This window comes from Microlunatus soli (assembly GCF_900105385.1).
In the GTDB taxonomy this organism is placed as follows: domain Bacteria; phylum Actinomycetota; class Actinomycetes; order Propionibacteriales; family Propionibacteriaceae; genus Microlunatus; species Microlunatus soli.
In genome coordinates this window covers 4,762,696-4,818,036 of record NZ_LT629772.1, presented here as the reverse complement: position 1 = coordinate 4,818,036, position 55,341 = coordinate 4,762,696, and the positions used below count along the sequence as shown (strand labels likewise).

General features: G+C 68.0%; 57 protein-coding genes and 3 tRNA genes (2 of these 60 cut by a window edge). 29 read left to right on the top strand and 31 right to left on the bottom strand.

Annotation, left to right across the window (positions count from 1 at the left end; all coding sequences use genetic code 11):
* A protein-coding gene (locus tag BLU38_RS22030; RefSeq protein WP_091527534.1) for a carbohydrate ABC transporter permease crosses the window boundary here: on the bottom strand, positions 1–260 show its 5' portion. 664 nt of this gene lie to the left of the window's left edge; only the first 260 of its 924 coding nucleotides appear in the window; it begins with the start codon at positions 258–260; its stop codon lies beyond the left edge, outside the window.
* 2 nt (positions 261–262) lie between these two features.
* Positions 263–1,525: an extracellular solute-binding protein gene (locus BLU38_RS22025; RefSeq protein ID WP_091527533.1), complete on the bottom strand. Its 1,263-nt coding sequence runs from the start codon at positions 1,523–1,525 to the stop codon at positions 263–265.
* 167 nt (positions 1,526–1,692) lie between these two features.
* On the opposite strand from BLU38_RS22025, the gene BLU38_RS22020 reads away from it, so the two are divergent.
* The gene (locus tag BLU38_RS22020; RefSeq protein ID WP_091527532.1) at positions 1,693–2,289 is read left to right on the top strand and encodes a hypothetical protein; all 597 of its coding nucleotides are present in this window, start codon (positions 1,693–1,695) and stop codon (positions 2,287–2,289) included.
* A gap of 16 nt (positions 2,290–2,305) precedes the next feature.
* On the opposite strand, the gene clpX is transcribed toward BLU38_RS22020, so the two are convergent.
* The 3 genes from clpX to BLU38_RS22005 all read right to left on the bottom strand — a co-directional run bounded on the left by clpX (position 2,306) and on the right by BLU38_RS22005 (position 5,013).
* On the bottom strand, positions 2,306–3,601 hold the full coding sequence (gene clpX, locus BLU38_RS22015) for an ATP-dependent Clp protease ATP-binding subunit ClpX (protein ID WP_091527531.1): 1,296 nt from the start codon (positions 3,599–3,601) through the stop codon (positions 2,306–2,308).
* A 123-nt stretch (positions 3,602–3,724) separates the two neighbouring features.
* Positions 3,725–4,369 (bottom strand): ATP-dependent Clp protease proteolytic subunit, encoded by a 645-nt coding sequence (locus tag BLU38_RS22010; RefSeq protein ID WP_172836312.1) that lies wholly within the window; start codon positions 4,367–4,369, stop codon positions 3,725–3,727.
* Between the two features lie 29 nt (positions 4,370–4,398).
* Entirely contained in the window at positions 4,399–5,013 is a 615-nt protein-coding gene (locus BLU38_RS22005; protein ID WP_091527530.1) for an ATP-dependent Clp protease proteolytic subunit, read from the bottom strand.
* A gap of 102 nt (positions 5,014–5,115) precedes the next feature.
* On the opposite strand from BLU38_RS22005, the gene BLU38_RS22000 reads away from it, so the two are divergent.
* Together BLU38_RS22000 and BLU38_RS21995 are read left to right on the top strand one after the other, a co-directional pair.
* Complete coding sequence (locus tag BLU38_RS22000; RefSeq protein ID WP_091527529.1) at positions 5,116–5,595, top strand: glutathione peroxidase; 480 nt, start codon at positions 5,116–5,118, stop codon at positions 5,593–5,595.
* A 132-nt stretch (positions 5,596–5,727) separates the two neighbouring features.
* Positions 5,728–6,696: a PDDEXK family nuclease gene (locus BLU38_RS21995; protein WP_091527528.1), complete on the top strand. Its 969-nt coding sequence runs from the start codon at positions 5,728–5,730 to the stop codon at positions 6,694–6,696.
* A gap of 58 nt (positions 6,697–6,754) precedes the next feature.
* On the opposite strand, the gene BLU38_RS21990 is transcribed toward BLU38_RS21995, so the two are convergent.
* A complete protein-coding gene (locus tag BLU38_RS21990) occupies positions 6,755–7,555 on the bottom strand; it encodes a sugar phosphate isomerase/epimerase family protein (RefSeq protein ID WP_091527527.1) in 801 nt (266 codons plus the stop codon).
* A gap of 58 nt (positions 7,556–7,613) precedes the next feature.
* Between BLU38_RS21990 and BLU38_RS21985 the strand changes: the two genes are divergently transcribed.
* Positions 7,614–8,012 carry a VOC family protein gene (locus BLU38_RS21985; protein ID WP_091527526.1) on the top strand — a complete coding sequence of 133 codons (399 nt, stop codon included), beginning with the start codon at positions 7,614–7,616 and terminating at the stop codon, positions 8,010–8,012.
* A 66-nt stretch (positions 8,013–8,078) separates the two neighbouring features.
* Here the strand turns inward: BLU38_RS21985 and tig are convergent, their stop codons facing one another.
* The 4 genes from tig to lysX all read right to left on the bottom strand — a co-directional run bounded on the left by tig (position 8,079) and on the right by lysX (position 14,612).
* Positions 8,079–9,551 carry a trigger factor gene (gene tig, locus BLU38_RS21980; RefSeq protein ID WP_172836199.1) on the bottom strand — a complete coding sequence of 491 codons (1,473 nt, stop codon included), beginning with the start codon at positions 9,549–9,551 and terminating at the stop codon, positions 8,079–8,081.
* A gap of 101 nt (positions 9,552–9,652) precedes the next feature.
* Positions 9,653–10,552, bottom strand: a complete 900-nt coding sequence (locus BLU38_RS21975) for an alpha/beta fold hydrolase (RefSeq protein WP_091527524.1) — start codon at positions 10,550–10,552, stop codon at positions 9,653–9,655.
* Positions 10,549–11,286, bottom strand: a complete 738-nt coding sequence (locus BLU38_RS21970; protein ID WP_091527523.1) for a DUF998 domain-containing protein — start codon at positions 11,284–11,286, stop codon at positions 10,549–10,551. Before BLU38_RS21970 ends, BLU38_RS21975 begins: the two co-directional genes overlap by 4 nt.
* The gene (gene lysX, locus BLU38_RS21965; RefSeq protein ID WP_231919980.1) at positions 11,283–14,612 is read right to left on the bottom strand and encodes a bifunctional lysylphosphatidylglycerol synthetase/lysine--tRNA ligase LysX; all 3,330 of its coding nucleotides are present in this window, start codon (positions 14,610–14,612) and stop codon (positions 11,283–11,285) included. The genes BLU38_RS21970 and lysX overlap by 4 nt, the downstream gene beginning before the upstream one ends.
* A gap of 183 nt (positions 14,613–14,795) precedes the next feature.
* Between lysX and BLU38_RS21960 the strand changes: the two genes are divergently transcribed.
* Entirely contained in the window at positions 14,796–15,812 is a 1,017-nt protein-coding gene (locus BLU38_RS21960) for a DUF4037 domain-containing protein (RefSeq protein WP_091527521.1), read from the top strand.
* Positions 15,813–15,894: 82 nt separating this feature from the next.
* A tRNA-Pro gene (locus BLU38_RS21955) sits at positions 15,895–15,967 on the top strand.
* A 3-nt stretch (positions 15,968–15,970) separates the two neighbouring features.
* On the opposite strand, the gene BLU38_RS21950 is transcribed toward BLU38_RS21955, so the two are convergent.
* Entirely contained in the window at positions 15,971–16,399 is a 429-nt protein-coding gene (locus BLU38_RS21950; protein WP_091527520.1) for a winged helix-turn-helix transcriptional regulator, read from the bottom strand.
* 75 nt (positions 16,400–16,474) lie between these two features.
* On the opposite strand from BLU38_RS21950, the gene BLU38_RS21945 reads away from it, so the two are divergent.
* The 3 genes from BLU38_RS21945 to BLU38_RS21935 all read left to right on the top strand — a co-directional run bounded on the left by BLU38_RS21945 (position 16,475) and on the right by BLU38_RS21935 (position 17,598).
* Positions 16,475–17,353, top strand: a complete 879-nt coding sequence (locus tag BLU38_RS21945; protein WP_091527519.1) for an alpha/beta fold hydrolase — start codon at positions 16,475–16,477, stop codon at positions 17,351–17,353.
* A gap of 78 nt (positions 17,354–17,431) precedes the next feature.
* A tRNA-Gly gene (locus tag BLU38_RS21940) sits at positions 17,432–17,505 on the top strand.
* Positions 17,506–17,524: 19 nt separating this feature from the next.
* Positions 17,525–17,598 (top strand) — tRNA-Gly (locus BLU38_RS21935).
* A gap of 21 nt (positions 17,599–17,619) precedes the next feature.
* On the opposite strand, the gene BLU38_RS21930 is transcribed toward BLU38_RS21935, so the two are convergent.
* Positions 17,620–19,152: a sulfatase family protein gene (locus BLU38_RS21930; protein WP_091527518.1), complete on the bottom strand. Its 1,533-nt coding sequence runs from the start codon at positions 19,150–19,152 to the stop codon at positions 17,620–17,622.
* Positions 19,153–19,157: 5 nt separating this feature from the next.
* Positions 19,158–20,276, bottom strand: a complete 1,119-nt coding sequence (locus tag BLU38_RS21925) for an NAD(P)/FAD-dependent oxidoreductase (RefSeq protein WP_091527517.1) — start codon at positions 20,274–20,276, stop codon at positions 19,158–19,160.
* Between the two features lie 144 nt (positions 20,277–20,420).
* On the opposite strand from BLU38_RS21925, the gene BLU38_RS21920 reads away from it, so the two are divergent.
* Entirely contained in the window at positions 20,421–21,788 is a 1,368-nt protein-coding gene (locus BLU38_RS21920; RefSeq protein ID WP_091527516.1) for an MFS transporter, read from the top strand.
* A gap of 88 nt (positions 21,789–21,876) precedes the next feature.
* Here BLU38_RS21920 and BLU38_RS21915 read toward each other — a convergent pair whose 3' ends face one another.
* Entirely contained in the window at positions 21,877–22,929 is a 1,053-nt protein-coding gene (locus tag BLU38_RS21915; RefSeq protein WP_091527515.1) for an aldo/keto reductase, read from the bottom strand.
* Between the two features lie 134 nt (positions 22,930–23,063).
* Here BLU38_RS21915 and BLU38_RS21910 point away from each other — a divergent pair, with 134 nt between their 5' ends.
* Positions 23,064–23,933, top strand: a complete 870-nt coding sequence (locus BLU38_RS21910; RefSeq protein WP_197679810.1) for a helix-turn-helix domain-containing protein — start codon at positions 23,064–23,066, stop codon at positions 23,931–23,933.
* Positions 23,934–23,939: 6 nt separating this feature from the next.
* Here BLU38_RS21910 and BLU38_RS21905 read toward each other — a convergent pair whose 3' ends face one another.
* A complete protein-coding gene (locus tag BLU38_RS21905) occupies positions 23,940–24,515 on the bottom strand; it encodes a TetR/AcrR family transcriptional regulator (RefSeq protein ID WP_091527514.1) in 576 nt (191 codons plus the stop codon).
* Between the two features lie 95 nt (positions 24,516–24,610).
* Here BLU38_RS21905 and BLU38_RS21900 point away from each other — a divergent pair, with 95 nt between their 5' ends.
* The 3 genes from BLU38_RS21900 to BLU38_RS21890 are packed head-to-tail and all read left to right on the top strand — an operon-like array spanning position 24,611 to position 26,746.
* Positions 24,611–24,976, top strand: a complete 366-nt coding sequence (locus BLU38_RS21900; RefSeq protein ID WP_091527513.1) for a DUF4267 domain-containing protein — start codon at positions 24,611–24,613, stop codon at positions 24,974–24,976.
* A gap of 29 nt (positions 24,977–25,005) precedes the next feature.
* Complete coding sequence (locus BLU38_RS21895) at positions 25,006–26,427, top strand: DNA polymerase IV (RefSeq protein WP_091527512.1); 1,422 nt, start codon at positions 25,006–25,008, stop codon at positions 26,425–26,427.
* 28 nt (positions 26,428–26,455) lie between these two features.
* Positions 26,456–26,746 carry a DUF503 domain-containing protein gene (locus BLU38_RS21890; protein WP_091527511.1) on the top strand — a complete coding sequence of 97 codons (291 nt, stop codon included), beginning with the start codon at positions 26,456–26,458 and terminating at the stop codon, positions 26,744–26,746.
* A gap of 7 nt (positions 26,747–26,753) precedes the next feature.
* On the opposite strand, the gene BLU38_RS21885 is transcribed toward BLU38_RS21890, so the two are convergent.
* Positions 26,754–28,367: a hypothetical protein gene (locus tag BLU38_RS21885; RefSeq protein ID WP_157683612.1), complete on the bottom strand. Its 1,614-nt coding sequence runs from the start codon at positions 28,365–28,367 to the stop codon at positions 26,754–26,756.
* Positions 28,349–29,152: an Fpg/Nei family DNA glycosylase gene (locus tag BLU38_RS21880; RefSeq protein ID WP_091527509.1), complete on the bottom strand. Its 804-nt coding sequence runs from the start codon at positions 29,150–29,152 to the stop codon at positions 28,349–28,351. The genes BLU38_RS21885 and BLU38_RS21880 overlap by 19 nt, the downstream gene beginning before the upstream one ends.
* Before the next feature lie 78 nt (positions 29,153–29,230).
* On the opposite strand from BLU38_RS21880, the gene BLU38_RS21875 reads away from it, so the two are divergent.
* A complete protein-coding gene (locus BLU38_RS21875; protein WP_157683611.1) occupies positions 29,231–29,425 on the top strand; it encodes a hypothetical protein in 195 nt (64 codons plus the stop codon).
* 4 nt (positions 29,426–29,429) lie between these two features.
* On the opposite strand, the gene BLU38_RS21870 is transcribed toward BLU38_RS21875, so the two are convergent.
* Complete coding sequence (locus BLU38_RS21870; RefSeq protein ID WP_091527507.1) at positions 29,430–29,897, bottom strand: ribose-5-phosphate isomerase; 468 nt, start codon at positions 29,895–29,897, stop codon at positions 29,430–29,432.
* A 79-nt stretch (positions 29,898–29,976) separates the two neighbouring features.
* On the opposite strand from BLU38_RS21870, the gene pepN reads away from it, so the two are divergent.
* The 4 genes from pepN (at position 29,977) to BLU38_RS21850 (ending at position 35,520) form a co-directional block, all read left to right on the top strand.
* Positions 29,977–32,583 (top strand): aminopeptidase N, encoded by a 2,607-nt coding sequence (pepN, locus tag BLU38_RS21865; RefSeq protein ID WP_091527506.1) that lies wholly within the window; start codon positions 29,977–29,979, stop codon positions 32,581–32,583.
* A gap of 7 nt (positions 32,584–32,590) precedes the next feature.
* Positions 32,591–33,415, top strand: coding sequence for a Nif3-like dinuclear metal center hexameric protein (locus BLU38_RS21860; protein WP_091532936.1), 825 nt, complete (start codon positions 32,591–32,593; stop codon positions 33,413–33,415).
* Positions 33,416–33,484: 69 nt separating this feature from the next.
* Positions 33,485–34,990 (top strand): DNA-3-methyladenine glycosylase 2 family protein, encoded by a 1,506-nt coding sequence (locus BLU38_RS21855; protein ID WP_091527505.1) that lies wholly within the window; start codon positions 33,485–33,487, stop codon positions 34,988–34,990.
* Positions 34,987–35,520, top strand: coding sequence for a methylated-DNA--[protein]-cysteine S-methyltransferase (locus BLU38_RS21850; protein WP_091527504.1), 534 nt, complete (start codon positions 34,987–34,989; stop codon positions 35,518–35,520). Before BLU38_RS21855 ends, BLU38_RS21850 begins: the two co-directional genes overlap by 4 nt.
* Before the next feature lie 542 nt (positions 35,521–36,062).
* On the opposite strand, the gene BLU38_RS21840 is transcribed toward BLU38_RS21850, so the two are convergent.
* Entirely contained in the window at positions 36,063–36,581 is a 519-nt protein-coding gene (locus BLU38_RS21840; protein WP_157683610.1) for a GNAT family N-acetyltransferase, read from the bottom strand.
* A gap of 123 nt (positions 36,582–36,704) precedes the next feature.
* On the opposite strand from BLU38_RS21840, the gene BLU38_RS21835 reads away from it, so the two are divergent.
* The gene (locus BLU38_RS21835; RefSeq protein WP_091527502.1) at positions 36,705–37,166 is read left to right on the top strand and encodes an ester cyclase; all 462 of its coding nucleotides are present in this window, start codon (positions 36,705–36,707) and stop codon (positions 37,164–37,166) included.
* A gap of 190 nt (positions 37,167–37,356) precedes the next feature.
* Here the strand turns inward: BLU38_RS21835 and BLU38_RS21830 are convergent, their stop codons facing one another.
* From BLU38_RS21830 to BLU38_RS21820, 3 genes are read right to left on the bottom strand one after another with little or no spacing between them, the layout of a single operon-like run.
* Entirely contained in the window at positions 37,357–38,139 is a 783-nt protein-coding gene (locus tag BLU38_RS21830) for a PIG-L deacetylase family protein (protein WP_091527501.1), read from the bottom strand.
* A gap of 23 nt (positions 38,140–38,162) precedes the next feature.
* Complete coding sequence (locus tag BLU38_RS21825; RefSeq protein WP_231919979.1) at positions 38,163–38,627, bottom strand: DUF5130 family protein; 465 nt, start codon at positions 38,625–38,627, stop codon at positions 38,163–38,165.
* Positions 38,614–38,931, bottom strand: coding sequence for a hypothetical protein (locus BLU38_RS21820; RefSeq protein WP_157683609.1), 318 nt, complete (start codon positions 38,929–38,931; stop codon positions 38,614–38,616). Before BLU38_RS21820 ends, BLU38_RS21825 begins: the two co-directional genes overlap by 14 nt.
* A 116-nt stretch (positions 38,932–39,047) precedes the next feature.
* Here BLU38_RS21820 and pyrR point away from each other — a divergent pair, with 116 nt between their 5' ends.
* The 4 genes from pyrR to BLU38_RS21800 all read left to right on the top strand — a co-directional run bounded on the left by pyrR (position 39,048) and on the right by BLU38_RS21800 (position 42,719).
* The gene (pyrR, locus tag BLU38_RS21815; protein WP_091527498.1) at positions 39,048–39,689 is read left to right on the top strand and encodes a bifunctional pyr operon transcriptional regulator/uracil phosphoribosyltransferase PyrR; all 642 of its coding nucleotides are present in this window, start codon (positions 39,048–39,050) and stop codon (positions 39,687–39,689) included.
* On the top strand, positions 39,689–40,633 hold the full coding sequence (locus BLU38_RS21810) for an aspartate carbamoyltransferase catalytic subunit (RefSeq protein ID WP_091527497.1): 945 nt from the start codon (positions 39,689–39,691) through the stop codon (positions 40,631–40,633). Before pyrR ends, BLU38_RS21810 begins: the two co-directional genes overlap by 1 nt.
* 14 nt (positions 40,634–40,647) lie before the next feature.
* Positions 40,648–41,952: a dihydroorotase gene (locus BLU38_RS21805; RefSeq protein WP_091532932.1), complete on the top strand. Its 1,305-nt coding sequence runs from the start codon at positions 40,648–40,650 to the stop codon at positions 41,950–41,952.
* Positions 41,953–42,062: 110 nt separating this feature from the next.
* Positions 42,063–42,719, top strand: a complete 657-nt coding sequence (locus BLU38_RS21800) for a mechanosensitive ion channel family protein (RefSeq protein WP_091527496.1) — start codon at positions 42,063–42,065, stop codon at positions 42,717–42,719.
* A 27-nt stretch (positions 42,720–42,746) separates the two neighbouring features.
* Here BLU38_RS21800 and BLU38_RS21795 read toward each other — a convergent pair whose 3' ends face one another.
* Complete coding sequence (locus BLU38_RS21795) at positions 42,747–43,175, bottom strand: OsmC family protein (protein ID WP_091527495.1); 429 nt, start codon at positions 43,173–43,175, stop codon at positions 42,747–42,749.
* Between the two features lie 152 nt (positions 43,176–43,327).
* Between BLU38_RS21795 and BLU38_RS21790 the strand changes: the two genes are divergently transcribed.
* On the top strand, positions 43,328–44,800 hold the full coding sequence (locus BLU38_RS21790) for an FAD-binding oxidoreductase (protein ID WP_091527494.1): 1,473 nt from the start codon (positions 43,328–43,330) through the stop codon (positions 44,798–44,800).
* A 193-nt stretch (positions 44,801–44,993) separates the two neighbouring features.
* The gene (locus BLU38_RS21785) at positions 44,994–45,446 is read left to right on the top strand and encodes a globin (RefSeq protein WP_091532930.1); all 453 of its coding nucleotides are present in this window, start codon (positions 44,994–44,996) and stop codon (positions 45,444–45,446) included.
* Here the strand turns inward: BLU38_RS21785 and BLU38_RS21780 are convergent, their stop codons facing one another.
* From BLU38_RS21780 to BLU38_RS21770, 3 genes are read right to left on the bottom strand one after another with little or no spacing between them, the layout of a single operon-like run.
* Positions 45,447–46,484 carry an NAD(P)-dependent alcohol dehydrogenase gene (locus BLU38_RS21780; RefSeq protein ID WP_091527493.1) on the bottom strand — a complete coding sequence of 346 codons (1,038 nt, stop codon included), beginning with the start codon at positions 46,482–46,484 and terminating at the stop codon, positions 45,447–45,449.
* On the bottom strand, positions 46,481–47,323 hold the full coding sequence (locus BLU38_RS21775) for an acyl-CoA thioesterase (RefSeq protein ID WP_157683608.1): 843 nt from the start codon (positions 47,321–47,323) through the stop codon (positions 46,481–46,483). Before BLU38_RS21775 ends, BLU38_RS21780 begins: the two co-directional genes overlap by 4 nt.
* A 22-nt stretch (positions 47,324–47,345) precedes the next feature.
* Complete coding sequence (locus BLU38_RS21770; protein ID WP_091527491.1) at positions 47,346–47,702, bottom strand: winged helix-turn-helix transcriptional regulator; 357 nt, start codon at positions 47,700–47,702, stop codon at positions 47,346–47,348.
* Positions 47,703–47,778: 76 nt separating this feature from the next.
* Between BLU38_RS21770 and BLU38_RS21765 the strand changes: the two genes are divergently transcribed.
* Positions 47,779–48,591, top strand: coding sequence for a group II truncated hemoglobin (locus BLU38_RS21765; protein ID WP_091527490.1), 813 nt, complete (start codon positions 47,779–47,781; stop codon positions 48,589–48,591).
* Here BLU38_RS21765 and BLU38_RS21760 read toward each other — a convergent pair.
* Positions 48,557–49,948: an FAD-binding oxidoreductase gene (locus tag BLU38_RS21760; protein ID WP_091527489.1), complete on the bottom strand. Its 1,392-nt coding sequence runs from the start codon at positions 49,946–49,948 to the stop codon at positions 48,557–48,559. The genes BLU38_RS21765 and BLU38_RS21760 overlap by 35 nt on opposite strands.
* A 120-nt stretch (positions 49,949–50,068) precedes the next feature.
* Between BLU38_RS21760 and BLU38_RS21755 the strand changes: the two genes are divergently transcribed.
* Entirely contained in the window at positions 50,069–51,211 is a 1,143-nt protein-coding gene (locus BLU38_RS21755; protein ID WP_091527488.1) for a DUF4185 domain-containing protein, read from the top strand.
* A gap of 29 nt (positions 51,212–51,240) precedes the next feature.
* Here BLU38_RS21755 and BLU38_RS21750 read toward each other — a convergent pair whose 3' ends face one another.
* The 3 genes from BLU38_RS21750 to BLU38_RS21740 all read right to left on the bottom strand — a co-directional run bounded on the left by BLU38_RS21750 (position 51,241) and on the right by BLU38_RS21740 (position 54,049).
* Positions 51,241–52,473 (bottom strand): type II toxin-antitoxin system HipA family toxin, encoded by a 1,233-nt coding sequence (locus BLU38_RS21750; protein ID WP_091527487.1) that lies wholly within the window; start codon positions 52,471–52,473, stop codon positions 51,241–51,243.
* Complete coding sequence (locus BLU38_RS21745) at positions 52,466–52,759, bottom strand: helix-turn-helix domain-containing protein (protein WP_091527486.1); 294 nt, start codon at positions 52,757–52,759, stop codon at positions 52,466–52,468. Before BLU38_RS21745 ends, BLU38_RS21750 begins: the two co-directional genes overlap by 8 nt.
* 99 nt (positions 52,760–52,858) lie before the next feature.
* On the bottom strand, positions 52,859–54,049 hold the full coding sequence (locus BLU38_RS21740; protein WP_172836198.1) for an FAD-dependent monooxygenase: 1,191 nt from the start codon (positions 54,047–54,049) through the stop codon (positions 52,859–52,861).
* A gap of 301 nt (positions 54,050–54,350) precedes the next feature.
* On the opposite strand from BLU38_RS21740, the gene BLU38_RS21735 reads away from it, so the two are divergent.
* Positions 54,351–54,770 carry a hypothetical protein gene (locus BLU38_RS21735; protein WP_197679809.1) on the top strand — a complete coding sequence of 140 codons (420 nt, stop codon included), beginning with the start codon at positions 54,351–54,353 and terminating at the stop codon, positions 54,768–54,770.
* On the opposite strand, the gene BLU38_RS21730 is transcribed toward BLU38_RS21735, so the two are convergent.
* Positions 54,749–55,341, bottom strand: partial view of a rhamnulokinase gene (locus BLU38_RS21730; protein WP_091527485.1) — the 3' end only. Its footprint extends 838 nt past the window's final position; only the last 593 of its 1,431 coding nucleotides appear in the window; its start codon lies beyond the right edge, outside the window — the gene reads right to left on this strand; the stop codon is at positions 54,749–54,751. The two genes, BLU38_RS21735 and BLU38_RS21730, sit on opposite strands and share 22 nt — an antisense overlap.

Genomic DNA, 55,341 nt, shown 5'->3' with positions numbered 1-55,341 from the left:
GAGGCCAGGAAGTCCTCGTCGCCGAAGAGCCGGCCGTAGTTGGCCAGACCAACCCAGGACCAGGTGTCACCGAAGCTGTAGTCGGTGAAGCTGAGCACGATCGCGGCGATGGTGGGGATCACGATGAAGATCGCGGAGTGCAGCAACGCCGGGGCGAGCAGCAGCCAGCCGGCTCGCACCTGCCCTCGGTCGAGGCTGCGCCGCTTGGCCGGCCGGACCGCAGTGTCGGCGCCGGTGCGCTCGGCGGTCAACGTTGCCATCGTCAGTTACCTCCGACCGTGGACTGGGACTGCTCGGCCAGCTCGGCCAGGACGTCCTCGCTCGGCTTCTGGCCGAGGATCGCCTGGCTCAGCTTGGCGTCGAACTTGGGCCGCAGGTCGAGCCAGTTGACCGGACCGCCCTCGTAGGCGACGTCGTTCAGGTGCGCCGCCAGATAGTGGCTGAGCGGATTGGACTTCGCCTGCGGCGAGTCCTGGACGTCGGCGTAGGCCGGCAGCTTCTGATTCAGCTCGGCCAACTCGTCCAGCGACCCCTTCTGGGTCAGTTGCTGGATGAACGCCCAGGCCGCTTCGGAATGTTTGCTGCGGGTGCCGACGGCTGCGATGTCACCGCCGACGAACTCGCTGGGCTCGCCGTCGTCGGGCAGGAAGTACTCCATGTCATCGCAGTTCTCGGCGCCCAGACCGTCGGCCGAGCAGTCGATCGCGCCGCCGGTCACGCCCATCGCGGCGTCACCGGTGTAGACCATCGGATCCTCCGAGGCCGTCACCTGGCCGTAGACCTGGGTCGGGCCGATCATGGACTTGATCCAGTTCAGGGTCTGGACACCCTTGGGGTTGTCGAAGTTGGGTTCGGTCCCCCGGTACAGCGAGGTGCCGGTCGCCTTCAGCAGTGTCAGGTAGATCTGCCGGTAGCTGCCGCCGTCGCCGGGATGGAAGTCGAATCCGGGCCGGGTGATCGTGCCCGCCTTGTTCCGCCGGGTCAGCTTCTCGGCCGCCGTCTTGAGCTCGGCCATCGTCTGCGGCGGGTCGTCCGGGTCGAGGCCGGCGTCGCGGAACGCACTCTTGCGCAGCGCCATCGCGCGGGCGTCGGCGACCAACGGGATGCCGTACACGTTGCCGTCATACATCGCGGTGGGTGCCAGCGCCGGCACGGTCCGCTTCTTCAGGGCCGGGCCGTCGACCCCGAACTGGGACAGGTCGGCGAAGATCCGCTTGGCCGCGAACGGCGGCACCCATCCGACTCCGACCACCATCACGTCGTACGGGATGCCGGCCGCGATCGAGGTGGAGATCTTCTCGTTCAGGTTGGAGTAGGTGGCGTAGTCCGGCTCGACCTTCATCTTCGGGTAGATCCGATTGAACCGCTCGGCGACCTTCGCGAATGCCGCCTTGCCCTCGTTGCTGGCCGGATAGGACGGCATCAGCACGCGCAGTGTGCCGGTCGCCTGCGCCGGCGGGACGCCGTCGGTGTCGGCGTCGATCGGCGATCCACCACAGCCTGCCATCGCCAGCAGCAGCACCATCAGCAACGCAAGAACTGCCGGTCTTCTCGATCTGCCCGGTGACAACCCGTCTCCCTCGACTCGTCGGTTTCGATGGACGGTAGGCAGGTCGGATCGGCCGGGTCAAACGCTGAACAACCGTTTGCCATAATTTGCCAGAAAGGTAGCCAACGTCACATCATCGAGGGGTGAACAAGCGCGGCCGCCGTTTCCTGGAGTGGGTGACTCCGGTCGGCAACCTGCTGGTGGCCCAGTTGGTCTTCGTCTGCTGCGCGCTGACGGTGGTGCTGATCGTGCCGGCCGCGGTGGCGTTGCAACGCACCGTGCAGGCCATCCTCGACGAGCACGAGAACGCGGTGTTCCGGACCTTCGTCGCCGAGTTGCCGGGGGCGATCCGGCGCTATCTCCTGATCGGGCTCGCGATCGACGTCGCCGCTGCGATGATCATGATCAGCATCTTGTTCTGGTACGCCGCCGACGGCCCGGCGGCGGTCGTTGCGTTGGTCGTGCTGATCGTGGTCTCCGGGCTACTGATCGGTGGCTACCTGTGTGGGCTGGCCGTGACGGTCGCCGGTGATCAAGGCGTTCGCCGGTGGCTGTCGGCGTCCTATCGCCGGCTGACCCGGCAGCCGCTGCACGTCGCCGGCACGGTGGTGATCATGCTCACCTGGTTGTTGCTGCTCAGCAGAGTGCCGACACTGGCGTTGATCGGCACCGGGCTGGTCCCGGCGTTGCTGGCGCATTGGCTGCGCCGCCGGGACCCTGAGCTTGTCGAAGGACCCTGAGCTTGTCGAAGGGTGATCAGGCGGACTTCTCGCGGCGCTCGCGCTTGGCGAGCTTGTCCCGCGGCACCAGGGTCGGCAGCACCGAGTCGTTGACGACCTCGGCGGTGATGATCACCTGAGCGACGTCCTCGCGGCTCGGCACGTCGTACATCACGCCGAGCAGCACCTCCTCGAGGATCGCGCGCAGTCCACGAGCGCCGGTGCCGCGAAGCAGCGCCAGGTCGGCGATCGCCTCGATCGCCTCGTCGGTGAATTCCAGCTCGACGCCGTCGATCTCGAACAGCTTCTTGAACTGGCGGGTCAGGGCATTCTTCGGCTCGACCAGGATCCGGATCAGCGCGTCCCGGTCCAGCGGGCTGACACTGGAGATCATCGGCAGCCGGCCGATGAATTCGGGGATCAGACCGAATTTGACCAGGTCCTCGGGACGGACGTCGGCGAACGGATCGTCCGAGGCGGGTTTGCGGGACTCGACGTCGTTGTTGAAGCCGAGCGGCCGCTTGCCGACCCGGGCGTCGATGATGTGATCCAGTCCGGCGAAGGCGCCGCCGACGATGAACAGCACGTTGCCGGTGTCGATCTGGATGAAGTCCTGATGCGGATGCTTGCGACCACCCTGCGGCGGCACGCTGGCGGTGGTGCCCTCGAGGATCTTCAGCAGCGCCTGCTGCACACCCTCGCCGGACACGTCCCGGGTGATCGACGGGTTTTCACCCTTGCGGGCGATCTTGTCGATCTCGTCGATGTAGATGATCCCGGTCTCGGCCTTCTTGACGTCGAAGTCGGCGGCCTGGATCAGCTTCAGCAGGATGTTCTCCACGTCCTCGCCGACGTAGCCGGCCTCGGTGAGCGCGGTCGCGTCGGCGATCGCGAACGGGACGTTGAGCATCTTGGCCAGGGTCTGGGCCAGATAGGTCTTGCCGCTGCCGGTGGGGCCGATCAGCAGGATGTTGGACTTGCCCAGCTCGACGCCGTCATCCTCGGCGCGGCGGGCGGAATGGCCGGCGGCCTGCGCAGCCTGCACCCGCTTGTAGTGGTTGTAGACGGCGACGGCCAGGGCGCGCTTGGCGCTGTCCTGGCCGATCACGTACTGATCGAGGAACTGGCGGATCTGGATCGGCTTCGGCAGCTCATCCAACGTCCGGGCATCGGCGCTCTCGGAGAACTCCTCCTCGAGGATCTCGTTGCACAGATCGATGCACTCGTCGCAGATGTAGACGCCCGGACCCGCGATGAGCTTCTTCACCTGCTTCTGGCTCTTTCCGCAGAACGAGCACTTCAGCAGGTCGCCGCTCTCTCCGATCCGAGCCATGCCGCCTCCTTGTGTTACTGAGTTTCCAACCCTAACCCGGCGTTCCGTGCTTGGACAGGATTTTCGCCCCTGCCCCGGATCCCGGGCCCGTCGCCGCGCCGGGCGGCGACGGACCCGCACGGATCAGGCGGTCTCGACGTCCTTCAGCGAGGTCAGGATGTCGTCGATGATCCCGTACTCCTTGGCCTCCTCGGCCGTCAGGTACTTGTCCCGCTCGATGTCCTTGCTGACCTCGGTGGCGTCCTTGCCGGTATCGGAGGACAACATGCCCTCCATTAGCTCGCGGATCCGCATGATCTCCTTGGCCTGGATCTCCAGGTCCGAGGACTGCCCGTACGCCCCTTCGGTCGCGGGCTGGTGGATCAGGATCCGGCTGTTCGGCAGGGCGAGCCGCTTGCCCTTGGTGCCGGCGGCCAGGATCACCGCGGCAGCCGAGGCGGCCTGCCCCAGGCACACCGTACGAACGTTGGGCTTGATGTAGCGCATGGTGTCGTAGATCGCGGTCAACGCGGTGAACGACCCACCCGGCGAGTTGATGTAGATGTCGATGTCGCGCTCGGAATCCATCGACTGCAGGCAGAGCAGCTGGGCCATCACCGCGTTGGCGATGTCGTCGCTGATCGGCGTGCCGAGGAAGATGATCCGGTCCTCGAAGAGCTTGGTGTACGGATCGATCCGGCGCATGCCGTAGGAGGTGCGTTCCTCCCATTGCGGGATGTAATACTCCATCCGCGGAGACAGCGAGGGCGCTGCCAGACCCGACGGCATGGTGTTCTGGTCGGTCACCTGGAACTCCTTCACTGGTTCGGTGCGTCGGAGCCGCTGATCTGCGACGCCGAGTGGAAGACATGGTCGATCTGGCCGTACTCCAGCGCCTGCTGGGCGGTGAACCAGCGGTCCCGATCCGAGTCGGCCTCGATCTGGGACAGCGGCTGGCCGGTGTGCTCGGCGATCAGGTTCTGCATCACGTTCTTGATGTGCAGCGACTGCTCGGCCTGGATCCGGATGTCGGAGGCGGTGCCGCCGAGACCACCGGACGGCTGGTGCATCATGATCCGGCTGTGCGGCAGCGCGTAGCGCTTGCCCTTGGTGCCGGCGCAGAGCAGGAACTGCCCCATCGACGCGGCCAGACCCATCGAGACGGTGGCGACGTCGTTGGAGATCCACTGCATGGTGTCGTAGATCGCCATCCCGGAGTCGACCGAGCCACCCGGGGAGTTGATGTAGAGCCAGATGTCCTTGTGCGGATCTTCGGCGTTGAGCAGCAGCATCTGCGCGCAGATCGCGTTGGAGTTCTCATCCTTGACCTCGGACCCGAGGAAGATGATCCGATTGGCGAGCAGGGACTGGTAGACGTTGTCGTCCAGGCCGAAGCCGCCGTTGGGGGACCCAGCCATCTTGGGTACGGACATCTCAGGTAGTGCGTTCACAGGTGCGAACTTACCGTCCGGGACCGTCGAAACTGAGGGCTGTCCCCCGCTGTTCGCTCAGGGCGCACGGCGTAGGCTCGCCGAATGACTGTCCTTTCGAACTTCTCGGCGACCAAGATCACCGGTGAGCAGGTGGACCTCGGGAGCTACCAGGGCAAGGTGGTCCTGGTCGTCAACACCGCATCGCAGTGCGGGCTCACCCCGCAGTACGCCGGATTGCAGAAGCTGTACGAGAACTACGCCGACCGGGGGCTGGTGATCTTGGGCTTCCCGTGTGACCAGTTCGGCCACCAGGAGCCCGGCTCGGAGGCCGAGATCGCCGACTTCTGCGAGCTGAACTACGGTGTCAGCTTCCCGATGTTCGCCAAGATCGAGGTGAACGGCCCCGGCGCGCACCCGCTCTATCAGTGGCTGACCGAGACCCAGCCCGGTGAGAACGGCCCCGACATCGAGTGGAACTTCGCCAAGTTCCTGCTGGACCGGGACGGCAACCTGGTCAAGAGGTACAGCCCGAAGACCACACCCGAGGACCTCACCCAGGACCTGGACCAGGCCCTGGCCTGACCCACCCCTCGCTTCACCAGGCTTGACCGAGGAGATTGCTGCTGGGTCAGCGATTTCGGAACAATCTGCTCGGGCAAGTTCGGGTGTGGATAACCCTCGGGCAACCCATGTCGACTGGGTCAAGGTTGGCGTGTGTCCCGGTTCGAGGAGGAGTTGGAGGTGGCTGCGCCGCCCGCACTGGCGTCGGACCTCAGAGGTTCGGGGATCTCACCGGGCAGGATCCGAGGGCCCTCCTGGCATCGGGTGCGAAACGGCCTCTACGTCCCTGCCCCGGAGCCGACGGACAGCACCGCGCAACGGATCCTCAACGCTGCTGCGCTGCTGCCACCCGGATCGGTCATCGCGGGCTGGGCGGCGGCGTACGTCTGTGGGGTGGACTGGCTCGACGGCAAGGGGCTGACGGGCGACCACGCGGAGCCGGTCGACGTGCTGACTTCCGCCAAACGGCGTAGCCACGATCTGCTGCGCTACCACTTCACCATAGGGCCGATCAGCTCGAGGGTCCGACACGGTATCCCCGTCACTCCCCCACTATCGACTGCGGTCGACGGAGCGAGGTGGGCTACAACGGTCGAGGATGCTGTCGTCTTTCTCGACGCGATGTTGCACTTCCGGCAGGTCAGCCTCCGGGCACTGCGAGAACGATTGACCTCCCTGCGTGCGGTGCATGGACTGGAGCAGGCTCGAGCCGCACTCGACCTGGCGCGTACGAACGTGTGGAGCCCGCGGGAGTCTCGGCTCAGGTACTGCTACGAAGTCGAGGCGGGGTTGCCACCACCGCTGCTCAACGTGCGGGTGTTCGATGACGACGGCATCCTGATCGGCCATCCAGACCTGTTCGATCCGGATGCTGCGCTGGCGACCGAGTTCGACGGTGCGCAGCATCGAGATCGCGAGCAGCACCGCAAGGACAACATCCGCGAGGAACGCTTCGAGTCGGTCGGCGTCACCGTGGTGCGTTCGGACAGTCTGGACCTACGACCCCACCACCGCCGCCAACTCATCCGCCGGATGCAGGACGGCCACCGTCGCGGCCTGAACCGCAACCGCACCCACGACCGCTGGCTCCTGGACCCCAGAGCGTGGCCGGAAACAACTTGACCGAGCGGATTGCTGTGGATTGGGTTCCAGGACAGCAATCTGCTCGGTCAAGTCGGGGTTACTTGAGGGTGTCGGTGAGGAACTTGTAGCTCTCTGCGATGGCTTCGAAGGTGTCGCCTTCGTAGTGGTCGTACTCGATAACGGCGTACGGGATGTGCAGGCCGGCGGTGAGTACCTCGGCCAGCGGGACGTCGCCCTGGCCTGCCGGCTGCTGGTCCTTGGGCAGTTCCTTGGCGCTGATGCCGGGACGCATCGGGCCGTCCTTGACGTGTACGGCGATCACCCGATCCCCCAGTTTGGTCAACAGGGCTTGCAGATCGGCGCCACCGGCGAAGGCCCAGTAGAGGTCGACCTCGAGCAGCACCTCGGGATCGAGCAACTCGGCGAAGACCTCCAGCACCGGCCGTCCGTCGATCTTGGTGGTCAGTTCGTGATCATGGTTGTGGTAGCCGACCTTGAGACCGAATTCCTTGGCCTGGGCGGCGCGCTCGTTGAGCTTGGCGGCGTTGCGCTGCACGTCTTCCAGGGTGGCCCAGCGGTCGGGCGCGACGAACGGGTCGATCACCACCTGGATACCGAGCTTGTTGGCTGCGGCGAAGGTCTCCTCCGGCGGCGGCACGGTGAGCAGCCCGTCCGGGGTCGCGACGCCGGCGTCCTCGATCAGGATTGCATGCGCGGTCGGCGCGCTCAGCCCGTAGGAGTCGAACGACGCCTTCAGCTCATCGGCCCGCCGTACGAAGTCGAAGGCCTCGACCGTCTTCAGCCCGATGTCGGCCAGCTTCTTCAGCGAACCGTCGAGGTCGGCCTCCAGCTCGGGATGGATGGAGTACAGCTGTACGGAGATCTCAGGAGTGGTCACCCGGGGATCCTATGACAGCGGTTCCCAGCCGCCGCCGATCGGGCTACCGTGAACTGCCATGGCAGGTATCCGTGGATTCACCGGCTGGCTCGGCGTGGTGCTCGGCAGTCCCGATCCGCCGGCGCTGGCCCGCTTCTATCAGTCGCTGCTGGGCTGGGAGATCGCCAGCGAGGAGCCCGGCTGGGTGACGATGGCGATGCGGGACGCCGACGGCAAGCCCACGTGGAGCAACCTCGCGTTCCAGTTGGAAAAGATCTACCAGCGCCCGGTCTGGCCCAATGCCGAAGGTCAACAGCAGATGCAGTTCCATCTCGATGTCGGCGTCAAGGATGTTGCCGCAGCGGTCGAGGACGCGCAGGCACTGGGTGCGGAGTTGGCCGACTTCCAGCCGCAGGACGATGTCCGGGTGATGCTCGACCCGGACGGGCATCCGTTCTGTCTCTACCTGGACGTCTGAACCGAACGAGAACCGGACCGATCCGTTGCGGATCGATCCGGTTCTCGACGTGGGGTACGGGTGAGCTCAGGCCTTGGCCTCTTCGCTCTCCTCGCCCTCGACGGTCTCGCCCTCGACGGTCTCGCTGTCGTCCGACTCCGAGGCCGCGGCGGCCTCGGCAGCAGCCTTGGCGGCCAGCTCGGCCGGGTCGGCGATGCTGCCGTCGGGCTGCAGGTTGGCCAGCTCGATCTTCTCGCCGTTGCTGTCGGTCACCGTCGCCTCGGACATGATCAGATCCAGCACCTTGGCGCGACGGATCTCACCCATGTACTCCGGCACGTGGTTGTGCTCCAGCATGTGCTGGACTTCCTGGTCCGGGCTGACCCCGGAGGCCTGGGCCCGACGCACGATGAACTGGGTCAGTTCCTCCTGCTCGACGCCGAGCTCGCGGTCGTCGGCGATCTTGTCCAAGATCATCTGCGCCTTCAACGCATCCGCGGCCCGCTTCTCGGTGTCGGCCCAGAAGGACTCGACGTCCTTGGGAGCGTCCTCGTCGTCCTCGTCGGCCTCTTCCAGGTAGCGCTCCAGGGTCAGGCCGGCCTGCGCGAGCTGGTTGTTGATCTGCTCCTTGCGGGCCTCGATCTCGGAGTTCACCACACCCTCGGGGACCTCGGCGTCGACCTGGCCGATGAGCGCCTCCAGGACGGCGTCCCGGGCGGCGTTGGCCTGCTCGACCCGACCGGTCTGCACGAGCTCCTTCTTCTGGTCCTCGCGCAGTTCCTCGATGGTGTCGAACTCGCTGGCCAACTGGGCGAACTCGTCGTCGGCGGCCGGCAGATCCTGGATCTGGACCTTCTTGACCGTCACCTCGATCTCGGCTTCCTCGTCCTTCAACGGACCGCCGACCAGGGTCGAGGTGAAGGTTTTGGACTCCCCGGCGGACAGGCCGATGACGGCCTCGTCCAGGCCGTCGACCATCCGGCCGGTGCCGACCTCGTAGGAGATGTCGGAGACGTTGGCGTCCTCCAGCACCTCGCCGTCCTTGCGGGCGACCAGGTCGATGGTCAGGTGATCGCCGTCCTCGACCGGTCGGTCGACGTCCTCCATCGAGCCGAACCGGCCACGCAGCGACTCCAGCCGCTGCTCGACGGCCTCGTCGCTGATCTCGATCGCGTCGACGGTGGCGGTGACGGTGTTGAAGGCCGGCACGTCGAACTCGGGCCGGACGTCGACCTCGGCGGTGAACTCGACCAGGTCACCGTCCTCCAGCTTGGTGACCTCGACCTCCGGCTGAGCCAGCGGGTTCAGCTTGTTGTCGGTGACCGCGGAGTTGTAGAGATCCGGGATGGCGTCGTTCAGCGCCTCGGACAGGATCGCACCGCGGCCGAACCGCTGGTCCAGGATCCGCGGCGGCACCTTGCCCTTACGGAAGCCGGGGATCTGCACCTGCGACGCGAGGTCACGGTAGGCCTTGTCCATGTTCGGCTTGAGGTCACCGAACGGGACCTCGACCGTGATCTTCACCCGCGACGGGCTCAACTGCTCGACGGTGCTGGGCACAGTGTTACTCCTCCAGGCGACCGGACAGAGTCGTGGGCCGGGCGCGGGAACTAGACGAACGAACTGATCGGGCCCAGACATGATTCTGAGCCTTGTCAATCCTACGGTTGCCCGCCGCGGTGGCCAAACCCGTTCGTCGTCGCCTGCTGCTGCAGGTCGGCGATCGCCTGTGCGACCGCGTCGGGGCGATCCAGCATGATGAGATGGCGACAGTGCTGCAGCACCCGTTGCCGACCGCCGAGCAGGGTCGCCAGCCGGGCCTGATCCTCGACCCAGTTCCGCGGTCCGCCGTCGGCGGCGGTCAGCACCAGGACCGGCACCTCCGGCATCGGAACGGACCTCCGCAGCCGGGCAAGATCGGTGAGCTGCCTGCCGTACGCTGCCGACTCCGCTGCGACCATGGCCAGCGTCTGCCGATCGCGGTAGGTGTCGTTGAGAGCGGCCATCGACTCCGGATCGGACCGTACGCTCTGGGCCGCCGCCAGCTGTCGCTGCAGTTTCACGGTCACCTCCGGCACCAGCGGCACCTTGGGCCGCACCCGCAGCAGTCGGCTGGCCGCCAGCCAACCCAGCTCGGCCCGGCTGGGTCGTGGTCGCCAGCTCAGGCTCCCGTCCAGCAAGGCGATCCCGGTGACCAGCGTCGGATGCCGGCGCGCCAGGGCCTCGGCGTGCGGGCCGGCCATCGAATGGCCGACGATGATCACCGGTTCGCCGACCGCGGTGATCAGACCGGCCAGAGTGCCGACCTCGGCGGCCAGGGTCGGCAGCACGCCCGGCCAGCGGCTGCCCGACATCCCCGGCCGATCCATCCGGATCAGGTCGGCGTCCGGGCTGGCGGCCAGCACCTCGTGCCACATCGGGTACGGCACCCCGCAGCCGCCCAGCAACAGCACCGGGACACCCGAACCGGGACGTCGCAGCCAGCGCACCTGACGGCCGCCGAACTCGTCGAGCCGGTCGGTAGGAGCGGGCCGATCGGTCGGAACCGCCCGGTCGGTCACCGACCACCTCGCGGCCGATGGAGGGCGGCGACGGCCTGGCCGAGTGCGGCGAGCGCACCGGCGGTCGACGCGTTCAGGACGGTCAGCACCTGTGGGTAGGCGATCGCCCGGACCCCGAAACTGAAGAAGCCGGTGATCACCGACAACCCGATGACCTCGATCACGATCATCGCGACCAGCAACCAGGAGAGCCGGGGTCGACCGACCCGACGCAGCGCGACCGAACCGGCCACCAACGCGCCGAGCAGACCGATCTCGACGCCGACACCGGCCAGCGTGTGCAGGTCATGCGCCGGTGTCACCGCGCCGGCGTGTTCGGCCACCGCGCAGGACCGGTCCAGCGACGGCGAGCAATCCATCGGGAAGATCGCCCCGGCGGCGATCGAGGCCGCCAGCAGCGTGAGCCCCGCATAGGCCGCCGCCCACCAGCGGCGGGCGACCCCGCGGCCGACCCGGGCCAGCCCGGTGACCGCCGTCACCAGGATCAGCACGGCGGCGACCAGATCGCCGGCTCGGAAGAACAGGTGATGCGGCTGGTCGGCGGCGGCGAGCTCCGACAGGTAGCCCCGCAGGATCGCCGGGTCGCCGTTCAGCGGCTGCCACCAGATCCGGGTGTTGTAGCTGACCAGGATCAGCACCGCGATCACCGACCACGCCGCCCTGCCGGTGCGCTGCGGGTCGCGTCCTCGTCGGGTGGCGGCAGCGGCGGCGACGGCGACGGCGGATCGGTTCATCGGCCGGCTCGCGGGCGCACCAGCGGGAACGCGATGACGTCGCGGATGTTGCTCTCGGTCAGCAGCATCACCAGTCTGTCCAGTCCCATCCCGAGTCCCCCGCTGGGCGGCATGCCGTGTTCCAGTGCCACCAGGAAGTCCTCGTCCAGTTCCATTGCCTCGGGGTCACCGCCGGCCGCCTGCAGCGACTGGGCGGTCAGCCGAGCCCGCTGCAGATGCGGGTCGACCAACTCCGAGTATGCCGTGCCGATCTCGGCGCCGAAGGCGACCAGATCCCAGCGCTCGGCCAGCCGCGGGTCGACCCGATGCTGCCGGGTCAGCGGCGACACCTCGGCCGGGAAGTCGGAATAGAAGGTCGGCTCGACCGTACGGGCCTCGACCAGATGCTCGTACAGCTCCAGCAGCACCGCACCACGACCCCACCGCGGATCGATCGCGATCCCCAACTGCTCGGCGTAACCGATCAACGTCTGCTGCTCGGTGTCGGCGGTGACCGACTCGCCGAGTGCGGCGCCGATCGCGTCGTTGACGGTGATCACCGGCCAGTCGGTGTCCAGTTCGACCTCGCGCCGATTCCCTGCCTGATCGACACCGGCGATGACCGTACGGCCGAGGGCCGCGCGGGCGGCGTCGATGATCAACTGTCGGGCGATCACCCGCATCGACGTGTAGTCGCCGTAGGCCTGATAGGCCTCCAGCATCGTGAACTCGGGATTGTGGGTGGCGTCGGCACCCTCGTTGCGGAAGTTGCGGCCGATCTCGAACACCCGGTCCAACCCGCCGACCATCAGCCGCTTCAGATACAGCTCCGGGGCGATCCGTAGATACAGGTCGAGGTTGTAGGCATTGATGTGGGTGTGGAACGGCCGAGCGTTGGCGCCGCCGTGCACGGTCTGCAGGATCGGGGTCTCAACCTCGAGGAATCCCCGTGCCAGTAGGCCGTCCCGGACCGCGCGGATCGCGGCGGATCGGGCGGTGACCCGGCGGGCAGCGGCAGGATCGGTGATCAGATCCAGGTAACGCTGCCGGACCTTGGTCTCGGCGGCGAGTCCTCGATGCTGGTCCGGCAGTGGTCGCAGTGACTTGGCCGTCAGCTGCCAGCTCGCCACCGACAAGGTGACCTCACCCCGGTCGGAGACGATCACCTCGCCGGCAGCCCCGAGGTGATCACCGAGGTCGATCTGCCGCCGGAACGCGTCCAGTTGATGATCACCGACCCCGTCCCTGGTCAGCATCAGTTGGCCACGCCCGGTCCCGTCCTGCACGGTGGCGAAGATGATCCCGCCATGATCACGGACGGCCAACACCCGACCGGCCACGCCGGCCGATCTGCCGGTGATCAACTGCCCGCAGCTGGTGTCGACGGCGTAGCCGACCGGATAGGGCTGGATGCCGTCGTCGATCAGCTGCTGGCGGACCGCCAACCGCTGCCGGATCTGTTCCGGCACTCGTGCCGGCGACTCGTCCGCCGCCGGCGCCGCCGGCAAGGCTCGCGGTTCGTCGTCGGAGGTCAGGACGGCCGGTGCGGGAGCCAGGAAGTCGGGCAGGTCGATGAAACCCTCGGCGACACCCGAGGCGAGCCCGACCAGCGCAATGTCGCCGGCCGTGGAATAACACAGGAAACGCGGCACCCAGGTCGGGTTGTACTTCACATTGGAGCGGTAGAGGGACTCGATCTGCCACCAGCGCGAGGCGACCAGCAGGAAGCGTCGCCAGAGCCGCAGAATCGGGCCGGCGCCGATCCGTGCCCCCTCCTCGAAGGCGGAACGGAAGACCGCGAAGTTCAGCGATACCCTTCGGATGCCGAGGTCCGGCCCGCCGAGCAGCAGCCGGCTGACCATCAGCTCGGTGATCCCGTTGTCACTGTCCGGATGACGCCGCATCACGTCCAGCGACAGTCCGTCCGGCCCCCACGGGACGAAGGACAGCAGGCCGGCGACCACACCACCCGGCGGCCCACCGGCCGCCGCCGGATGGTCGGCGGGAAAGAGCGCCTCGACCAGCATGCAGTCGGAGTCGGCGGGATCGCCGAGCCGGCCGAGCGCCATCGAGAAACCCCGCTCCTCCTCGGTCTCGCGCCAGCCGTCGGCGAGGTCGGCGATCCGACCCATCTCGTCGGCAGCGATGTCGCCGTGCCGGCGGATCCGGACCTGGTAACCGCGCCGTTCCAGTCGCCGGACGGCCTGTGCGACCGGGCGGAGCTCACGTTGCTGGAGGTTGAAGTTGTCCGACTCCAGGATCGCCTCGTCGCCGATCCTGATCACCCGCATCCCGGCGGCCGCGTAGGCGGCGGCACCGTCCTCACCGGCGCCGATCACCGCCGGCGTCCAGCCGTACTCCTGGACCAGTCGCAGCCAGGCACCGATCGCCGCCGGCCAGCGTTGCGGCGGACCGAGCGGATCACCGCTGGCCAGACAGACGCCGAGCTGGACCCGGTAGGTGATCGCCGACCGGCCGTCGGATGCGAAGACCGCCGACTTGTCCCGGCGGGTGGCGAAGTAGCCGAGTGAATCGGTCGGGACGTCGCGCAGCAGACCGCGGATCGTTCGTTCGTCGACCGCGGCGAGATAGGCCGACCGGGACTGCGACCGGGTGAGCACCACCAGGGCCGCGATCAACGCCGCGGCGACGAAGACGCCGGTCACGGTCGAGGTCCACAACGGCGGCCCCTGGTGGATCGGCGGCAGGTCGTCGGCATCGATCTTGAACACCTGCCGCGCCAGCCACGGCAGCCGGCCGCGCGGCGCGATCGAGCCGGGGAACAGGTTGACCAGCAGGGCGCCGATGCCGAAGGCGACCAGCAGACCGAGCACCAGGGTGAGCACGGCGCGGCGGACGTTGCCGCGACGACGACGCGCCCGGAACTCGCCGCGATAGAGGAACAGCAACCCGGTGACGAAGATCATCGGCGGCACGTTCACCAGCAGTTTGATCAAGGTGATGGTGTCGGTCCGGGCCCCTTCTCCGGACACGACGACCAGCAGGAACACCAGCGCGAACCCGAGCAGGATCACCGTCCAGCCGAGCAGCGTGATCATCAGCACCACCCACGCGACCCGCTTACGCCGGTTCACCCCGGAGGCGATGATCAGCAGGAACACCGCACTGCCCAGGCCGACCGAATCGATCGGCAGCAGCAGCGTCGAGTAGACGCGTGCCAGCAGCCGGAACAGCGGGACGGCAGGGAACACGACCTGCAGAATCAGGATCGCGGCGGCCACATAGAGGAACCGGGAGGCGATGTACGGCAGTCGAGGGAATCGTGCCGGCACCATCGCGCGCCGGCGGGCATCCGGGTTCCGGCTCCGAGGTCGGGTCAAGCTCACCTGACCAGCCTGTCACACGATCGGACGACAACCCGACAAATCAACGACCGCGCGACCCGAATTTGCTGTAGAATAAGGGAATACACAAATTCAATGAGTGGCTCGATGTCATTCTCGGATTTACTGCACGAGTTTCGCGATCTTCATTGAATTCAACGGTCAAGTCGTGGCAATGTCATCGCCATGACGTCCTACCGCCGCGGCCAACTCGTCAGCCAGGATTTCTATCGCGACATCGTGTCGCCGACCCTCGACCGCGTCCACCCCGACCTCCCCCATGCTGCGGCCCTGCTCGGCCGCGGCTCGGAGGTCCAGGGCTTCGACGACCCGATGTCCACCGATCACTTCTTCACCGCCCGGGTGCAGGTGGTGCTGGCCGGGGAGGCATACCGACAGCACGGACCGTCGATCGAGGCCGCCCTGCGATCGGCGATCCCGGATACTTTCGCCGGGCTCCAGACAGACATCCAGGTGCAGAGCATCGCGGACCTCGTCGGCTCGCTCGTCGGTCAGGGAGTCGGGCTCGAGGCGGCGCCGTCGGCCGCGGACTGGCTGACGCTCAACGAGAACAACCTGCGGATGCTCACCGTCGGGCCGGTCCACCACGACGACATCGGACTGCAACAGATCCGCGACCGCCTCGCCTACTACCCGCACGACGTCTGGCTGTATCTGATGATCGCCGCCTGGTGGCGGGTCCATCCGGAAGCCAACCAGGTCGGCCGTACCGGATATGTCGGCGACGAACTGGGCTCGGCGGTGATCGCCAGTCGAATCGTCGGCGACCTGATGCATCTGTGCTTTTTACTCGAACGCCAGTACGAGCCGTATCCGAAATGGTTCGGCACTGCATTCGCACGTCTGAAGTGCGCTCCGACGATGATCCCATTACTGACCGCTGTGCAGCAGGCGACGAATTGGCAGGAACGCCAGGACGCACTGCTGGAGTGTTATCGGGAGGTCGCCGCGATGCACGAGCGACTCGCGATCACCAAACCTGTGACGACCGAGATCGGCGGCGCCTGGGGCCGCCCGTTCCTCCTGCGGTGGGGCGACTTCCCCGGCGCCCTGCGCGACGCCATGACCGACCCCGAAGCGATCGCGCTCGCCGACCGTTGGCCGGTCGGGGGCATCGATCGGGTCCGCGATGTGCTCTGGAGCCCACGTCAGCGGCCGCAGTTGCTCGCCCTGGTCGGCTGACACAGCCTCACTGTTTCCCTGATCGGGAGCATCGTGCCCTACACTCATCGGGCACCATCCGACGCGATCTCGCGCCGGATGGCGGGGCGTAGCGTAGTGGCTAGCGCGTCTGCTTTGGGAGCAGAAGACCGCGGGTTCGAGTCCCGTCGCCCCGACCCTCAGCCAGCGGCCGCACTCTCGTCCCAGCGGCGGCCATGATCATCGACGGCGGCCATGTTGGTCTCGGCCCATTCCTTCAGGACGGTCAGCGGTCCGGCCAGCGAGCGACCACGGCGGGTCAGGCCGTAGTGCACCCGGGGCGGCGTCGTGGGCTCCACCCGCCGGGTCAGCAGTCCGTCGCGTTCGAGTGACCGCAGGGTCTGGGTCAGCATCTTCTGGGATACGCCGGCCATCCGCCGGCGCAACTCGGCGAACCTGACCTCGCCCTCCTCCCCGGCCAGCACCAGTACGGCCATCGTTGTCCACTTCGACCCGACCCGGTCCAACAACTGCCGGGTCGGACAGTCGGGATCGAAGAGGTCGCCTCGCCGATGGGCGGTCACCCGTGGGTGACCAGGTTGCGTCGACGTGCCTTCTTGTCCCGTCATCGCTGCTCTCCTACGGTTGCCTGGTATCCGATAGTAACCATCACTCTCCACCGTCGAGCTTCCAGGAGGACGACCATGATCACGCCGGTCCTGCGACCACACATCCCCGGCGCGACGGTGCAGTCGAGGCAGTTGCCCGGCGTGACGATGGCCGTCGAGTCACTCGGAGCCGGCGACACGGTGCTGCTGGTGCACGGCTTCCCGCACACCCGAGCGATCTGGCGTGACGTCGCCCCGGCACTCGCAGATGCGGGGCTGCGGGTGCTGGTTCCCGACCTGCGCGGGCTGGGCGACAGCGAGCGCACGACGGGTGGCTACGACGCGATCAGCCTCGCCGACGACCTCGAGGGGCTGCTCCGATCCGCCGATACCCAGCGGGCTCACGTCGTCGCGCTCGACGTCGGCGTCGCACCGGCCTTCGCCCTCGCCGCTTCCCGACCGGACCGGGTCGCGTCGCTGACGCTGATGGAGTCGCTGATCGGTCGGCTGCCGGGCGCGGAGGCATTCCTGTCGGCCGGGCCGCCGTGGTGGTTCGGATTTCATCAGGCCGCGAACGGGCTCGCCGAGGACGTCCTGGCCGGAGCCGAGGACCGCTACCTGCGCTACTTCCTGGACGCCGGCACGGTGACCGGCTTCCCGGCAGATCTGGCCGAGGTGATCATCGAGGCCTACCGTGGCCGGGACAGTCTGCACGCCGCGTTCGAGCACTACCGGGCATTGCCGCAGAACGCTGCCTGGGTTGACGCCTGGGCACGATCGGGACGGCTGCCGATGCCGGTCACCACGCTCGGTGGCGGAGTCGTCGGCGACGCCACCGGCAACCAGTTGACTCCGTTCGCCGATCTCCTCGACGCCCGGCTGATCCCCGAGGCCGGTCACATCCTGCCGATCGATGCACCGGAGCAGGTGACGGCCGCGATCCTGGACGGAATCCGACGTGCGTCTCCTCGATGACCGGATCGCGGCGTGCCGATTTCGACCTGGCCGATCGTGACCGATACAGTGTCTGTCGGCCAGTCACCGACCGGTCCCGCGGGCGTAGCTCAATGGTAGAGCCTCAGTCTTCCAAACTGATTACGCGAGTTCGATTCTCGTCGCCCGCTCCACCGTTGTTGATCTTGCCCTGCGGGCGTAGCTCAGTGGTAGAGCCTCAGCTTTCCAAGCTGATGACGTGAGTTCGATTCTTGCCGCCCGCTCCATCGGCCTTGCCGGCGTGCCGATCACTTCACCCGGGCAGCCCGTTGGCACTCCTTGCTTCCGTGGCAGCTGCGCAGCGCGGCCAACGCCTTCTTCACCGGGGCGACCTTGGCGGCCGGCATCGTACCGATCAGGTTGTGCAGTTCGTCGGGGTCCTTGGCCAGGTCGTAGTACTCGCGTTGCCCGGCGCCGTACTCGACGTACAGCTGGTCGGCGGTCCGGATCGCCTGGTAGGTCGGCGGATCGCCGTGTTTGTTGGCCTGATAGTCCGGGTCGGCCGGGCTCATCCTGCCGTCGGTGCGGTGTTCGACCAGGACCGCCTGCTGCCAGGTCTTGGGGTGTTTGCCGTGCCACAGGCCGAGCATGCTGACCCCGTCGGCGGTGTTCAGCTTCGCCCCGCCGATCTGGGCGAACGTCGGGCAGAGATCGATCGTCGAGGTCAGCTCCTTCATCGTCCGGCCGGCCGGGACCCCCGGGCCGGTGACGATCAGTGGCACCCGGATGTCGGTGTCGTACGGGGTCTGCTTGCCGCGCCGCAGTCGGTGCTCGCCGATGTGGAATCCGTTGTCGGAGCTGAACACGAAGTAGGTGTCGTCGGCGATCCCCTGGGCCTTCAGGTGTTGCTGCAGCCGGCCGATCATGTCATCGACCGCCAGCGCCGACCGGACCCGCTTGGCAAAGGTGGCGTCGCCGTTCTTGATGTCCTTCTCGGTCAGCGGCGGAACCGTCTTCAGCCAGCCGGGAGCATCGGTCGGCAGCTTGTTGAAGGCCGCGGTCCGCGGTGCCTTGAGATCGGCGTACTTCTTGGCGTGCCGGGGCGCCGGGGTGGCCGGCATGTGCGGGGCGAAGGTCGACACCTCGAGCAGGAACGGCCGATCGCCGGAGGCCGAACGGTCGATGAAGGACCCCGCCTTGTGGGCCAGCACGTCGGTCAGATAGTCGTCGGGTTTGGCACCGTAGCGGCGTTGCGTGCCGTTCTCGTTGAGCCGGTAGTTGTATTCGGGGTAGCCGTTGCCGGCCACGTCCCACTCGTCCCAGCCGGGCGCGGCTGGACGGTTCGGCCGGTAGCCGTTCAGGTATTTGCCCATGAAGGCGGTGCGGTAGCCCTGGTTGCGCAGCGCGACCGCGAACGACTTCTGCTCGTTGTGATTCTTGAGATAGCCGCGGTAGCCGCCGTCGTTGCCGACGTTGCGGAAAACGCCGTTGTTGTGTGGGTATTCGCCGGTGAAGATCGCTGACCGGGACGGGCAGCACAGCGAGTTGACCGTGAAGTGATTGCTGAACGTGACGCCGGACTTCTGCAGCGCCTTGACCCGCGGCAGGTATTTGACCATGTTCCAGGACAGGTCGTCGGTGAGCACGAAGACGATGTTGGGCCGCTTCGGTTTGGCCGGTGTCGGTGCCTGGCTGCTGCTCCGGCCCTGGCTGCTCGACCTGTGACCGCTGCCGGGAGACGTGTTCGGCCCGTCGGTCGGAGTCTGGGTGCAGCCGGCCACCAGGGCGAAGGCCAGCAGCAGGACCGCGAGCGCGGCAGGACGGGATCGGACAGCGGGCACGAGGATCAAGAGTGCCAGACCGGCGTGATGGCGGCGATTTCCCGGGCATCCTCGCCGAGGATCGAGCGGGCGACGGCATCGCCGATCACCGGCCCCATGGTCAGCCCACCGGCTCCGTAGCCGGTCGCGACGTAGAGCCCCGGGCTCTCGGGTACGGCGCCGGCGACCGGCAGATCGTCGGCCAGCGGCCGCAGGCCGACCCTGGTCTCGATCAAGGTGGCATCGGCGAGGCCGGGCGCGATCGACAGCGCATCGCGCAGTACCCGCAACTGCCCGGCGGCAGTGATCCTGGTGTCGAATCCGCTGCCGGTCTCCCGGGTTGCGCCGACCGCGAGCCGGCCCTCGTCGAAGGCGACCAGATAGTGATGGGAGATCGGGTGCACGGTCGGCCACCGGGTGGTGTCGTCCGATACCCGGAGCTGGCTGATCTGGCCCTTCTGCGGCTGCACCGGGGCGACGTAGCCGTAGGCGTTCAGCAGGTCGCGGCTCCAGGCGCCGGCGGTCACCACGACGGCGTCGGCGGTCAGGAGCTCGCCGGCCAGCCGGACCCGGGGCCGATCATGATCGTCCGCCGCTCGCTCGACGGTCGCCCGGCCGGTCAGTCGCCGGGCACCGGAACCGACGGCGGCCTGCAGCAACGCGTCCCGCATGGTCCGGCCGTCCACCCGGCCACCACCGGAGATGAAGACCGCATCCAGGTCGGGGCCGAGCGGCGGGAACAACTCGCGGGCAGCCGCATTGTCCAGCCGTTCGATGTCGCCGACCACCTCACCGGCCGTCGCCTTCCGCGCGATCACCCGTTGCTGGACGGCGTCCAGCTTGGCCGGATCGGCGTTCACCACCAAGCCACCGGTCCGACGGTAGTCGGTCCGGGTGACGCCGGCGTCTGCCAACAGCTCCAGCAGCTGGGGGTAGAACGCCGCGCCGGCGGCGTACAGCTCGTAGAACGCGCCCTCGTTGTCGGTCGACCACGGCAGGATGATGCCGGCGCTGGCAGCGGTGGCCTGACCGGCCGCGCCGTCGTCGATGATGGTTACGGCGATCCCACGCCGGGCCAGAGCGAAGGCCGTGCTGGCGCCGGCGATACCGGCACCGATCACGATCACCTGAAGGTCGGCTGACATCGAATCACTCCTCCGCCCGATCGGGCCCTATGGTGGTGCCGCTCGTCAGTGCCGACCCGATTCCCGCAGACCGTCCCCCGACCAGGAGTCATCACGCCAGCACGACCCGATCCTTCCAGCCCGCCGCCGTCACCGAGACGGCGGATGGCGATCCTGCTCACCTGTTGTCTGAGTCTGTTCATCGTCAATCTCGACGCCACCGTGGTGAACGTCGCGCTGCCGACCATCCATCGCGAGCTCGACGCACCGGTCAGTGGACTGCAGTGGGTGATCGACGCCTACACCCTGGTGCTGGCCGGCTTGTTGATGTTGAGCGGTTCGACAGCCGACCGGTTCGGTCGCCGCAAGGTGTTCCGGATCGGTCTGGTCACCTTCGGTGTGGCGTCCACGCTGTGTGCGCTGGCGCCGTCGCTGGGTTGGCTGGTCGGCTTCCGGATGCTGCAGGCCATCGGCGGCTCGATGCTCAACCCGGTGGCGATGTCGATCATCACCAACACCTTCACCGAACGAGCCGAACGGGCCCGGGCGATCGGCGTCTGGGGTGGCGTGGTCGGGATCAGTTCGGCGCTCGGCCCGCTGCTCGGCGGTGCCCTGGTCGACTCGGTGAGCTGGCGGGCGATCTTCTGGATCAACGTTCCGATCGCCCTGGTCGCAGTGATCCTGACCGGCATCCTGGTGCCGGAATCCCGGGCGGCCCGGCCACGCCGCTTCGATCCGGTCGGGCAGCTGCTGGTGATCTTGATCCTGGGATCGTTGACCTTCGGCATCATCGAAGGCGCGGCGCAGGGCTGGGGGCGACCGGTGATCATCGGCTGTTTCGTGCTGTCGGCAGCATCGCTGGTCGTTCTGCTCTGGTACGAGCCGCGCCGGGACCAGCCCCTGATCGAGGTCGGCTTCTTCCGCAGCCTGCCGTTCTCCGGCGCCACCCTGATCGCGATCAGCGCGTTCGCCGGGCTGAGCAGCTTCCTGTTCCTGAACGCCCTGTACCTGCAGAACCTACGCGGCATGACCCCGTTCGAGGCGGGTCTCTACACGCTGCCGATGGCGGCCCTGACGGCCATCCTGGCGCCGTTGTCCGGCCGCCTCGTCGGGCACCGGGGTCCGCGGCCGTCGTTGATCATCGCCGGCATCGCCCTGCCCTCCGCCGGTGTCCTGCTCTGCCTCTTGAACGAACACACCCCGAGCTGGCAGGTGATCATCAGCTATGTCGTGTTCGGTATCGGCTTCGGCATGGTCAACGCGCCGATCACCAACACCGCCGTCTCCGGGATGCCCCGCTCGCAAGCCGGCGTCGCCGCCGCCACCGCCTCGACCAGCCGCCAGGTCGGCGCCTCGCTCGGCGTAGCCATCGCCGGCACCCTGGTGATCGACACCGCCCACGGCCCCGTCCCCACCCTGCCCAACTGGATCCTGATCATCGCCTTCGGCCTCCTGGTGCTGGCCCTGGGCCTGTTCACCACCGGCCGCACCGCCCGAGCCACCGCCGCCAAGATCGCCGACCGCCTCGACTAGGTGTGATGGGGCGCTGAGCAAGTGGCTCGGCGCGCAGCAGAGCGAATTGTTCAGCGCCCCGGCTCTCCGGCTGCGGATACCACCGGCGTCAGATCATCCGGGTCACCTCTGCCGCGCCCGGCACCCGACGGCGCAGCGCCGGGTTGCTGATCGCCGCCGGGACGAAGTAGTTGTCGGCGGCATTGAGATCCTTCCCCGGTGCGACGATCTCGTCGATCCGGTCCAGCACCTCGGCCGACAGCTCGACGTCGGCAGCGGTCAGCAGGTCCTCCAACTGCTCCATCGTGCGCGGGCCGATGATCACCGAGGTGACGGCCGGGTGGGCCAGCACGAAGCCGATCGCCAGCTGCCGGATCGTCAGCCCAGCCTTGTCGGCCAGCGTCGCCAACTCCCGTACGGCCTCCAGCTTGCGGGCGTTCTCCGCGATCGCCGGATCGAACTTGTGGCGCTCCGTCACGGCCCGGCCCGACGCCAGGTCGACGCCGTCGGTGTAGCGGCCGGACAGCCACCCGGCCGACAACGGACCCCAGGTCAGCACACCCATGCCGTATTTCTGAGCGGTCGGCAGCACGGCGTTCTCCACCCCACGGGCCAGGATCGAGTACGGCGGCTGCTCGGTCCGGAAGCGAACCGTCCCGCGCTGCTGTGCCGCCCACTGGGCCTCGACGATCTGCTCGGCGGGGAAGGTCGAACTGCCGACCGCGAGCACCTTGCCGGCCGAGACCAGGTCGGTCAGTGCGGCCAGCGTCTCCTCGATATCGGTCGTCGGATCGGGGCGATGGATCTGGTAGAGATCGAGATGATCGGTGCCCAGCCGACGCAGCGAATTCTCCACTGCGCGGACCAACCAGCGTCGGGAGTTACCGCCGTGATTGGCGTCCGGCCCCATCGAGCCGTGTGCCTTGCTGGCCAGGACGATCTCGTCGCGGCGGCCCTTGATCGCCTTGCCGACGATCTCCTCGGACTCGCCGTCGGAATAGATGTCGGCGGTGTCGACGAAGTTGATCCCGGCATCGAGCGCCCGATGGATGATCCGGATCGAATCCTCGTGGTCGGTGTTGCCGATCGCACCGAACATCATCGCGCCCAGCGCGAAGTTGCTCACCGAGATGCCGGTGCCACCCAAAGTCCTGCGTTGCATGTCTTGCTCCTCGTTGTCATGTCCTGACGTCGCCCTGTCCTGACGTCGGGGCCAGTCTTCGTCGGCTGCCGGGAGCGGACCAGGCCCGCTTCAACCGGGGTCTGGCAGGACCAGGTTGCGCATAAGATTTCGGAGTGGGCGACAACACGACCGATGCCATCACACCGTTCCTCAAGGCTCGCCGAGCAGCGTTGGATCCGCGAGATCTCGGCTTCGACGACGGGCCGCCCCGGCGCCGGGTGCACGGGCTGCGCCGGGAGGAGGTCGCCCAGCGCGCCGGGATCAGCGTCGACTACTACACCCGGATCGAGCAGGGCCGGGCACACGGCATGTCGGACTCGGTGCTGGACGCGATCGCCCGTGCGCTGCGGCTGACGGCGGGCGAGCACAGCTACCTGCGCAACATCACCCGTCCCGCCCAGCACGGCGATCACGAGCACTCCTGCGAACTCGCCGACCACCCGCGTCCGATCGTGCCGGCGGCCGCCCAAGACCTGCTGGACGCCCTCGATCCGGCGTCGCCGGCGATGATCTACGGTCCAGGGCACGACCTGCTGGCCTGGAACCGCAGCGGTGGGGTCGTCACCTTCGACCTGGAACGGATCGAGGAGGCCGAGTTGAATTCGGCCCTGTTGATCTTCAACGATCCCGGCGCCCGGGAGCTCTTCCCCGATTGGCAGTTGCATGCCGACGAGACCGTTGCCACGCTGCGCGGCGACCTCGGCCGGCAGACCTCCCCCAGCCGGCTGAACGCCGTGATCCACCGTCTGCACACCGAGAACGCCGACTTCCGCCGGGCCTGGGAAGCACAGCGGGTCGCCGAACAGAGCCATGGGCACAAGCGGATCCGCAACCCGCATGTCGGTGACCTGGACGTCACCTTCCAGGCCTTTCCCATTCCGGCAGCGCCACACCTGCGGTTGTGTGTCTACACCGCGCCGGCGGGTTCGGTCACCGCCGAGCGGCTGCAACGGCTGGCGGCACTGGTTCCCGAGCCGGTCTAGTGGCCACTAGTCGACGAAGCGATCGACCAGAGTCCTGATCCGTCGGGCTCGCGCCGACGGGCGGAGCCGGTCGTCGCGGGACAGCATCACCATGCCGTGCAACGCGCTCCAGATCACCTCGACGAAGGTCTCCGGATCGTCACCGCCGCCGCAGCCGGCAACCGACTCGGCAAGCTCGTCGTAGGCTCGGCGGAGCTGCTCCGGAGTGCTCTCGACGCCGAACGGCAACGCGGTCGGCCGAGCGAACATGGCCAGATAGACCGCCGGCTCCTGATCGGCGAAACCCAGATAGCTGTGCACCAGTCGGGTGACCCGGCTGCGCTGGGTCCGTGCTCCCCCGCGGTCACTTCTGATCTTGCTCGCCAGGCGCTCGAATCCCTGCAGGGCAACGGCATCCATGATGCCGGACTTGCCGGACGGGAAGTGTCCGTAGAGGACCGGCTGGCTGTAGTCGATGGCCTCGGAGAGCCGGCGGGTGGTGACCGCGTCCCAACCGTCCCGTTCGGCCAGCGAGCGCGCCGCCTCGATGATCGCCTCGGCTCGGAGGTGACGGCTCTGCTGCTGGCGCTGGCGGGCTGGCACGGTCAGACCCTAGCACCGCTAGACATTCCGCACGACTACATCTAGCATTGCTAGCACTTCTAGCGTTGCTAGATCCTGAACCGGAAGAGCACAGCATGCACATCATCGGGTCGGTCCTGGTCTGGATCGTCAGTCTCGCCATCATCGGCATCGGAGCGCTCTACCTAGCGCGCAATGCGTCCAACGCCGCAGGCTTCGGTCTGCCGGTCCTTCCCGATCCGGACGCTCGCGGCTGGTGGCAGGTCAAGGGCGTCCGGGACATCGCCTCCGGGGTCGCCCCGATCACGTTGTTCTTCGTGCACCCCGACGCCCTGCCGTGGCTGTTCCTGGTCGAGGCGCTGATCCCGATCGGCGACATGCTGGTGGTGCTGGCCAACCGCGGCAGCGGGGCCCGAGCATTCGGCATCCATGGCGCGACCGCGGCCGGGATGATCGTCGCGGCGGTGTTGCTGCTGGCCTGAGGCTCTCGGCGGTGCGGCACAATGGCCGGGTGCGAAGCCAGGCGTCGATCCTCCATCTGGACCTGGACGCCTTCTTCGCCTCGGTGGAGCAACGGGACAAGCCGTCACTGCGCGGCAAGCCGGTGATCGTCGGCGGGGTCGGCGCCCGCGGTGTCGTCTCGACGGCGTCGTACGAGGCCCGGCAGTTTGGCGTGCACTCGGCGATGCCGGCCCACGAGGCCAGGCGCCGCTGTCCGCACGCGGCCTTCCTGTCCGGTCGGTTCGACGCCTATCGCGCCGCCAGCCGTGCCGTGATGGGGGTGCTGCGAGATCTTTCGCCCCTGGTCGAGCCGCTCAGTCTGGACGAGGCCTTCGTCGATCTCGCCGCCGCGACCAGGCCGGTCCAGCTGACCGCCGACGGGCTCGCCGCACTGGCCGGGTCGATCAAGGACGAGGTGGCCGAGGTGACCGGCGGGCTGACCGCTTCGATCGGGGTCGGCACCTCCAAGTTCATCGCCAAGCTCGCCACCGAGCTCGGCAAGCCGGACGGGTTCACCCTGGTCGAGCCCGGCACCGAGGTGGCGTTGATCAGTCCGATGAGTGTCCGGAAGATCCCCGGCGTCGGACCGGCGACCTTCGACCGGCTGCGTCGGATCGGGATCAGCACGATCGCCGATCTGCAGGCTATTGACGAAGCAGAGCTGATCCGCGAGATCGGCCGGTCGCACGGGACCGGGTTGCGCCGGCTGGCCAACGCCGTCGACGATCGCGCGGTCGAGCCCGAACGGGAGGCGAAGTCGATCTCGGTCGAGGACACCTTCGAGACCGACCTGGTCGACCGCGACGAGCTGCTGTCGATCATCACCGCCGATGCCCGTCAGGTCGCCGGACGGCTCACTGCGGCCAGGTTGCTGGCCCGGACGGTGACGCTCAAGATCAGATTGCACGGCTTCGTCACCCATACCCGGAGTCGGACCTTCGCCGGCGCCACCGATCGGGTGGAGTTGATCACCGAGCTGGCCCGATCGCTGCTCGACGACGTGGACACCGCTCCGGGCGTGCGGTTGGTCGGTGTCGGGGTCGCCGGACTCACTGACGTGTTGCAGGAGGATCTGTTCAGCGCCACCGATGACCTGTCCCCCGAACCTGATCGAGCCGAACCTGATCGAGCCGAACCTGATCAAGCCGACGACGTTCAGGCCGGTGCTGATCTTGACGACCGAACCGCCGACGCGGACGACCGGCCGCTGCACGAAGGCGGCGGCGTCGATGCCGAGGCCGCCGGCCTGCATCGGGTCCGACAGCGGATGGACTGGCCACCGGGTGCCGACGTCGTCCACGACGAACACGGCCCGGGATGGGTCTGGGGCGCCGGACTGGGCCGGGTCACCGTACGCTTCGAGACCGCTGCCACGCCGCCGGGCCCGGTCCGCACCTTCGCCGACGACGATCCCGGTCTGCATCGTCGATGAGAGCCGTGGCGTCTGGGAAGATGGGTCGGTGTGGATCGGCTGGATCGAGTTCGACCTGTTGCTCGGCGATGTGCATTCGCTGAAGGAGAAGCGGGCGGCCGTCCGACCACTGATCGCCGAGCTGCGGCGGTTCGGCGTCAGTGTGGCCGAGGTTGATCACTTGGACCTGCACCGTCGGGCCGGCATCGGGATCGGCTGTGTGTCGGCCGAGCACGGGCACCTGGTCGAGGTGCTGGACAACGCCGAACGACTGGTCGCCGGACGGGTCGAATTCGCGTTGCTGTCGGCGCACCGGTCGATCGCCAACTCCGAGGACTGACCGTCGGCTATTCGATCGGCCGGCCCAGCACCAGCCATCCGACGACCTCACTGAGCTCGTCCTCCGTTGCCGTCCCGGAGACCGGGCGATCGATACTCGGCGGCGGCCACAACGCATCGGCCACGGCGGTGTTCCTGGTCCGCTGCGCCAGCTCGTGCGGTGTGGTTCCCCAGCGCTGTTCGAGCTCAGGACCGAGGGCATCGGGCAGCAGATCGAGGACGGCTGCGGCGTAGACCGCGGAGGACGGTTCGATGCGGCCGAGCCGGTGCCCGGGGAGGCCGGCCCCCAACTCCGCGCCGACCGCGAGCGCCGCCGGCAGGCTGTCGGCGGGCTTGCCGCCGCCGGGCGGTCCGGTGATCGTGATCATCTCCAGCCGGACGGCTGCCGACCGCAGATGATCATCACCCGCACCGGGCGGGGTCGGGCCGGCGGTGCCGGCCAGCTCATGCAGCCGTTGCAGCACCGGCGACGGATCGCCGCCGGCGGTCAGCTCGGCGATACAGACCCGGGTGGCGGCCAGTCCCAGACCGGGCTGCGGCGCGGCCATCTCGAGCAACGCCGTGATGGCTCGTTGCAGCGGTTCGCGATCCCCGGTCCGGACGGTCTCCTGGGCCAGGAACGCCTGTTCCATGATCGACAACCGACGCTGCGCCAGCAGCCGGGTGGTGTGCAGCGACAAGGCGTCCTCGGCCTCGTCACCGACGTCGCCGAGGCGACCGATGAAGGCCTGCTGCAGGCCGAGGGCGGCACCGGCTCCCGGCAGCAGGGCCACCCCGGCGGCCGACCGATCGCCCTGCAGCCAACCACCGCCGATATCGGTGAGCAGATCATCGGTCGACGGCACCCAGGACACCTCGAGTCGACTGGTGCCGCGGGCGGAGCGGAGCTCGATCGGATAGCGACCGGGGCGGGCGCTGATCACGACCTGGGAGTTGCCGTCTGTGCTCAGCGACAACGGGTCCTCGACCAGTACGGCGACGTCCGGATCGTCGATCTCGTACGGCTCGTTCGGCGGCAGTTCGGTGGTCGGTGACAGTGTGCGCCGCGCGACCACGGCCGGAGCCTGGTCGACCACCATGATCCGCCACTGCAGGACCAGCCGCCGTCCGGGCGGCAGCACCATCGGCCCGGTGTGGAAACCGTCGGTGTCGCGGTTGGACACCGTGCCCTGGGTCAGTTCGCCGGACAACACCGGCCCGGTGCCGTCCGCCGGCTGCACCGCCCAACTGGTCTCGGTCGGCGCGGCCCAGGCCCATCCGACGTAGCCGGCGGCCGGTTGCAGATCCAACACCAGGTCCTCGATGGTGATCGCGGCCGACGAGGTGTTCAGCACCATGTGCCGTTGCAGCCAGTTGCCGGCGAAGGTGTTGCGGATGGTGTATTCGATCTCCGGGCGGCCGGCGACGGCGTACCGTGCCTCCGTCTCGTCGACGTCGGTGACCAACCCGGCGAACTCCCACCGCTGGGGCGAGCGGGCGATCATCAGCCGACCCGGCTCGGCCCGTGCCCGCAGGAAGTCCAGGTCCGGCCGGTGCCGGTGGCCGACCCTGGCGGGGAAGCCGCCGGAGCCCACGGTGACCACCAGGTCACCGATCTCGAAGGTCAGCTCCGGCGCTGACATCGTCCACACCAGAAGAGATTGCGTCCCGCCAGCACCTCGGTCCGGACCCGAGAACCACAGACCAGACAGGGCTGCTGTGAGCGGCGGTAGACGTACACCTCGCCACCATGATCATCGACCCGCGGCGGTCGGCCCATCGCCTCCGGCGTGTGCTCATCGCGTACGGTGTCGATCCGGTTGTCCCGGACTCCTTGCGGCATCAGCCACACCAGGTCGTCCCAGATCGCCTGCCAGGATTTCCGCTTCAGCCGGTTTCCCTCGATGTGCGGTCGGATCCGCTGCCGGAACAGGACCTCGGCGCGATACACGTTGCCGACGCCGGACAACACGCTCTGGTCCATCAACAGGGCGCCGATCGGCCGATTCGACCGACGGATCCGTTGCCAGGCCAGATCGGGGTCGGCGTCGGGTCGTAACGGGTCGGGGCCCAACTTGGCCAGTTGGGCACGCAATTCGGCATCGGTGCGCAGCACGCACAGCTGCGGACCGCTGAGGTCGGCAGCAAGCTCCGGCGACGCGATCCGGACCCGGATCTCGCCCCGCGGCGGCGCCGGCGGAGCCAACGAGAATTTGCCGATCAGGCCGAGATGGATGTGCAGAAGTTGATCTTCGAACTCCAGCCACAGGTGCTTACCGTTGGCCTGAGCTCCGGTGCAGAGCCGGCCGTCGATGATGGCCGCTGACTCGGCGAACCTGCCCTGCGGGCTGCTGACCCGAGGGTGGGTGCCGGCGAAGGCGTCGGTCAGGTCCAGGGCAAGACGGTGCAGCGTGTGCCCTTCTGGCATCGCACCTCCTGCTGTTGTGGTGGACGGGTTGTCCCGGACGATCCGCTGTTCGCAGCGTTCTCGCCCTACACTAAACGGGTGATCAAGGAAGCTGAACGGCCCGTCGAGGACCGTGACTTCGGCCGAGACGGCATCTCCGGCCTGGTGTCGAATGATCGCGCGCTGCGGGCCCGCGACGTGTCCCGGCCCGGGCCGGCCGAGGAGGAGTTGGCCGCGCAGGTGGTCGACAGCCTGATCGCTCGGGCCGAAGGTCGTCCGCAGCGGGTCTCCTGACGGGCTATCCGGCCTTCGGGACCTGCCCGGTCTCCTCGTAGGCCGCCAGCTGGTCGATCCGTCGCTGGTGTCGCGGCTCACCGGAGAAGGCGGTGGCCAGGAAGAGTTTGATCAACTCTGTTGCCTCATCGACGGTGTGCATCCGGGCACCGACGGAGATCACGTTGGCGTTGTTGTGCAGCCGACCGAGCTTGGCGGTGTCGGTGTCATAGGCCAGCACCGCGCGGACACCGGTGACCTTGTTGGCCGCGATCTGCTCGCCGTTGCCCGAGCCGCCGATCACGATCCCGAGCGAGTCCGATTCGGCTGCCGTCGCCACCGCCGCCGGGATGCAGAAGACCGGGTAGTCGTCCTCGGGGTCCAGCACCGTCGGGCCATGATCAACGACGTCATGACCGTCGGCGGTGAGCACCTCGACCAGATGGTTCTTCAGCTCGAACCCTGCGTGATCGCTGCCGACATGTACGCGCATGAGGTCACTATGTCATGCCGCGCGGAGAGGTTGGCCCGGGCTGCCCCGAGGTCGTCGACGGCGTGCAAGGATCGGTCCCATGTTCTTGCACAACCTGACCCGTGACGAGGCCGCCCGGCGGTCTGCCCTGCTCGGTACCGATTCCTACGCCGTGACGGTCGATCTGACCGGCCACGACCTGGCGGGGCAACCGATGGACGGCCCGGACGAGTTCTTCGTCAGCCGGTCAGTGGTGCGGTTCCGGGCGACCGAGCAGGCCGAAACCCACATCGATCTGATCGCCGACGCGGTGTTGTCGGCCACCCTGAACGGGGCCGATCTCGACACCGCCGGCTTCGACGGCTCACGGCTCGGATTCCGAACGGTCGCCGGCGACAACGAGCTGGAGGTGACCGCGCGTTGCCGCTACAGCCGCAGCGGCGAAGGTCTGCACCGGTTCGTCGACCCGGCCGACGGTCGGATCTACCTGTACACCCAGTTCGAGGCCTCCGAGGCACGACGGGTCTACGCCTGCTTCGAACAACCCGATCTGAAGGCCACCTTCGAGCTGACCGTACGGGCACCGTCGGACTGGACGGTGATCGCCAACTCGACCGGTGACGCGCCGCAGCCCGTCGATCAGGTCGCCGACGCGAGCAGCTGGCACTTCCCGCCCACCCCCAGGGTCTCGACCTACCTGACCAGTCTGATCGCCGGCCAGTACGCCGTCGTCACCGACAGCCATCGGACCAAGTCCGGCGAGCTGCCGATGTCGATCCTGGTCCGGCAGTCACTGAAGGAACACCTGGACGCCGATCGGATCTTCGCCACCACCAAGGCGGGCTTCGACATCTTCGAGAAGCACTTCGGCTACCCCTACCCGTTCGGCAAGTACGACCAGTCCTTCGTCCCCGAATACAACATGGGAGCGATGGAGAACATCGGCTGTGTCACCCTGCGCGACGAGTTGATCTTCCGCTCGCGGGTGACCGAGGCGTCCTACCGGACCCGGGACGACACGATCCTGCACGAGCTGGCCCACATGTGGTTCGGCGACCTGGTGACCATGGTCTGGTGGGACGACATGTGGCTGAAGGAGTCGTTCGCCGAATTCGCCGCCACCTTTGCCGTCGCCGAGCGGACCGGAGACCCGGACACCGCCTGGGCGACCTTCACCGGATCACGCAAGAACTGGGCCTACCGGCAAGATCAACTGTCCACCACCCACCCGATCGCCGCGGACATGGTCGACCTGGAGGCCGTGGAGTCCAACTTCGACGGGATCACCTACGCCAAGGGCGCTTCGGTGCTGCGGCAACTGGTCGCCTTCGTCGGTCAGGACGCCTTCCTGGAAGGCGTTCGCGGCTACTTCGAACGGCACGCCTTCGGCAACACCCGGCTGACCGATCTGCTCGGCGCGCTCGAAGGTCCGTCCGGTCGTGATCTGTCGGGCTGGTCCGCCGAGTGGTTGGAGACCGCCGGGGTGAACACCCTGCGTCCGCGATTCGAGGTCGCCGATGACGGCACCTTCAGCTCCTTCTCGGTCGAGCAGACGGCGACGGCCAAACTGCCGACACTGCGCCATCACCGGATCGCGATCGGCCTGTACGACCTTGTCGACGGTGCGCTGACCAGGACCCGGCGGGTCGAGACCGACATCGCCGATGCGTCCACGGCGGTCCCGGACCTGGTCGGTGCCGCTCAGCCGGATCTGGTGCTGCTGAACGACGATGATCTTGATTACGCCAAGGTGCGTTTCGACGGACGTTCGTTGCAGACCTTGATCGACAATCTGTCCGCGTTGGCCTCCCCGCTGGCCCGAGCCGTCTGTTGGGGCGCGGCCTGGGACATGTGCCGGGACGCCGAACTTCCAGCTCGCGACTACGCCGAGCTGGTGTTGCGCAACGTCGGCACCGAGACCGATCTGAGCACGGTCCGGGCGGTGCTGACCAACGCGGCGTTGGCGGTCCGGTCCTACACCCCGCCGAGCACCCGGCCGGAGACCGCCGGCCGCTGGGAACAGGGCCTGGCCGAGCTGTTGGCCGCTGCCGAGGCCGGCAGTGATCATCAGCTCGCGCTGGCCCAGGCATACTCCCATGCTGTCGGCAGTGTGGCAGGTGCGGATCGGCTGGCCGGCTGGCTGACCGGCGCGGACGTACCGCAAGGACTGGAGATCGACGCCGAGCTGCGCTGGCTGCTGGTCTGCGATCTGGCGGCGCTGGGCCGGGTCGACGAGGCGGCGATCGACGCCGAGTTGACGCGGGACAACACGGCCTCGGGTGCCGAGCGGGCCGCCGCCGCGCGCGCTGCCCGACCGACGCCGGAGGCGAAGGCGACCGCCTGGGCGTTGGCGGTGGACGGCAACGACATTCCCAACGAGACCCAACGGCAGATCTGCGTCGCGTTCTGGCAGCCGGATCAGCAGGAGGTCCTGGCGCCGTATCTGGACAAGTATCTGAAGGCGGCCGAGGAGATCTCCACCTCGACCGGGGTCTGGGCCGACAAGTCGTCGATCTTCCGGCAGAACGTGCTGACCTATCTGTTCCCCGACATCGCCGACGACGCCGGCAAGATCGGCAGACTCCGTGGCTGGCTGCTGGCCGGCATCACCGAGGCCGGCGCACCGCTCGGCGACATGGTCAAGCATCTGGCAACCGAGCGGCTGGACGGCGCCGAACGCGCCAACCGCTGCCAGCACGCGGAATGAGTTGATCATGTCCGAGCCGACCCCGGCGACTCCGACCATCGACGATGTCCGACGGCTGGTCGAACGACGCTATCCGATCGACACCGCCGAAGCGTGGGATCGCGTCGGTCCGGTCACCGGCGAACCGACCGATCGGGTCACCGGCATCCTGCTGACCGTCGACGTCACCGATCAGGTGATCGAGCAGTCGGTCGAGCTGGGTGCCAATCTGATCATCGCGCACCATCCGTTGTTGTTGCGCGGTATCAACGCGATCGATCCGCGGCATCCGAAGGGGCGGATGATCACTACCCTGATCCGCCGACGGATCGGGCTGATCACCGCGCACACCAACGCCGACATCCCGGCCGGCGGAGTCGCCGATTCGCTGGCCGCCGCCCTCGGGCTGTCCGAGACCCGTCCGCTGCGACCGGATCCGAACGACGCCGCAGCCGGGTTGGGCCGGGTCGGCACGGTCGCCGTGACCACGGTGCGAGGCTTCGCCGAGCGGGTGGCGACGGCACTGCCGACGACGACGTCCGGGGTCCGGGTCGCCGGCGATCCGTACCGACCGGTCCGGACTGTCGCGCTGCAGGGCGGTGCCGGCGACGACCTGCTGGACGCCGCCCGGCACAGCGGCGCGGATGTCTATCTGACCTCGGACCTGCGGCACCACCCGGCGTCGGAGGCGGTCGCCTGGGACGACGCACCGGCGTTGATCGACGTCCCGCACTGGGCGGCCGAATGGACCTGGCTGCCGCGGCTGGCCGATGAGCTCGCCGACCGACTGGACGGGATGTCGATCACGGTTTCGGAGCTGAACACCGACCCGTGGGACTTCTCGGTCCGCTGACCAAGCCTGCTGGGTGGTCGTGTCCGATTTCCGCGAGGTCGAGGTGCTGGTCGGTGCCAGGATGAAGCCATGACGATCACCGAACTCGACACCGCACCGTCAGCTGGGCAGGACAATCTGCCGGCCGACGACGTGTGTTATCGGGCGGTCGCCGGACGCGATCCGCGGTTTGACGGCTGGATCTACGTCGGCGTCACCTCGACCGGCATCTACTGTCGGCCGAGCTGTCCGGCCAAGACTCCGCAGCAACGCAACTGCCGATTCTTCGCGGCGGCCGGTGCGGCGCAACTGGCCGGGTTCCGCGCCTGCCGTCGCTGCCGCCCCGACACCACGCCGGGATCGCCGCAGTGGAACCCGCGAGCCGACGTGGTCGCCCGAGCGATGCGGCTGATCGGCGACGGCGTGGTGGACCGGGTCGGCGTCTCCGGACTCGCCGCCGCGGTCGGCTACAGCGAACGGCAGCTCAACCGGTTGCTGATCTCCGAGGTCGGCGCCGGCCCGCTGGCGATCGCCCGTGCACAGCGAGCCCAGACGGCACGCGTACTGATCGAGAACACCGACCTGAGAATGGTCGACGTCGCCTTCGCCGCGGGGTTTGCCAGTGTCCGTCAGTTCAACGACTCGGTCCGCGAGGTGTACGGCCGACCGCCGTCGCAGCTGCGGGTGCGGAGCGCGTCCCGCCCCGCTGCCACGGCGATGCCGCCGGCCATCACGCTCCGGCTACCGGTCCGGGTACCGTTCGCCGCCCGGCCGCTGTTCGACTTCCTGGCCAGTCGTGCGATCGACGGTGTCGAGCGCGGATGGCGGGCGGGCGATCAGCTCCACTATCGCCGCAGCACCGAACTGCCGCACGGTACCGGCATCATCGAGTTGATCATGGACGACACTGCCGAGGCGTTGAGCGCGGTGCTGCGGCTGGATGATCTTCGTGACCTGTCGGCAGCGGTCAGCCGGATCCGCCGACTGCTCGACCTGGACGCCGACCCGGTGGCCATCGACGCCGTGCTGGGCGCCGATCCCGATCTTGCTCCGCTGGTGGCGGGCCGGCCGGGTGTCCGGGTGCCGGGTGTCATCTGTGGTGAAGAACTGGCCTTCCGCGCACTGATCGGACAACAGATCTCGGTGGCCGGGGCGGCGACGACGACGGCCAGGCTGGTCCGGCGGTTCGGTCGTCCGCTCCGCAATCCGGGTCCCGACGATCCGAGCCATCTGTTCCCGAGCTCGCAGGCCCTGGCGTCCGCCGATCCCGAGACACTCCCGATGCCCAGATCCCGCGGCCGTACGCTGGTCCGGATGGCTACCGCGCTTGCCGACGGGACGATCGATCTGACGGCCGGCGCGGATCGGTCGGCGGCGCGGGCCCGGCTGCTGGAGTTGCCCGGCATCGGTCCCTGGACCGCCGGCTACATCGCGATGCGCGGCCTCGGCGATCCCGATGTGCTGCTCGGCGAGGATCTGGTGATCCGGCGGGCCTTGCAGCGGCGTGGTCTCGCTCCCTCCGGCCGGCCATCCTGGTCGCCGTGGCGGTCCTATGCGACGATGCGCCTCTGGCAGGCGGAGGCGGCGGCAGCATGATCAACTTCGGGGTGACCGACAGTGTCGGCGGCCGGTTCGGCTACCTCTGGGCGACCGCAGATGTTCTTTCCGAGTCCGTGGTCGTGCTCGGTTCCGGCTGGACCGAGGACCGCAACGAGCTGCTCGCGTTGCTGCATCCCTCGCTTCGAGGCGAACCGGTCGACAAGATCAACACCGGCAACAGCGAGATCATCGATCGCGCCGTCCGCCGCTACAGCGACGGTGAGTTGTCGGCGATCGACGAGATTGCTGTACGGCAGCGCTCCGGGTCGTTCATCGAGTCGGCCTGGGACGCGCTGCGCGTCATCCCACCCGGCTCGCCCGCCACCTACACCGACCTGGCCGCGCGGGCCGGGCGACCGGATGCTGTTCGTGCGGCCGCGGCGGCGTGCGCGTACAACGCCGCAGCCCTGTTCGTTCCCTGTCATCGTGTGCTGCGTCGCGACGGTGGACTCGGCGGTTTCCGATATGGCTTGGACGTCAAACGGATCCTCCGCGCTCACGAAGGCTGCCCCTCCGGACTGCGCTGATCGTCAAGCAGGGTTGGGATCCCGCGCAGCGTAAAGTGTCGGACCCTCTGTCTAGTGTTGATCACATGATCGATGGCAGCGGGTTGATGCGCACCGCCCTCACGGGTGTGGGTGTCGACCCGGCCTGTCTGGCCACCGATCAACTCCTGGACCAGGCCACCGCGTCGGATTGGCTGGTCCGCGTCGGGCTCAACTCCCGGCTGATCAGCATCGCCAGCTGGGCCGACCGGTTCCCCGCCGACGGCATCGCACCACCAGTTGGCCATCCCCGGCGGCGACCGGCCGATCCGTCCCGACCGCCGCCACCGCCTCCCCCGCGTCTGGTCAAGGTTGTGTCGCTACGAGATCGACGGCCTGGACGGACAAACCATCGCCCGCCAGACCCGACACAGCGGTGATCGTGATGATCACGATGATCTGCTGCCACCCGACCCCGCCGACGACACCGAGGACTCGTCGACCCGTCGACCCGGCCAAGTTCCGACCCGACGCCACCCTCTACGTCCACATCGCCCAAGTGACCTTGCAATCCGGCCTCGGTGTCACCAGGGCGGCAGATAGACCAAATCCTCGTAGCACTCGCCGGTCGCTTCGACGAGGCTGCGCCTCGCCCCGACATACCGATAGTCGCACTTCTCGGCCCCCCGGATCGACGCCGCGTTGTCCCGTCCGATGATCAACTCATACCGCCGATCGGCATCCTGCTCACGGGCGGTCCGAGTCACCGCGGCGAGGACCTCGGTCGCGAGCCCGTGGCCGCGCCACCGGGGCGCGACCCCGTAGACGATCTCCACCGTGCGCGGTGGGTGCTGCTGCGCACCGATCATGCCGACGATCTCGTCGGTCTCCTTCACGACGGCAAGCCAGGTCGAGCCGAAGGCGACCTCCTCACCCTTCAGGAACTCAGTCAGCACCTGACGAGCCCGCTCGGCCGGGGCCGCCGGACCGATCCCGATCCACAGCGGATCGGGGCCCCGTCCGTGCGCGGCGATCGCCGATTCATCGGCCCGGGTTGCGGCGCGGAGCCGCCACCACGTGCCTTCGACACCTGACCAGTCCACCTGCTCACGCTCGCACGAGGAGTCGACGACCGCCAGCAACTTCCTCGGCGGCAGGGCTGCAAAACGACGCCTCCTGACCCAAGATTGTTCATACGACGAAGGGGTCACGAAAGGAGAAGCGTGATGTCCGAACGCACCGAGGACGCCGCACGGAGGGTATTCGACGCGATCAATTCGGGCGATCTGGGTGCCCTCGATGATCTGGTGACCGACGACTTCATCGACCACGGATCGCCGTTCCCGCTGCCGCCCGGCCCGGAGGGCTACCGGAAGATCCTGACCTTCGTCCATGACGTCCTGCAGATCCGGTACACGGTCGAGGACCTGTTCTCCACCGACGACCGCGTCGTGATCCGTGCGGTCGCGACCGGGGTCGGCGTCGACCTGGTCCACGGCGAGGGCGCAGCCGGCAAGACCTACACGATGACCACGGCGCACATCTACCGCACCGAAGGCGACAAGCTGGCCGAGCACTGGGGCATCCGCGACGAACTCGCCGCACGGATCCAGTTGGGCACCGTTGCAGCGCCGGACCCGGCGGCATTCGCCGACTCCGCGCCGGGCCCGGATCAATCGCGCGTCTGACCTGGTCGGGTGAGCCGGACCCGGTGACGTCGAACAGCCTCGGAGCGCCGATTTCGCAACATCAGCGGCCGCGGCCTGGGCGAAAGGACGTGGGTTCGGCCCAGCGCTGTTGCGTTCTTGGTACTCGGCACGATCAGGGACCGGGGCACAGCCTCTCTGCCAGCGCCCATGCCTGGATGACCCGCCCAGATCAGAGGCTGGTGAAGTAATCCTTGTCCCCGCCGGTCCGGTCGAACACCGCCCGAAGGGTGAGCGATGCGCCGCGTAACCGGTGGTGTTCGATCAGCCGGTCGACCGGCGCCGTACCGAGCCCGTCCAGGTACAGATCCATGGCTCGCCGGCGAGCCACGCCGGCGGTCGCCGTGCCGAAGGTCTGCACAATGTCGGCTGCCGCTACCCCGGTGACGGTGTCGCGGCGAACGGCGTGCTGTTCGGCCGCGGGTAGCAGTTGCGCGATGGAGGCGTTGGCGGCCCGGACGTCGGCATCGACGACTACCGCACCCCAGGCGTGCCGCGGCGACCATCCCGGCAGCTGCAAGGCCGCGGCCACCGCGTCGTGCATCGCGACGTGATCGGGATGGCCGGTGAGCCCGTCCGGGCCGACGCTCAGCACGATCTCTGGTCGCTGCTCGTCCAGCACTCCCCTGACAGCCGCAGCGACGACCTCCGTCGGTGCCGCGGCGAGCGTTCGCGACCACTCGGTGCTGTCGACCCACTGCCCGGGTCGGGTGAGGTAGCCCCACCGCTCGATCCCAAGCAGCTTGCAGGACCGGTCCAAGCGGCCCTCACGAATGCGTCGGGCAGCGACCTGGTCGAGACGTGGATCGGCGCCCTGCTCGGGAAGTTCACCGCCGGTGGCGACGAACAACCGGACCTCGGCACCGGCCGCTGCCAGCGCCGAGGTCGCTGCCGCGGTGCCGAACACCTCGTCGTCGGGATGGGCATGGAAGACCGCGACGGTCTGTTCCCGCACCCCGGCTCAGCCCGGATCCAGGCTCAGTACTGCTCGCCGGCGTGCAGCGTCGGAGCCTCGTACGCGGCGGTGGCGAGCTGCTGGATGCCGGCGGTCAGGCCACCGGCCAGGTCATGGGCGGCGAAGCTGGTCTGCATGGTCGCCGCGGCGAGCCGGCATTCGCCATCGCCCAGCACTCGGCGGGTCGCCGAGCCGGTGACGATCTCCAGCGCGTGGGCGGCAGGGTCGACGAGCAGCAGCACCGACCTTTCCGGATCGTCCAGCGCGGCGTGCAGCCGGATCGCGTGCGCCCGGGTGTCGCCCTCGGCAGGACCGACGAACACCGAGAACCGCAGGCCCGAGTTGCTCTCCGCGTAGCGGATGACCCGCTCGAGCCGATCGACGTCGTGCTGGGACAGCGGACTGTTGACATGCACCGGGCGGAACGGGTCGGTCAGGTCGACCGACGATCCACCGGCAGCGGCCGGAACGATCTCACCAGCGGGCACTTGCGCCTCCGACCTCGACGGTGGGCTCGGCCGGCTCGGCGGCGGCGCGGCGCCCCTCGGCCGGCGCCTGCCCAGCGGTGAGCGCATCTCGATCGGCGGGTGCGGCTCCCAGCCAGAGCGGCTGGTCCATGCTGTCATCGGACTCACCGCGACCGGCGCTGATCAGGCTCCTGCTCTTGCCGATCAGGGCAATGATCACGAACACGACGGCCGGGATGCCGACCAGCAGGCCGAGCACCTGCATCGCCGTCGGCTCCGGTGCTTCCGGCCAGCCGGGCAGTGTCCCCTCCAGGGGCACTAGCATGCTCACGAGTTCATTCACGGTCCTACCGTATCCGCTCAGACGCGCTGCGGGACAGCGGGCCGGACAGCAGCGGGCAGCACAGGAACCAGCAAGGCAAACCGGGCAGAGGAGAACGGGTGGCCGAGACCGGGTCAGACCAAGCCGACAGACCAGAACGAGGGGCCGACAGACCAGAACGGGAGCAGGCCCTACAGCTCGACAAGGGCAGGGTCGTCCTGGACGCCGAAGACATCTCCCGGGCCCTGACCCGGATGGCGCACCAGATCCTGGAGACCAACCGCGGCCCGGACGGATTGGTGTTGGCCGGTATCCCCCGCCGCGGTGTGCCGCTGGCGCATCGGCTGGCCCGGGCGATCGAGGCCAGCGAGGGCATCCAACTCCCGGTCGGTGCGTTGGACATCACGATGTACCGCGACGACCTGCGGAGTCAGCCGACCCGACCGGTCGGACACACCAGGATCCCGGTCGGCGTCGACGACGCTGTCGTCGTCCTGGTCGACGATGTGCTGTTCTCCGGCCGTACGGTGCGGGCCGCGTTGGACGCTCTCGGCGATCTCGGTCGCCCGCGGGCCGTCCGGCTCGCCGTGCTGGTCGACCGCGGCCACCGGCAGTTGCCGATCCGCGCCGATCACGTCGGGAAGAACCTGCCGACCTCGGCCGAGGAGCGGGTGTTGGTCCGGCTGGAGGAGACCGACGGGGTCAACGAGGTCGTGATCGGACGGCCACCGGTCGAGCCCGAAACAGAGGGAGACAACTGATGCGGCACCTGCTGTCGGCGGCCGACCTGAGCACAGAGGACGTCGCCACGATCCTGGACCTGGCCGAGGAGATGGCCGACGTCCAGCATCGTTCGATCAAGAAACTGCCGGCGCTGCGCGGCCGGACCGTGGTCAACCTGTTCTTCGAGGACTCCACCCGGACCCGTTCCTCCTTCGAGATCGCCGGTAAGTGGCTGTCGGCCGACGTGATCAACATCTCGGCCAAGGGTTCCTCGGTGTCCAAGGGCGAGTCGCTGCGCGACACCGTGCTCACCGTCGCCGCAATGGGGGTCGACGCGCTGGTGATCCGGCACGGCGCCTCAGGTGCCCCGCAGCAGGTGACCGGCTGGATCGACGCGCATGTGGTCAACGCCGGCGACGGCATGCACGAGCATCCGACCCAGGCCCTGCTGGACGCGTTCACGCTGCGGCGACACTTCGGTGCCGACACCGGGACGACCGCAGTGGAATCCTTTGTGGGTAAGCGGATCGCGATCGTCGGCGACATCACCCACTCCCGGGTCGCGCGCAGCAACGTGCTGCTGTTGCGGCTGCTCGGCGCCGAGCCGATCCTGGTCGCACCGCCCACCCTGATGCCGTCCGGTGTGGACAGCTGGGGGTGTGAGCTCAGTGATGATCTTGATGCGGTGATCAGCGGCGTCGACGCGGTGATGATGTTGCGGGTGCAGCGGGAACGGATGTCCGGTGGCTACTTCCCCACCCCGCGGGAATACACCGTCGGCTACGGACTGACCCGGGACCGGGTCGCGGCGCTGAAGCCCGGCACCGCGATCTGCCATCCCGGCCCGATGAACCGCGGGCTGGAGATCTCCGCCGATGCTGCCGACGCCGCCAACTCGCTGATCCTGGACCAGGTTGCGGCGGGTGTCGCGGTCCGGATGAGTGTGCTGTACAACCTGCTCGGCGGTGAGGACGACCAGTGACCGGAGGAGAACCGATGACCGAGTTGTTGATCAAGGGCGTCAGCCTGGTGGCCGGCGCCGAGGATCGCCGGGATGCGTTGCCGGCCGGCCGTCAGGACATCCTGATCAAGGACGGGCGGTACGCCGACCCTGCCGCGGCGGGTGCCGACGTGACCACCATCGACGCCGACGGGCTGACCGCCATCCCCGGGCTGGTCGACCTGCACACCCACCTCCGTGAACCCGGCCGGGAGGACGCCGAGACCGTCGACACCGGGACCCAGGCAGCGGCCCGCGGCGGATTCGCCGCAGTGCTGGCGATGGCCAACACGGTGCCGGTGACCGACACCGCCGAGGCCGCCGGCTACATCCGTACGTTGGGTGAGAAGGCCGGACACGCGCAGGTGTTCCCGATCGGCGCCGTCAGCAAGGGCCTGCAGGGTGAGGAACTGGCCGAGCTCGGACTGATGGCCCGGGCCGGTGTGACGGTCTTCTCCGACGACGGCAACTGCGTGATGGATCCGCGGCTGATGCGCCGCGCGTTGGAGTACGTCCGCCCGTTCGGTGGTGTGATCGCCCAGCATTCCCAGGACCCTCGGTTGGCCGGCAAGGACGCCTGTTGCCATGAGGGCGAGGTGTCCGGGCGCCTCGGGCTGGCCGGGTGGCCGGCCGCCGCCGAGGCGACGGTGATCGCCCGGGATGCCGAGTTGGCCAAGCTGACCGGCAGCCGGCTGCACGTCTGTCACGTCTCGACGGCGGAATCGGTCGATGTGCTGCGCTGGGCCAAGAGACGGGGCATCGACGTGACGGCCGAGGTCACCCCGCACCACCTGCTGTTGACCACCGCCGAGGTCGAGGGCTATGACCCGACCTACAAGGTCAACCCGCCGCTACGACCGGACGAGCACGTCACCGCGCTGCGCGAGGCGTTGGCCGACGGCACCATCGACGCGGTCGCCACCGACCACGCGCCACATGCCCGACATGACAAGGAACACGCCTTCGGCGAGGCAGCGTACGGGATGGTCGGGTTGGAGACCGCGCTCGGCGTGGTGATCGAGACCATGATCAACACCGGCGCGATCGACTGGGACACCCTGGTGCACCGGACGTCGACCGCACCGGCCCGGATCGCCCGACTGGGCCAGGACATCGGTCGGCGACCGGCGTACGGCGCTGTTGCGCAGTTGACCGTCGTCGATCCGCAACGCCGAGCCGTGGTCGACGCGGCGGACTCGTTGTCATTGTCGCGGAACAACCCCTGGCACGGCCGCGAACTGCCCGATCCGGTGATGGTCACGATCAGCTCCGGGACGGTCAGCTACCGGCGAAACCTGTGAACGGGATTCGAGGACGGTTGATTCCATCCCTACCCTCGAACCCATGTTGTACGAGCAGCGGCTACACCGGATGAGCACCGGATCCGATCCGAGGTTCGGAGGGGGATCGGATGCTTGAGAACTTCTTCGAGTCGATGTGGTTCGTGCCGGTCAAGATCGCGCTGATCCTGATCGTCGCCGGGATCGTCCGGTTCATCGCGGTCCGGATGATCGACAAGGCCGTCCGGATGATGGTGACCCGTCAGTCCCATGAGCGACGGCCGGTGGTGCCGCGCAAGGTCACCGACAACAGGGCCGCCCGGTTGGTCGCCCGGGCCACATCGATGGACAAGCGGCGTGAGCAGCGGATCGGTGCGCTCGGATCTCTGGGCCGGAGCACCGTCACGATCATCCTGCTGGTGATCGTGGTGCTGATGATCTTGCAGGAGCTGCACTTCAACATCGCCGCCCTGCTGGCCGGGACGTCGATCGTCGGCATCGCCGTCGCCTTCGGCGTGCAGACCATCCTGCGGGACATCATCTCCGGCATTTTCATCCTCTTCGAGGACCAGCTCGGGATGGGCGACTACGTCCAGGTCGGCGACATCGACGGCGTCGTCGAGGAGATCGGGCTGCGGGTCACCCAGCTCCGTGACGACAGCGGCACCATCTGGTACTTCCGCAACGGCGACATCGCCAAGGTCGCCAATTACAGCCAGGGCTCGGGCAACGGACGCCCGACGCCGATCACGCCCGCTACCCCGTCGGAGACGCCGGAGGGTCGGTGAGCGGCAGCCCACCGACCCTCGACGTTCTTACTCGGCGAGGGTCGCCTCGAGGGTGATCGTGGTGCCGGCGAGCGCCTGGCTGACCGGGCAGTTGGTCTTGGCGTCCTCGGCGGCAGCGGCGAACTGCTCGGCGTTCAGGCCCGGGACCGCGCCCTTGACGATCAGCTTGATGCCGGTGATGCCCTCACCCGGCTGGAAGGTCACCTCGGCGGTGGTGTCCAGCGCGGTCGGCGGCGTACCGGCCTTGGCCAGCCCGTTGGAGAAGGCCATCGAGAAGCAGGTCGAGTGCGCGGCCGCGATCAGCTCCTCGGGGCTGGTCTTGCCGTTCGCCTCCTCGGCGCGCGAGGCCCAGGTGACCGGGTAGCTGCCGATCCCGGACGAGGCGAGCTCGACGGTGCCTTGGCCCTCGAACAGCGAGCCTTCCCAATGTGCGTTGGCGGTGCGGACGGTTGCCATGTCATCTCCCGTTGTCGAATGCGGTATCTGTGCTGCGGTCCTGCTACCCGTGATCATGCCCGATCGCTCATTGCCCGAATCGGTGCCCCCTCTTGTCCGCCCCGTGCCTGCACCGTGACCGGACCGGTGCGGGCGAGCCGGACACTCGGCACATGTCCTCCGTTCATGACGCCAAAATCGCCCGCCGAACGTTCGTCGGCGGCTCCGCAGCCGTGCTCGGTGCCGGGCTGGCCGGTCCGATCGCCGCCCGTCCCGCGATGGCCTCGGGCAATCCGCCCGCGTCGGCCTGGACAGCACTGCGCAAGCAACTGGACGGACGGCTCTACCGTCCGGGCGATGACGGCTACACCAGCGCGCTGAAGACCTTCGACCCGCGCCGCGACGGTCAACGCCCGTTGGCGATCGTGCGCGCGGCGAACACCACCGACGTGTCCGAAGCGCTCCGGTTCACCGTCAAGTACGACCTCAAACCGCGGCCTCGGTCGGGCGGCCATTCCTACGTCGGCGCCTCCACCGGCAACGGTGTCCTGGTGATCGATGTCGGAGGCATGAACAAGATCGTCTACCACTCCGACAAGTCGGTCTCGATCGGCGCCGGAGTCCGGCTCGGAGCCCTGCACACCGCACTGGACAAGCACCGCCGTACGGTGCCGACCGGCACCTGCCCGACCGTCGGCGCTGCCGGACTCACCCTGGGCGGCGGCATCGGCACCGAAAACCGGCTGTACGGGCTGACCCAGGACGCGCTGACCACGGCGTCGATCGTCACGGCCGACGGTCTGGTGCACAATCCGACCAGCAGCCATCTGTCCGACATGTTCTGGGCGATGCGTGGCGGTGGTGGCGGCAACATCGGCATCGTCACCTGGCTGCGGTACAAGACCTATCCCGCATTGCCGGGCGAGATCTTCCGGTTGCGCTGGTCGTCCAAGGACGCCCATCGCGTCCTGACCGGCTGGCAGCATCGGCTCGCCGAGCAGCCGCGGCACAGTTGGGCCAATCTGCATCTGGACTCCTCCGGTGGTGCCGTGACGCCGAGCATCACCGGTGTCTGCTGGGACGGCAGCGCGTCGGCCGAGATCAGGGCGATCGTGTCCGCGATCGGAAAATCGCCGTCCAGCAAGCAGATCTGGCAGGAGTCGCACGCCGGAGCGATGAGCTGGTTCGCCGGCGGATCGGCCGGCAGCAAGCGACAGTCCTGGTATGCGGGCTCCGATGTCGTCGGATCCAAGATCTACGGCGACCGGGCCGACAAGGTGATCCGGGCGGTCGGCAGCTGGGACGGCGCCGGATCGGTGGCGGCGATCTTCGACCCGCTCGGCGGGGCCGTGGCAGACCACTCGGCCGGCAGCACGGCGTTTCGTTGGCGGAGTGCCCTGGCTGATGTGCAGTGGTATGTCGGTCTGACCAAGACCGGCAGCACCAACCTGGACAAGGCCGCGGCCTGGGTGGAGCGGTGCCACGGCGCGATCGGCAGCGCGTCGGTCGGCGGCTACGTCAACTATCTCGAGCCGGGCCGCGAGCTCTCCGACTACTACGGCGCCAACTACTCCAAGCTGGTCTCCATCAACAAGTCGTACGATCCGCACGGCGTCTTCGACTCCCGCTACTCCCTGCCTGGCTAAGCCTCGATCCACCGATGTGCCGCTACTGCGCGGCCCCATCCGGGCACATCGGCGGCGTTGCCGCCGCTCAACGGTCAACCAGACCGCCCTCGCGTCGGCGCCTTGCCGATGCACCCGTCTGGTGCCGCTCGCTACGCGGCACATCGGTGGATCGAGGCTGAGCCACGCCGGCGGTGCGTCACAATGGGCAGTGATGTCCAGTCATGAGCCCAGCACCCAGACCTTCTACGAACAGTTCGGCGGCGCACCAGTCTTCGAGAAGCTGGTGCACCACTTCTACCTCGGCGTGGCCGACGACCCCGAACTGCGGGCGCTCTACCCGGAGGAGGATCTGGGGCCGGCGGAGGTGCGGCTGCGGATGTTCCTGGAGCAGTACTGGGGTGGCCCGACGACCTACAGCGAGCAGCGCGGCCATCCGCGGCTGCGGATGCGGCACCTGCCGTTCGCCGTCACCCCGGACATGCGGGACCGCTGGCTGCAGCACATGCGGGCCGCCCTGGACGAAGTCGCCCTGCCCGCTGAACAGGACCAGATCTTCTGGGACTACCTCAGCCGGGCCGCGTACGCAATGGTCAACACCTTCGATGAGACCGGCAGCCCCGATCAGCCGGCACCCGGCCTGGGGATCACCCCACGGCCGAGCTGATCAGCGACTCGGGTAGACGACCGGCTTCAGGGTGTGCGGGTCGCGGCGCAGCGCGGTGAGCGCGTCGGCGACCTCGTCGATCCCGAACCGGGCGGTGACCAGCGAGTCCAGGTCGATGGCGCCGTCGGCGGCCAACGCGATGGCGGCCGGGTAGCAGTTGGCGTAGCGGAAGACGCCGGTGACCCACAGCTCACGGTTCTGAATCAGACTGACCGGCAGCTCGAGGCTGGCAGCCCCCATCCCGATCAGCACCACCCGAGCCGCCGGCGCCGCGGCGTCGAAGGCCCCCAGCACCGCAGGTCCGGCCCCGCTGCACTCCAGGATGACGTCGAATTCACCCTGCTGGTCGCGGGGCGAACCCTGGGTGGCGTCGATGGTCGCGTGCGCGCCACGGTCCCGGGCGACCTGCAACCGGTACGCGTTGGTGTCGCTGACGGCGACCCAGCCGCCGCGGGCGCGGGCGACCCCGGCAGCGAGCAGCCCGACCGGACCGGCACCGGTGACCAGCACCCGGTCCCCCGGTTCGACGGCGGCCTTGCGGTTGGCCGACACCCCGACCGCGAGCGGTTCGATCAACGCTCCGGCTTCGTCGGACAGCGTGTCCGGGATCGGGTGGGCGCGGCCGGCGTTCAACACCACATACTCGGCGAAGGCGCCGTGCACCGGCGGCGTGGCGTAGAACTGGACGTCGGAACACAGGTTGTAGCGGCCGGCCTGGCACTGTTTGCAGTGACCGCAGGTCTCCTGCGGCTCCAGCGCGACCCGCTGCCCGAGCTGTCGATCGGTGACCGCGCTGCCCAGCGCGCGGATCACACCGGACGCCTCGTGGCCCAGCACCAGCGGCTGCTCGACCACGAAATCGGCGATCCGACCGTGTTCGAAGTAGTGCACGTCGGAGCCACAGATCCCGACCGCCGAGATCTCGATCAACACCTGGTCCGGCCCCGGTTGCGGCACCGTCGCCTGCTCCACCTCGACCTCGCCGGGCTTGATCAACAACGACCGCCGCTGTCCGGTCGGTACCTGTACATCCGTCATGCCGGGGAGCCTACTGTGACCAGCTTGTCCCGCCACTCGCCGGGGATCGGTTGCGGCCTGCCGTCGGCACCGAGCAGCACCACGACCGATCGTGCGGTGGCGAAGCAGCGTTGATCTGACGGGTCGACGATGTCGGCGCTGAGGGTGCAGGAGGTGTCGCCGAGCGCGGTGACCGCGGTCCGCACCCGGTACGGTTCCCGCCGGAAGTCGATCGGCAGCCGGTAGTCCAGATCCTGCTGCCGGACCACCCACGGATCCACGCCGCCGCCGAGTCGGGCGCCGGACAGCAGTTCCATCCGCCCCTGCGCGACATAGTCGTAGAATTTCACGTTGTTGACATGCCGGTAGGAGTCCAGGTCGGCCCAGCGCACCCGGATCGGCAGTTCCGCGGCCGAGCCGAGGTCGACCCGGACCTTCGGCAGTGGCGTGATCGGCACCGGAGTCTCGATCGCGCCGGTGAGCAGCGCCCGCTCATCGGCGGCCAACCGGCGCATGGTCGCCGTCGTCAGGTCGTACGGGACACAGAAGGTCCGAGCTCGAGCGACCGGGACGCCATCGTCGCTGAGCCGATAGCTGATCGAGAATCGTGCCGCGCCGACCTGATCGACCCAGACCTCGGCGTCGACGACCGGGGCGCGATAACCGATCGGCGCCAGGTATTCGACCTGATGCCCGGTGACCAGCACCCCGCTGTCCAGCATCGCCGGCATCGGCTCGGGGGCCGACAGCAACAACTCGGTCCGTGCCTCCTGCAGGTAGTCGATCAGCACGGCATGATCAACATGACCGCCGACGTTGAGATCGGAGAACCGCTTCGGCACCTGGTAATGGAACGACACCGCACCATCTTCCCAGCCCGGGTTACCGGATTTGCCGGACGGTGAGGCCGAACCGCTCGGCACGTCCGGCGCCCCAGGCGTACAACGCCTCAAGCACCGGCGTGAGGGTCCGCCCCTCTTCGGTCAGCCGGTAGGACACGGGCGCCGGTTTGCCGTCACCGACGTGCCGGTCGACCAGGCCGTCGGCGATCAGGTCACGGAGCCGCTGGGTGAGCATCTTCTCACTGACCTGAGGCATCCGACGGTGCAGGTCGCCGTAGCGCTGCACCCCCTCCTTGAGGTGAGCCAGGATGACCGGCGTCCACTTGCCGTCCAGGACCTCCAAGGACACCTCCACCGGGCAGTGATAGATCGCGTCGCTGCTGTCGGCACGCCGCATCGGCCCCTCCTCGGAACGGGTACGCACCGGTTGGTGCGTTCTTGTGCGGCGACGCCGCCGATGGTCGAGTAGTGCCATGATCACCGAATACATTCGCTATCGGATCCCCGATGGCGATGCCGCCGAATTCGAGTCCGACTATGCCAGAGCCGCGCGACAGCTCACCGGGGCATCGCAATGCCATGACTACGAGCTCAGCCGCTGCGAAGAGGATCCGGCCTGTTACGTGCTGCGGATCACCTGGACCTCCACCGAAGATCATCTGCACGGCTTCCGGGGCAGTGAACGGTTCCCCGCGTTCTTCGCCGCCATCTCGCCCTACGTCGACCGGATCGAGGAGATGCGGCACTATCGGCCGACGGCGGTGGTCGGCCGCGGCGCCGCCGTGCCGACCCTGTACGAGTGGGCGGGCGGTGCCGAGGCGTTCGCCGAACTGACCCGGGTGTTCTACGCCAAGGTGCCCGACGACGAACTGCTGGCGCCGGTCTTCGCGGCGATGCCGAGTGACCATCAGGTCCGGGTTGCGCAGTGGTTGGGTGAGGTGTTCGGCGGCCCGAGAGCGTACTCCGAACAGCGGGCGACGGCGGCCCGCGGCGGGCACGCGACCATGATCAACCAGCATCGCGGCCGTCGCCTCACCGAACCCCAACGACGCCGCTGGGTCGACGTCCTGCTGCAGACCGACGACGAGATCGGGATGCCGGCCGACCCGGAGTTCCGCGGCTCGTTCGTCGGCTATCTCGAATGGGGAAGCCGGATGGCGGTGCAGTTGTCGGCGCCCGGCGTCGGCGAACCCGATCCGCACGCGGCAATGCCTTCCTGGGATTGGGCGTTGCCGCCTTGGCGGTCGGAGGTCACAGCCCCAGTCGACGGGACTGGTCGGAGGTGAACACCCGATCGGGATCGACGGCGTCCCTGATCGCTCGCCACTCGTCGAGCCGCGGATACATGGCGGCGAACGCCTCCGGCGTCATCCGAGAATCTTTGGCCAGGTAGAGCCGTCCGTCGGCCTCGGCGACCATCGCATCAAGATCGGCACACAGCCGATCGAGTCCGCGTCCGACCGGGAAGTCCATGGTGATCGTCCAGCCGGGGCGAGGAAACGACAGCGGCGCCGGGTTGGCGTCCCCCATCCGCTTCAGCACATTGAGGAACGAGACCTGTCCGCTGTCGGCGATCCGCCGCACCATCGCCCGCAGTTGATCATCCCGCTCGAACGGCAGCAGGCATTGGTACTGCAGGAATCCCCTGCTGCCGTAGCCGCGGTTCCACTCCCCGATCATGTCCAGCGGGTGATAGAAGCTGGTCAGATTCTGGATCTGCCGGCGGCCTCGTCTCGGCGTCTTGTAATACCAGGCCGTGCTGACCGTGCCGAAAGTGATCTTGTTCGCCAACCCGTTCGGAAAGACATCGGGCAACGTGATCAACTGCGGTGCATCGAATTTCAGTGGATCGCGACGCAGCTTCTTCGGCAGTTGATCAACGGTGGCGATCGAGCCGCGGGAGAAGGCAGCCCGACCCATCCGATGATCGGTCGACATCGAGTCGAACCAGGCCATCGAGTAGTCGTAGCTGGCGTCCCGGCCGTCGCTGTAGAAGGCGAGCGTCTCGTCCAGGTCGCTGGTCCGGTCGCTGTCCACCACGAAGTAGGCCGTCGGCACCCGCTTCAACGCAATGGTCGCGCCGAGAACGATCCCGGTCAGCCCCATCCCGCCGACCGTCGCCCAGAACAGGTCCCGGTCGGCTCCGTCCGGCGTCAACGTCCGGACCTCGCCGTCGGCGGTCAGCAGCTCCAGCGACCGGACGTGATTGCCGAAACTGCCGGCGGTGTGGTGATTCTTGCCGTGCACGTCGGAGCCGATCGCCCCGCCGATCGTCACCTGCCGGGTGCCCGGCATCACCGGCAGCCAGAGCCCGAAACGGACCGCGGTCCGCAGCAGTTGATCAAGGGAGACGCCGGCGTCGACGACCGCTTCGCCCCACTCGCCGTCGTTGCCGGCGTCGATCCGGTGGATCCGCCGCAGCGCGGTCATGTCCAGCACGACACCGCCGGCGTTCTGGGCGGGATCGCCGTAGCTGCGACCGAGGCCGCGGGCGATCACACCTCGGCGGCCGCCACCGACCCGATCCCTGCGGCCGGCGGTGGCGACGGCGGCGCGGACCGCCGTCAGGTCGGTTGCCGGGATCAGCTCGGAGGCGCTCGGCGAGGTACGCGCCCACCCGGTCAGTGTCTGCAGCTCGGCCACGGTGCCAGCGTAGACGTCGGCGGGCCTGGCCCGGCGGTGGCCTTCGATGCTAGCGTGAAATCGATTTCGTCAACCGGCGGGCTTCGGTGCCCGTCCTTCGCCGCTCGATGAGGAGCAACGATGTCGAACACCACCCCGGCCACGTCACACGCGGACCCACCTACGCCATCCGACCGCTCCGGCCGACGCTTCAGCAGGGCCGCGTTGCTGCGCGGAGCCGCGGGGACCACGGTCGGGCTCGGCTTGACCGGCAGCAGCTTGATCCGGGGTACTCCGACGGCGTCCGCCGCACCGACCGTGCACAAGATCAAGGACCTGACCGGCCCCGGACTGACCAGCGCCTATCAGATGGAGGCCACCGACCTCGGCATCCCGACCCGGATGCCCGACGGCCGGATGATCTTCATCTTCGGCGACAGCTTCGCCCGGACCGTCGGCGATCCGGACTGGCGATCACCGACCGCGCTGTTCTCTGCAACGACCGACCTGGCCGCCGGTGTCACCTGGTCCGGCGCCTTCGGCGGTGACCGGGCCGAACAACTCTGGGCCTACCAGCACGACAATCCGGAGTTCTCCACCGTGCTGCCCTCGGACGTGATCACGATCGGCGGCAGCCTGTATCTGCACGTGATGGTCAACAAGGGCCTGGGCAACGTGGTCTGGACCGAGATCTGGCGATCCGACGACAACGGCGGCAGCTGGGTGCACACCGGGGCGAAATTCGACGCCGGCCGCGACAACGGCCTGTTCCAGTTGATCACCTGGGGTCTGGGCGACGACGGGTTCGTGTATGTCTACTCCACCGGCTTCCAACGCGACAAACCGATCATCCTGCATCGGGTGCCGGCCGATCGGATCGCCCAGCCGGACGCGTACGAACCGTGGGGTTACGCCGGTGGCACCTGGGGTTGGGGCAACGCGCCAACCCCTGTCCTGGAAGGGAAAGCCGGCGAAATGTGCCTGCGCCCGATGGGTGGCAAGTGGATCCTCACCTGGTTCGACGCCGGCAACTACCGGATCGACTCCATGATCATGGACACTCCCACGTCCAACCTGTACGAGGCGGACCGGCAGACGCTGATCCACGGCGGCAGCTGGGGCCAGGAGGACGACACTCACGTCGCGCAGCTCTACGGCGGCTACATCATCCCCGGTTCGACACTGAACGATCTGCATCTGTCGGTCAGCCAGTGGAACACCACCGAAGGTGCGGGCAACTGGCCGTACCACGTGATGCAGTTCCGGGTCCAGGGCCTCGGCTGAGCTGCACGATCAGGATGTCGAGATCGCCGTCATCCACCGGCAGGCTTGCCGGCCGCAAGATTGCGAGTGAATCGACCGATGTCGTCGGCCAGGCCCGGGTAGGAGTTCGGGAGGGGCGCCTCTGCCCCGACGACATCGACGATGCGGTCGAGCGTGTCGGCCACGATCGAGGCAGCGCCGCGGATTCCCCAAGCAGTGCCCTCCTGCACCAGGTCATCCCGCGTGATCGCCGCGTGACGGTACTTTCCGGCGACAGTCAACGCCATCTCGCCATCAGTCGGAAGATGGGTCTGGGGCACGACGTCATAGGCCGGCGCGAGAGTGATCGCCTGATTCGTTGAGTGCAGCAGCGACAGGTTCTTCGTGTGCAGGTCGAGGTTGCCGATCGCGACCGACAATGTGGTCAGGGTGAGGAGTCTGCGCAGAGAGTCCTGACCGGCATGGCGGGCCAGGACAGAGGCGACACGAGCCAGGCTCGCACCGCCCCCATATCGCTGATACTTCTGATCACCCGACAGCCCGAGCGCCTGACTGAAGTCCTCCTGATGGATCCTGCCGTCGCCTGCGTCGTCCGGGCTGCGGTCATAGCGTTCGATCACGAGCGCAGGTACGTCGTCGAAGCTGTCGATCGTGGTCGAGTAACCGATCAGTCCGAGCGCGCGGGCGATACGCGATCCGTATTCCTCGTCGTAGATCATCGTCGGATGATCGCCGGTCTGCGGCTTGAGGATGTGGGTGGACGGATATCCGTCGAGGACCCGCGCCCAGCCGTCGACCGTTCGAGCAAGAACGATCTTGTCCTGGACACCCGCCAATGAGGTCTTGCCGCCCTGTGGCTTGTTGGCCAGCGGATGATTTCCCACGTCAAGAAGGAGTTCGGCGACACCGCTCTCGGTGAGAGCATCGACCGCAGGTCGTTTCGGCTCGCCCGGAACGTCGGGATCCCAGATCTGTAATGCGCCCGCGACGTCGCGACCGTAACGTCGCAGCAGCCCGATCGTGTCGTGGACCGGAAGCGATGCTTCGTCGGCAAGGCCGCTGAGCATCCGCCCTTCAGGCAGCAGACCCGCGAAGAACAACTGCCGCCTCGCCCGGTTGGACCGCTGAGTGACGGCGGCGAGCGGGATGGCGACGGACAAGATCATGCTGTCGAGTCCGTATCGACCGACAGCTCTCCGGTCGGCATGGAAGTCGAAGGTCCGCCAGGTCCCACGCAGCGCGCCGATCGGGTTGCCGTAGAGCTCGACGAGAAGGTCAGCCATCGGATTGAGCACCGCCCCGTGTCGCGGCGCTGTCGTCACGGTTCGCCACCGGCGGGTTGACCGTCGCGGTGAGCGACACACCGGTCTCTGTCATGTAGGAGAACAGGCGCTCGACGAAGATCGACGGTTTCCCTGATTCGATCTCCCAGATGTATCGCTGACTGGCGCCGATCCGATCGGCCAGCTCTCGTTGACTGAGGCCGGCCAACAGGCGCGCCTGTTGCAGGATCCGCCCCAGGGAATCGGGGCTGGTCACTCGTCCGCTGTACGGCTCATGTTCCGTCACGTCCGACGCTCCTGACTACGGTTTTGTAGTCAGAGTAGTTGACTACGTTTTCGTAGTCAAGATGAGTGACTACGATATCGTAGTAGCATAGCGCGAGCCTCAGCTGCCGACGATCGGCCGCAGGGTGTCGTACTCGGGCAGTGTCGGACCGCCGACGGCACGTTCGATCAGACCGGTCAGGGCTGCCATGTCGGGCTCCGCGTCCGGCTCGTCGCCGTGCTGGGAACCGCTGAGGCTGTTCACATGCAGCCGACCGATCTCCTGATTGGCCTCGACGTAGTCGCGCATCCGCTGCTCGTACCGGGCAAAACCGGTCTCCGGATCCCAGCCCGAGGCCGCCAGCTCCCCGGCCAGCAGGTAGGCACCGACCAGGGCCAGTCCGGTGCCGCCGCCGGACATCGGCGAAGCGCTGTACGCCGCATCGCCGAGCAGGCCCACTCGCCCACTGGACCAGCGATCCATCAGCACCTGGGAGACCTCGTCGAGGTAGAAGTCGGGTGTGTCATCCAGATGCGCGAGGATCTGATCGGTCTTCCAGCCGAAGCCGGCCATCCCCTCGCGCACCAGCCTCTTCTGCGCCGCGATGTCTCTGTGGTCCACGGTCACATCGCTTGCAGGGAAGCAGAACATGGCGATCGCCCGGGTGGCGTCCTGGATCGGTCGCAGCCCCGCCGAGCGCCCGCCGTCCGGGTAGTCGATCATCCAGCGGTCCAGACCGAACTCGTTGGGGACGCTGTAGTAGGCCAACATCAGACCCAGCCCGCGGACGTATCGCTCCCGGGGACCGAACACCATCGCTCGTAACGCCGAATGCAGACCCTCGGCCCCGATCACCAGATCGAACCGTCGGCTGCTGCCACCGGCGAACGTCACGTCAACGCCCGCGGCGTCCTGGGTCAGCGAAGCGATCCGGTCTCCGAAGATGTACTTCGCCGTCTCGCGGGTGTCGTCGTACAGGACGCGGGTCAGGTCGCCGCGCAGGATCTCGATGTCGGCGATGTAGCCGTCGCCGTCGTGGTCCTCGGCGCTGTGCGTCTCCAACACCGTGCCGTCGGTGTCGACGATGTACGCACCGGAGGTGTCGGTGCACGCCGCACGCACAGCGGCATCCAAACCCATCCGCGCGATGACTTCCTTGGCCACCCCTCGGGCGTCCACGGCCTGTCCGCCCGGTCGCAGACCGGGTGCCTGTTCCACCACGGTCACCGCGGCGCCGGCTCGGCACAGCCAGTGCGCAAGCGCCGGCCCGGCGACACTTGCTCCGGACACCAACACCGTGACATCGCTCATCTCGACTCCTGATCTCGGATTCTGCCGGCGCGCCATTCGCGCAACCGTTCGGACGTCGAACCGCGGAGCCGGAATTCGACACTCCACAGGCTGAAGCATCCCAGCCCGCCAGGGTTTCGTCGCGCCATGAGGGAAGCACTGATTTCTTCGGGCTGAGCTGCGGACCCGCGATGCGCGGCCGATCGCAAGGCGCACGAGTGCAGGCGGGCCGGGGCCCGTCAAACGAGTGCAACGCAGCGAGCGGTCGTGCAACGCGGGCCGCAGTAGCCCGAATAGATCAGTGCTTCCCTAGGTTGATCGGATGATCACTCAGGTCGAATTGGACGTCTTGTGGGACTTTGACGATCCTGTTGCGTCGGAGCGACGGCTGTGGTCCGCCGCCGACTCGGCACCGTCGCCGGATCGCGAGGAGTACCTGACCCAGGTCGCTCGATCGCTGGGGCTGCAGCACCGGTTCACCGAGGCGCGGACACTCACGGCCGCCGAGCGGGCGGCTGCGGCCGGGTTCGACTTCCTCCGGATCGACGCCCTGCACATGCTGGCGATCGCCGATTCCGACCCTGCCGGGCGGTGGACCGAGCAGGCGACACCGACGCGGCGATCATCGAATTCACAGCCGCGCGCTCCTGGGCCGAACGGGTCGGAACGCCATTGCAGCAGCGTTATGCGGGGGGAGGCGTTGGCCGAAGCCCGCCAGGCTCAGGAGGCGGCCGGCTCGTAGCGGGTCAGGGTGCTGGAGGCGGCGACGATGGGCCGCAGATCCTCCAGGGCGCCGGCCACCGCACCGTGGGCGCGGGCCTGCACCAGCAGGTTGCCCAGCGCGGTCGCTTCGACCGGGCCTGCGATCACCGGACGGCCTGTCGCATCGGCGGTCAGCTGGCAGAGCAGCGCATTCTGCGACCCGCCGCCGACGACGTGCACCCGCTCGATCGGCTGTCCGGCCAGTTGTTCGGCGGCCTGCACGGTCGCGTCGTAGGCGATCGCCAGCGAGTCCAGGATGCAGCGGGTGAACTCCGCAGCAGTTCGTGGTTCCGGTCGACCGTCGCGGCGACAGGCCGCGGCGATCCGTTCGGGCATCCCGCCCGGTGCGATGAATTCGTCGGCTCCGACATCGACCGTCGGGCCGCCGGCCGCCAGCGTCGCGGCCTCGGCGAGCAGTTGATCAAGGTCATGGTCGGTGCCGTCCAGCTGCCATTGGCGGAGCGATTCCTGCAGCAGCCAGAGCCCGCCTTCGTTGCGCAGGTAGCGGATCCGGCGATCGACGCCGCCCTCGTTGGTGAAGTTGGCCGCCC

Excerpts from the sequence above, each read along its gene's own strand:
- BLU38_RS21900 (WP_091527513.1), top strand. The coding sequence starts at position 24,611 with ATGCACATCATCGGGTCGGTCCTGGTCTGGATCGTCAGTCTCGCCATC.
- BLU38_RS21805 (WP_091532932.1), top strand. The coding sequence starts at position 40,648 with ATGACCGAGTTGTTGATCAAGGGCGTCAGCCTGGTGGCCGGCGCCGAG.
- BLU38_RS21855 (WP_091527505.1), top strand. The coding sequence starts at position 33,485 with ATGACGATCACCGAACTCGACACCGCACCGTCAGCTGGGCAGGACAAT.
- BLU38_RS21920 (WP_091527516.1), top strand. The coding sequence starts at position 20,421 with ATGGCGATCCTGCTCACCTGTTGTCTGAGTCTGTTCATCGTCAATCTC.
- BLU38_RS21970 (WP_091527523.1), bottom strand. The coding sequence starts at position 11,286 with ATGAACCGATCCGCCGTCGCCGTCGCCGCCGCTGCCGCCACCCGACGA.
- BLU38_RS21795 (WP_091527495.1), bottom strand. The coding sequence starts at position 43,175 with ATGGCAACCGTCCGCACCGCCAACGCACATTGGGAAGGCTCGCTGTTC.
- BLU38_RS21800 (WP_091527496.1), top strand. The coding sequence starts at position 42,063 with ATGCTTGAGAACTTCTTCGAGTCGATGTGGTTCGTGCCGGTCAAGATC.
- BLU38_RS21850 (WP_091527504.1), top strand. The coding sequence starts at position 34,987 with ATGATCAACTTCGGGGTGACCGACAGTGTCGGCGGCCGGTTCGGCTAC.
- BLU38_RS21790 (WP_091527494.1), top strand. The coding sequence starts at position 43,328 with ATGTCCTCCGTTCATGACGCCAAAATCGCCCGCCGAACGTTCGTCGGC.
- BLU38_RS21770 (WP_091527491.1), bottom strand. The coding sequence starts at position 47,702 with ATGCGGCGTGCCGACAGCAGCGACGCGATCTATCACTGCCCGGTGGAG.
- BLU38_RS21785 (WP_091532930.1), top strand. The coding sequence starts at position 44,994 with ATGTCCAGTCATGAGCCCAGCACCCAGACCTTCTACGAACAGTTCGGC.
- BLU38_RS21960 (WP_091527521.1), top strand. The coding sequence starts at position 14,796 with ATGACGTCCTACCGCCGCGGCCAACTCGTCAGCCAGGATTTCTATCGC.
- BLU38_RS21755 (WP_091527488.1), top strand. The coding sequence starts at position 50,069 with ATGTCGAACACCACCCCGGCCACGTCACACGCGGACCCACCTACGCCA.
- BLU38_RS21860 (WP_091532936.1), top strand. The coding sequence starts at position 32,591 with ATGTCCGAGCCGACCCCGGCGACTCCGACCATCGACGATGTCCGACGG.
- BLU38_RS22005 (WP_091527530.1), bottom strand. The coding sequence starts at position 5,013 with ATGTCCGTACCCAAGATGGCTGGGTCCCCCAACGGCGGCTTCGGCCTG.
- pepN (WP_091527506.1), top strand. The coding sequence starts at position 29,977 with ATGTTCTTGCACAACCTGACCCGTGACGAGGCCGCCCGGCGGTCTGCC.
- BLU38_RS21925 (WP_091527517.1), bottom strand. The coding sequence starts at position 20,276 with ATGTCAGCCGACCTTCAGGTGATCGTGATCGGTGCCGGTATCGCCGGC.
- BLU38_RS22025 (WP_091527533.1), bottom strand. The coding sequence starts at position 1,525 with ATGGTGCTGCTGCTGGCGATGGCAGGCTGTGGTGGATCGCCGATCGAC.
- BLU38_RS22000 (WP_091527529.1), top strand. The coding sequence starts at position 5,116 with ATGACTGTCCTTTCGAACTTCTCGGCGACCAAGATCACCGGTGAGCAG.
- BLU38_RS21835 (WP_091527502.1), top strand. The coding sequence starts at position 36,705 with ATGTCCGAACGCACCGAGGACGCCGCACGGAGGGTATTCGACGCGATC.
- BLU38_RS21870 (WP_091527507.1), bottom strand. The coding sequence starts at position 29,897 with ATGCGCGTACATGTCGGCAGCGATCACGCAGGGTTCGAGCTGAAGAAC.
- BLU38_RS21945 (WP_091527519.1), top strand. The coding sequence starts at position 16,475 with ATGATCACGCCGGTCCTGCGACCACACATCCCCGGCGCGACGGTGCAG.
- BLU38_RS21765 (WP_091527490.1), top strand. The coding sequence starts at position 47,779 with ATGATCACCGAATACATTCGCTATCGGATCCCCGATGGCGATGCCGCC.
- BLU38_RS21985 (WP_091527526.1), top strand. The coding sequence starts at position 7,614 with ATGGCAGGTATCCGTGGATTCACCGGCTGGCTCGGCGTGGTGCTCGGC.
- BLU38_RS21750 (WP_091527487.1), bottom strand. The coding sequence starts at position 52,473 with ATGGCTGACCTTCTCGTCGAGCTCTACGGCAACCCGATCGGCGCGCTG.
- BLU38_RS21820 (WP_157683609.1), bottom strand. The coding sequence starts at position 38,931 with ATGCTAGTGCCCCTGGAGGGGACACTGCCCGGCTGGCCGGAAGCACCG.
- BLU38_RS22010 (WP_172836312.1), bottom strand. The coding sequence starts at position 4,369 with ATGCCGTCGGGTCTGGCAGCGCCCTCGCTGTCTCCGCGGATGGAGTAT.
- BLU38_RS21810 (WP_091527497.1), top strand. The coding sequence starts at position 39,689 with ATGCGGCACCTGCTGTCGGCGGCCGACCTGAGCACAGAGGACGTCGCC.
- BLU38_RS21735 (WP_197679809.1), top strand. The coding sequence starts at position 54,351 with ATGATCACTCAGGTCGAATTGGACGTCTTGTGGGACTTTGACGATCCT.
- BLU38_RS21880 (WP_091527509.1), bottom strand. The coding sequence starts at position 29,152 with ATGCCAGAAGGGCACACGCTGCACCGTCTTGCCCTGGACCTGACCGAC.
- BLU38_RS21950 (WP_091527520.1), bottom strand. The coding sequence starts at position 16,399 with ATGACGGGACAAGAAGGCACGTCGACGCAACCTGGTCACCCACGGGTG.
- clpX (WP_091527531.1), bottom strand. The coding sequence starts at position 3,601 with ATGGCTCGGATCGGAGAGAGCGGCGACCTGCTGAAGTGCTCGTTCTGC.
- BLU38_RS21885 (WP_157683612.1), bottom strand. The coding sequence starts at position 28,367 with ATGTCAGCGCCGGAGCTGACCTTCGAGATCGGTGACCTGGTGGTCACC.
- BLU38_RS21780 (WP_091527493.1), bottom strand. The coding sequence starts at position 46,484 with ATGACGGATGTACAGGTACCGACCGGACAGCGGCGGTCGTTGTTGATC.
- BLU38_RS21915 (WP_091527515.1), bottom strand. The coding sequence starts at position 22,929 with ATGCAACGCAGGACTTTGGGTGGCACCGGCATCTCGGTGAGCAACTTC.
- BLU38_RS21740 (WP_172836198.1), bottom strand. The coding sequence starts at position 54,049 with ATGAGCGATGTCACGGTGTTGGTGTCCGGAGCAAGTGTCGCCGGGCCG.